Genomic DNA, 56,735 nt, shown 5'->3' on the forward strand with positions numbered 1-56,735 from the left:
GAGTTTTTTGCGAGGATTTGCGATGAACGGTTAAGTTCTATATTTGAACTGCAAGTTCGTATATAGGACGATACAGCCTGCCCGGGGATGAGACAAGAGTCACGGCAGCACGGGCCAGGCAACCTAGGATGGACATCATGACTCCTCCAGCAGCCGCAACCCGGGCGGCAGCGGCACCGCAGGCTTCGCCCTCCCAGACCCTTTCGCGTGGCATCCGCGCCCTTGAGATCCTTGCAGCTGCCCCTGGCCCACTGACCATCGCCGAACTGGCCGATGCCATGGGTGTGCACCGTTCGGTGGCCTACCGGATCCTTCGCACCCTGGAAGATCATTCGCTCCTGGTGCGGGACGACGCCGGACGGGTCCAGCCGGGCCCCGGCCTGGCGGTTCTGGCACGCGGCGTGTCACGCAACCTGCAGAGCGCAGCACTGCCGGAGCTCACCCAGCTGGCAAACTCACTGGACATGACAGCGTTCGTGGCGGTGTGGGACCACCATGACTGCATCACTCTCGTCACGGTCGAGCCCAGGCATTCGGGGGCAACCGTTGCCCAGCACCCGGGCACCCGCCACCCCATCAACGCCGGCGCGCCCGGAATTGCCATCCAGTCCGCCCTCTCGGAGGAGGAGTGGGACCGGCTGGCCACGGGCATTCCCTATCGCCCGGAGGCGGCGGAGGCACGGAGGAAGGGCTACTCGGCCAGCCATGACGAGGTGATCGCCGGAGTCTCCTCGCTGGCAGCACCCGTTAGGGTGCCTGGCGGGCGTCCGGCCGCACTCGCCGTCGTCTATATTCGTTCGGCCCATGATCCGGATGCCATGGGCGCTGCCATCGCGGAAAGTGCGGCCCGGATCGAGAGCCAGCTGGCATAACAGCGCAACCGGCCGGCGACGCCTGCAGGAAGGTGCGGCGTCAGGCCCGACGGCGGAGGACGACGGCGGTTCCCGCGCCGAGCAGGGCCAGCGCGCCGGCAGCGCAGACCGGGACGAGGAACGCGGCCGCAGGCCCGTGGAGCTGGGCCAGCTGTCCTCCAATCGAGGAGCCGATGGCCGTTCCGGCGACAATGCCGCTGGCCAGCGCGGTCATGACCGTGCCAAGCCGGCCGGCTGGAGCCACCGAGCCTCCGACAGCGAAGACGGTGACCATGACGGGGCCCACCGGGAGCCCAAGGACCAACAGGACTGCCGCCATCCATGGCAGGGACGAGGGCACCAGGAGCAGGACCGCCAGGCCCGCCATGAGGACTGCGCAGACCACCCAGCGCAGCGCCAGGCCTGCGCGGCGCGGCCAGTATGCAACCGAGAGTGCCGCGGCCGCGGAGCTGAGGCCCATCACGGCATACAGCAGCCCCGCGATTTCCGCACCTGCGAGCCCGGCAGAGAAGGCGCTCAATGCAGCCTGGGTGGACCCAAAGAACGTGCCCATGCAGGCCATGGCAAGGACGGGCAGGGCCACGGCCCACGGCAGCTTCGCGGCGTTCGCAGCACCACTGCGCTTCCTGCCGGCCGGACGCCGGTTGGCCGGCACGGCCTGGTGGGTGGGATGCACGGCGAAGGCCGGCACCAGCGTGATGGTCATGGCCGCGGCCAGTACCAGTGGAAGCCAGGGCGCCACGAGGCTGGCCAGGATTCCCACCAGGGCCGGTCCGAGGACAAAGGTCACCTCGTCGGCCGTGCTCTCGTAGGACAGGGCCGTGTCCAGGTCACGGCCGGAACCACCGGGCGGTGCCGTTGGACCGCCGGCATTGGCCGTCAACGACATCCACCTGACCCGGGCCAGGGGTCCCACCTGTGGGCAGGTGGCGCCGGCCGCGAAGGCAGCTGCCAGGACAGCGGGCAGGAAATCGCCCGACACTGCGGCGGTGTTCGCAACGAGGACCAGGGCCAGCACGGCCACTGTATTGAGGACCGCGGACAGCAGCAGGACCGGCCGCTGCCCCCTCCTGTCCGCGAGGGACCCCAGCACTGGAGCCCCCAATGCGGAGCCGATGCCCACGGCGCCTGCTGCTGTGCCACCGGCGGCAAAGGAGCCACTGACGGATGTGACAAGGGTGAGTGTGCCCATGGCCAGCATGGCCAGGGGAAGCCGCGCAAAAAGGCCAAGGGGAATGAAGCCCGGGCCGGCCAATTGCGGAAGGCGCGAAAAGCGTCCCGTCACTGCCGTTTCCGTGGAATCCGGGCGCGGGGTTTCCCGGCCTGGAACGGCCGGGGCAGGGGTGGCGCCGGTGGCTGGAGGGGTGGTTTGTGGTGTCACTTCGGGGCTCGTTCAGTAGGTGCGCATCGTCCCTCCTCCCGATGCGCGCAACCCGGTAACGCGGTCCAGTATATCGGCCCCGGTCAGAGGACTGCGTCCAGGCTTTCGGAGATCCGCAGCGTGGAGCCGTTCCGGTTTTTCACCACCTGCAGCTGGGTGCTGATCCGCTGTTTCATCTCGGCTACGTGGCTGACCAGTCCTACTACCCTGCCGCCGTCGCGGAGTCCTTCGAGGGCATCCATGACCTGCTCCAGGGATTGATCGTCCAGGCTGCCGAAACCCTCGTCAACGAACAGGGTTTCGATTTCCACCCCTCCGGATTCCTGCTGGACCACGTCCGCAAGCCCCAGGGCCAGGGAGAGTGATGCCATGAAGGACTCACCCCCTGAGAGGGTGGAAGTATCCCGGCGGAACCCCGTCCACTGGTCCACCACTTCCAGGCCCAGCCCCGACTTTGCACCCCGGGCGGCTTTGGCGTCGGTGTGCTGGAGCAGGTAGCGGCCATCGCTCATGGCCACCAGGCGTTCAGAGGCAGCGAGGGCCACCTGTTCCAGCCGAGCGGCCAGGACATAGCTGGTCAGGCTCATCCGGTACGTGTTCTCGCCCCGGCCGGCGGCGGCGTCAGCCAATCCGGTCAGCATCTGCGCCCGCTCCGCCGGCCCGCGCGAGGAGCAGACCAGCGCGTCATATTCGGCGGCGATGGACTTCAACGATGCCAGGCAGCGGGCGGCCAGGCCTGCAGCCAGGTCGGCTTCCCTCGCCTCGTCCCGGGCTGCCGCCGCCGCGAGGCGCAGCGCTGCCAGCCGTTCCTCGTCCGCCTGGAACGCGCCCGCGGCTTCGTCCAGTGCGAGCACAATATCTTCTGACTCGAACAGGCCGGCCACGCGGGCTGCTTCGTCGTGGGCGGCGCGGATGGCGGCCTCGAGGGCTGCCAGTTCACTGGCGCCGAGGAGCTGGCCGCGGACTTCATCGGCGGTGGAAAAGCCGGCACCGGGCAGGGCCCGTTCCAGGTGCTCCTGGGCTTCCATGGCCTGCAGCCGCGCGGCATCCAGGCGTGCCTGCGCTTCGACGGCCTTATTCAGGACGGCTACGGCCTCTTCCAGTGCCCTCAGCCGGCGGTCCAGGCTGCGGTGGCCGCCCCGCAAGCCGGCAAGCGCCGTGTCCAGTGCTGCAATCTGTTCGGCCAGGTCGGCGAGCGAGACCGCGGTTTGGGACAGCTCCGCCTCCGTTTCGGCCAGCGTGGTCCTGGCCTGGGCGAGGCTGGCATCCAGGGCCTCGAGCCGCCGCCGCCTGTCCTGCAGCTCCTCCGCCGCCTGCTCGGCATCCGCTGCCGCGGCCAGCGCATCTTCTGCGCCCGAGCGCGCATCCTCCACCGGCGTGGTTCCGCCCTGACCGGCGAGGACGGCCACCGCCTGCTCCGCCTCGGCAAAATCAGCGGCAACCAGGGCGTGGGCGGCCTCGGCAGCCTCGTAGGAGCCGTGGGCCCGTTCCTCATCCCGGGCCAGGGCCGGGCCTCCTGTGCCCGCATCTGCCGGGCCGGGATGCTGCCCGCTTCCGCAGACGGGGCAGGGCTCTCCGGCAACCAATCCGGCAGCCAGTTCGGACGCAGCGTTAGCGAGCCGTTCCTCCCGCAGGTCCAGCCAGCGGCGCTTTGCCTCCAGCAGGTTCTCCCGCGAGTCTTCGTGGCGGCTCTTGACCCGGTCCCTGCGCGAGACGGCGGTCCCGTACCGCCGGACCACGTCCAGCAGCTCCGCCGCAGCGGCAGCTTCCTTGCGCCGCAGTGCAGCTTCCACCGAGCGGGTCGCCAGCTCCTCCATGCCGTGGGCCAGCTGTTCACGTTCGGCCGTCAACTGCACGGTGCGCTGGCCCAGCGTCTCCACGGCGAGCTCCAGCTCACCCTGCGTTGCGGCCAGGCCGTGGTGCCGCTTCCGCAGGCCCTGGAGCCTGTCCTCATCCGGCAGCCGGGCCTCGACCACGGCCAGCAGCGAACGCAACCTGCCCAGTTCCTCAGGAGCCTCGGGTACGTTCCCCCGGGCATCGCCATTGGCCCCGGGCGTGGCAGCCGTACCCTCTGCTGCTCCAAAGCCGAGCTGGGCCAGTTCACCGCCATCCCCGGCGGCCATGCGGAGCAACGTCATGGCGGATTCGGCAGCCGCGGCGGCGCTGCGGACCTTGGTGGCCGCAGCATCCACAGCCTGCAGCTGCCCTTGCAGCACTTCGGCCTGGCGGTGCCTGGCGAGCCGGGAGGAACGCTCTTCCTGCTGTGCGGCACCGTCGTCGACGGCCTTTTGCCGTGCGGCGGCAGCTTCGAGTTTCCGGTGCCGGTCATGGCTCGCCGCCTCCCGCTCAGCCTCGGCGCGGCGGTCCTGGTTGAAGGCCTCAGCGGCGGTGGCCTGTTCCGTGAGTTCCGCCAGCCGCACGGCAGCAGACGACTGCAGCCAGTCAAGGCGGCGTGGGATGTCGTCTCCCGGCGGGGCACCGGCGTCCGGAAACTGCAGCGGGGCGGCCTCGGTTTCCGCGCGGGCGGCGAGGAGTCCGAGTTGCCCGGACAGGACCGCCACGTCCTCCCGGGCGGCGGCGGCCTGCCGCGAGAGTTCCTGTTCCAGGGCTTCAAACCGTTGGGTGCCGAAGAGCTTCTGCAGCAGGTCCAGGCGGTCAGCAGCCTTGGAGCGGAGGAAGGCAGCGAAATCACCCTGCGGCAGCATCACCACCCGGGTGAACTGTTCCCGGTCCATTCCCAGCAGGGCCATGATCTCAGCGCCTGCTTCATCGTTGCGGGCGGACTTCTCAACCCAGGCTCCGCCCACCCGCTCGCGGAGCAGCGTTTTGGCCTGCTGGACAGTGAATCCGTTTTTCCCACGGGCGCTGGGCTTTTCCCATGCCGGCGAGCGGGTCACTTCGAAGCGCCGGCCCTGCGCGGAAAACTCACACGTGACGGCGGGCTCCTGCCCGGGCTCCGCGTGGTCGCTGCGCAGCCGCTTGCCGTCCTGCCGGGCGCCGGGAACCGAGCCGTAGAGGGCAAAGCAGATGGCATCCAGCACGCTGGTTTTGCCGGCACCCGTGGGCCCGTTCAGCAGGAACAGGCCGTGGGCGCTGAGGCGGTCAAAGTCAATGTGTTCGGTTCCCGCGAAGGGTCCGAACGCGGAGATCCGCAGATGGTGGATCCTCACCGTGACGCCTCCAGGAGCCTGACGTTTTCCAGTGCGGCGGCGAGAGCAGTCTTTTCTGCCGGGTCGGAGCTCCTCCCCCGCACGTGTTCCAGGAAGCCGCAGCATACGGCAAGGTCATCCGGGGCGCCTGCGAGCCTGCTGCTGTAGCTGGCCTCCGTGGCGGCAGCGGCACCCTGCGGATCGAACGCCAGGACCAGGGTGTCCGGGAACCGGGCGCGCAGCCGTTCCATGGCGCGGGAGGGACGCTGGGCATCCGTCAGGGTGATCTGGCAATAAGCGGTTTCAGCCCAGGCATGACTTGGGTCCACCAGGAGATCCTCCAGCGGTCCGCGCAGTACCGCCAGTGACCGCGGGGCCTCCCAGAGGACCTCCGCCACGGACGTGACGCCCTCCGGACCGATGTCCACCAGCCAGGCACCCTTCTGGTGGGTGGACTCGGAGAAGGAATAGGCCAGGGGCGAGCCCGAATACCTTACGGAGTCTGACAGCTTCTGCCGCCCGTGCAGGTGGCCCAGCGCGGTATAGCTGAAATTGTCGAACAGATCCAAGGGAACAGCACCCACTCCGCCGATGCTGAGGTCCCGCTCGCTGTCCGAACTGATGCCCCCGCTGGCAAAGGTGTGGGCCAGGACCACCGAGTGGACGGTCCCGGAAGCGCCGCGCCGCGCGATGTCCTCCCGGACCAGGCTGGTTGCCGCGCGGGTAACCTCGAAGTGGCTTGCCGTTTCCACGCCCAGCTGGTCAGCGACCATTCTGGGCTCAAGCCACGGGATGCCGTAGAGCGCCAGGGTGGCTTCCTTCCCGGCAGCATCCGCTCCCAGCGGCAGCAGAAGCGGCTGGTCGAGGTCCTCCACCCTTGTGCGCAGGTGCACTCCCCCGCGTTCCAGCAGGCGGGATGCGAACCCCAGGCGGATCGCGGAATCGTGGTTGCCGCTGGTGAGGACCACCTTTGCACCCGCGGCGGTGAGCCGCACCAGGGCATCGTCCAGCAGGTGGACCACGTCCACCCCTGGAAGCGCCCGGTCATAGACGTCCCCGGCAATCAGGACAACGTCCACGCTGTCCCGCTCAACCGCCGCCACCAGCTGGTCAACGAAAGCGCGCTGGGCGTCCAGCATGCCGACGCCGTGGAAGGAACGGCCCAGATGCCAGTCCGAGGTGTGAAGTAACCGCATATTCCTAAGCTATCGGCAGCCACTGACAGTCGAGAAAAACGCCGCGGCAAACAGCGCTCAGGACCGCTTTCCGTCAAAGAACTCCTGCGCCTCGCTCACGCCGCCGGCCCTCTCCGCGCCGGCCTTCTCCTGGCGGGCAGCCGGAGCGGTGACAACCTCGTCCGCAGCGGCAGCATCGTCGTCGTCGTCATCGCCGGCCGTCTCACCACCCGCCAGGGGTGCAGGGGCCTCAGCAACCGCTGCAATCCGGAAGACCAGCCCCGCGATGGCAGCGCCGGCCAGCGGCGCCACCAGGAAGACCCAGAGCTGCTCCACGGCCCAGCCGGAGCTGAAAACGGCGGATGCGACGGCACGGGCCGGGTTGAACGGCAGGTTTCCCACGGACTGGCCTACCTGCAGCAGGGCGGCGAAGGACAGGCCGACGGCGACGGGCGCCACCGTGCGGCTGCCCCCCTCACGGCCCGCGGCGCCAAGGAAGACGGCAACGATGATGGCGGCGCCCAGCAGTTCCAGCAGGACGACGGCGGCGAGGGGAGCCTGGATGATGGAGTGTTCACCGAAGCCCGCGGCCACGGTATCGAAGGCGGTCCGGCTGTCCGGGATGCTGGGCAGGGTGCGCAGGATCCCGAACAGGGCCAGGGCGCCTACCAGGGCCCCGACAATCTGGGCGGCAGCGTACGCGGCGGCCGCGCCGGCCCGGATCCGTCCTGCCAGGAGGTGCCCCAGGGTGATGGCCGGGTTGAAGTGGCCGCCGGAGATATGTCCGAAGGCCAGCATCGCCGCGGTGACGGCCAGGCCTGCCGCCAGGGCGGAGGGGACCGGGCTGGACTGCGGGATGCTGAACAGCGGCACGCCCAGGCCGGCCACCGCCAGGAAGAGGCTGCCAAAGGCCTCGGCCGCCAGGCGGGGCAACAGGCCGGTGCGCGCGGGAGCCGTGCCGCCGGGCTGCAGTGCGTCGCGGGCGGGGACAGGGGTGCTCATGATGGGACCTTTGCTTGTGGGGGTCTGGTGTTCCGGCTGCTCTTCGTAGTGACGGCGCTGCACCTTTCAGCGGGGGCGCCGTCCAGCGGTGATGCCGCCGGGCAACCCGAGCAGTATTCCAGCCCAGGCTGGGCGTTTGCTGGGCAGCAGCTGTCCGGGGTGTTGCTGGAGCCCGGCGTGGAGCGCAAGGCACTGGCCACGAACGGTAAATTTACTCCATGAGCTCTGACCACGGTATTCCTGCGCCCACCCTCAAGTCCCGCATCCACGGCTCCCTGCTGGGCGGCGCGCTGGGAGATGCCCTGGGCTACGCCGTGGACTCCGATTCCATCGCCGGGATCAGGGAGCGCTTTGGAGCACAGGGCCTGGCCGGGTTCGAAGACTTGCCCGGCCCCTGGCATTTTTCCGATGACACCCAACTGACCCTGTACACGGTGGACGGGCTGGTGGAGGCACTGGAGTGGGCCAACTCCGGTGTGGGCGCGGACGTGAACGCGTGCCTTTGGCTGGCCTACCTGCGCTGGCTGGCCACGCAGGGTGAGGATGCCGGGCACTCCGCACCGGCACCCCAGCCGCGCTGGATTGACGGCAACGGGGTGCTCCGGCAGCGCAGGCATCCCGACGAGGACTGCATTAGCGGGCTCGCCACCGGTGAGATGGGTACGTCCATGCGCCCTGTGAACCCGGGGGCCAGCGGTGCCGGCACGGTGATGCGTTCGGCACCGTTTGGGCTGGTGCCGCACATCACGCCCGACGCCGTCTATAAGTTGAGTGCCGACGCCGCCGCACTGACGCACGGACACCCTGCCGCCCGCCAGAGTGCGGGCATCTTCAGCCTCCTGATCCACCGGGTGGTGTCCGGGGAGGGACTGCGGGACGCAGCAGCCGCGGTCACTGCGCACGCGGCCACCCTTGCTGGCGTTGCCCCGGAGTTGCCGGAACGGCTTGAGGCCGCCCTCCAGCTTGCGGAGAAAGCAATCGTTGGTCCCGAGGAACTGCTCCAGGTGCTGGGCGGAGGGTGGTCAGCGGCGGAAGCACTCGCCGTCGCGCTTTATGCCGTGGTGGCCACGTTGCCGGCCGACGGAGCGGAAGCGCAGCCCGCCGTGCATTTCCGCAATGCCCTGGCGGTGGCCGTGAACCACAGCGGCGCCAGCGATACCGCAGGTTCGCTGGCGGGAAACATCCTCGGCGCCCTGTACGGGGAGGACTGCCTCCCGGCCAAGTGGCTCGGGGCCCTGGAAGCGCCGGAGGTCATCCGCGGCATGGCCGACCAGCTGGTAAAGGTTACGACCGGCGAAGGCTGATGTTGTTGCAGGCCTCGCAGACGTCCTCGGGAATTACTCCGCGGCGCTGCAGGAATCCGAAGATCGTGCATCCCAGGCAGAACCCGGCAAAAGCCTCCAGCGATGCGGCAATCACCAGGACGCCCAGGAGCGTCCAGGCCGCCGGTACCGCGCCGGCGGCGAACAGAAGCAGGGCGGCGGTGGATACTGCCGCGCCGATGCCCTGCGCAAAGCGCTTGGGCGGGCCGGGAACCAGCTTCGCCTTCCCCAGCCGCGGGGTGATCACCCTGACGGAAAGCAGCGCCAAGGGTGAAATCCGGGGGCCAAAGAGCAGCCGCAGCCAGAAGCCGACGGCGATGGCCGCCAGCCCCCACCCGGAATTTGCCACGGCGGTGACGACGGCGAGCAGCACCACGAGCGCTGCCGTGACACGGGCGGCGTATTCGTTGACGGGGTTGGGGAAAGCGAACAGGGAGGCCATGACGCAAGGGTAGGAGGCGGCCTCCGGAGCGGCCAAGGTTTGTTGCGCCGGATGACTTCCCGCCCCTCCCGCCGGGCGGGTCAGCCGCTGATGGCAGGTGCGCGGGCGCCGGTCCAGGCTTCCCCGGCACTGTCGAGCGGGCCTTCGGGGACGTCCCCACCGCCCACCATCTGCAGGAATTCACCTTCGGACAGCACTTCAATGGCCTGCCCCCGCTCGTGGAGCTCCAGGACACGGCGGGCTTTGCCGGTGAGCCTGCCCGAGCGAAGATCGGAGGCAACGAACCCGTCCCCCACCACCAGGACCGTGGTCCGTCCGGTCACGCGGCTTTCGGTCCGCGCACCGCACCGGGCAGAGCGCAGCTTGGCCTCCGGTCGGTTGATGGAGAGCTGGCCGGTGAACACCACCGTCTGCGCGTACAACGGGTGCCCGGGCTCGGCGTCAAGGTTGGGTTCCGGGTTCGCCCCTTCCTCGGGCCAGCCGGACTGGAACCGGCGGACCAGGGCGGCCCCGTTGCCGGAAGCGCCCGCCATGGCCGCGAGACTGGGCTTTGACAGGTCCCCGGTGGCTGGATCGAAGGCCTGCTGGCGCGGCATGGCCAGTCCCAGGGACAGGTAGAGTTCGGCGATGCTGTTTGCACCGTTCCGCGCGGCGATATCGATGAGGATGCCGGCGCAGGCACGGGCATCTTCTGCGGCGTCGTGGTGGTTGACCAGCGGCACGCCCGCTTCCTCTGCGGCAAACGGAAGGGAGTTGGACACGAGCGAATAGCAGCGCCGCGACAGCATGACGGTGCAGACGTAGTCGTAGGCGGGGCCGGGCAGGCCGGACACTTCCAGCGCCGAACGGATCACGCCCAGGTCGAAGGCGGCATTGTGCGCTGCCAGCACGTCGTCGCCGATAAACGCGCCGATTTCAGGGAACAGCTCGCCAAAGCGGGGCGTGGCCGCAACATCCGCAGCAGTGATGCCGTGGATCCGGACGTTGTGGTGGTCAAAGAAGTCGTATCCCGGCGGCGGACGCATCAGCCACGAGGCCTCCGCAACGATCTTTCCGCCCCTCACCTTCGTCAGCCCTACCGAGCACGGGGAGCCCCGGAAGCCGTTTGCCGTTTCGAAGTCGATCGCCGTAAAGTCCAAACCCACGGCCCCTACCTTACCGGCGCGGGCCTCCCAAACCCGGGAGGCACAGCCCCGTCAAGTACCCTTGAGGGGTGAACTTTCCTGTGATGAATGACCTCGCTGTGTCCATGCTGGGCGGTGCGGGACCGGTCCAGCCGAAAATGGCTTCCTTCCTGCCCGATTGGCTGAACCCCCAGGTCTTCCTGGCCGATCCCGCGCTGGCCCCCTGGGTGGTCCTGCTGGTGTGCGGGATCGTCTTCGCCGAAACCGGCCTCCTGGTGGGATTCTTCCTGCCTGGCGATTCCATGCTGTTCACCGCGGGCCTGCTGGTTGCCACGGACACCATCAAGTTCAACATCTGGCTCCTGGCCCTGCTGATCGTGGTCTCGGCCATCATCGGCAACCAGACCGGCTACCTCATCGGATCCAAAGCCGGCCCCGCCATCTTCAACAAACCCAACTCACGGCTCTTCAAGCGCGAAAACGTTGAAAATGCCCACGCCTTCTTTGAAAAGCACGGCGGCAAGGCACTGATCCTGGCCCGTTTCGTGCCGATCATCCGGACCTTTGTTCCGGTGATCGTGGGCGTGGCGCAAATGAGCCGCAAGAAGTTCTTCATCTACAACGTCATCGGCGCGGCGCTGTGGGGCGGCGGCGTGACCCTGCTCGGCTACCTGCTGGGCGACAAGGTTCCCTGGGTCCGCGACAACCTGGACATCATCTTCATCGCCATCGTGCTGGTCTCGGTGATTCCCATCGGCATCGAACTCCTGCGCGGGCTGTCCGCCAGGCGCCAGGCGACGGCCTACGGCACCGACGCCGTTGATGAGTTCATCGAGGAACACGAACCGGAAGAGGAGCAGAAGACTCCCCGGAACATCCATCGCGGGCGGCCGGAGTAGCAGCCCGTCAACCACTCCTGATTGCCAAAAAGGTGCGCACCCCGCCCGGGGTGCGCACCTTTTTTGCGTGTTTTCCTAGCCGGCCGCTTCCAGCGCCGCCACGATGGACGGCAGCAGCGCCCGGAAGGCCTTGCCGCGGTGGCTGATGGCGTTCTTCTCCTCGGCGGACAGTTCGGCACAACTGCGGTCCTCGCCCGCCGGCTGAAGCACGGGATCGTAGCCAAAACCCCCGGCACCCCGCGGTTCACGGAGGAGGATCCCCTCCAGCTGCCCGTACTCCACCACCTCGCGCCGGGGCCCCTCCCCGTCCGTGGGCATGGCCAGGGCGGCAGCGCACACAAAAGCGGCACCGCGGTGTTCGTCAGGAACGTCGGACAGCTGGTTCAGCAGGAGTTCCAGGTTGGCGGCGTCGTCGCCGTGCCGTCCCGCCCAGCGGGCGGAGAAGATGCCGGGCGCCCCGCCCATGACGTCCACGGCGAGCCCGGAGTCGTCGGCGATGGCCACCAGGCCGGTGGCACCCGCCACCGCCCGCGCCTTCAGCAGGGAGTTCTCGGCGAACGTCACGCCGGTCTCGGCGACGTCCGGCGCACCCGCCGCCGCCGCGTCCACCACCTGGGTGTCGACGTCGAGCCCTGGCACCTGTCCGCGCAGCAGTTCGCGCAGTTCACGGAGTTTGCCTTTGTTGTGCGTGGCGAGCACCAGCCGGGGCGCCGCACCGCTCACAGGATGTCCGCCAGAGTCTCACGCTGGATGGCTGCCAGCTGCGCGGTGCCCAGCAGCGCCAGGTCCAGGAGCTGGTTCAGCTCGTCCCGGTCGAACGGGGCACCCTCAGCGGTTCCCTGCACCTCCACGAACTTGCCGGAGCCGGTGACCACCACGTTCATGTCGGTCTCCGCCCGGACATCCTCCACGTAGGGCAGGTCCAGCATGGGGACGCCGTCGATGATTCCCACGGACACTGCCGCGATGGTGTCGATGAGCGGCTGGGCGTTCCTGGCGATGAGCTTGGTGTCGCGGGCGAACCGGATGGCGTCGGCCAGGGCAACGTAGGCGCCGGTGATGGCTGCGGTTCGGGTGCCGCCGTCCGCCTGCAGGACGTCGCAGTCCAGCACGATGGTGTTCTCGCCCAAGGCCTTGGTGTCGATGATGGAGCGCAGCGAACGCCCGATCAGGCGCGAAATCTCGTGCGTGCGGCCGCCGATCTTTCCCTTGACGGATTCGCGGTCCGAACGCGTGTTGGTGGCGCGCGGCAGCATTGCGTACTCGGCCGTGACCCAGCCGCGGCCCTCGCCCTTGAGCCAGCGCGGGACACCGGCGGTCAGCGATGCCGTGCACAGGACCCTGGTGTTGCCGAACTCGATCAGCGCCGATCCCTCGGCCTGGTTGGACCATCCGCGGGTGATGCTGATGGGCCGGAGCTGGTCGGGGGCACGGCCGTCGGCGCGCACAATAGGCACTGCAGTTGCTTCAGATGTCATGCCTTTAGCTTATCGAGTACCGGCGTGGCACCCGCGCCGCTAAATCGTGTAGTGCACGCCCGCCACCGCAACCGCCACGTCGCCAGGGAACACGGGGCGGGCTTCGGCCATGACGGTGGTCTGGGACGTCCATACCGGAATGTGGGTCAGCAGGAGCCGCCGCGCGCCGGCTGCCGCCGCAGCCTCTCCCGCCCGCTTGCCCGTCAGGTGCACATCATTGATGCCGTCGTCACGGCCCTCTTCGAAGGCTGCCTCGCACAGGAACAGGTCCGCGTCCTTGGCTGCTTCCTCAAGTCCGGCGCAGGAATCGGTATCCCCGGAATAGGTCAGGACCCGGGACACCGGAGTGCCGTCCTTGCCTGGCTCCGCCACTTCCACCCGGAGGGCGTAGGCCTCCTCGATGGGATGGTTCACGGCGAACGGGGTGACGGTGAACGGCCCCACGGTCACTGGTTCGCGTTCGGTCCAGTTGGTGAAGTCGAACTCTTCGTGCATCCCCGGATCCAGGGGCAGTCCGTAGGCGGTGGCCATCCGGTCTGCCGTGGCGGCCGGGCCCCACACGGGGATGCGGCCGCGGCCCCATCCTCCGGGCTTCCAGCGGATGGCCACGTGCAGGCCGCACAGGTCCATGCAGTGGTCAGGGTGCAAATGGGTGAGGAAGATCGCGTCGATGTCCTCCAGGTCCGTGTAGCGCTGGATGGCCCCCAGCGCTCCGCTGCCGAGGTCCATCACCACCTTCCACGTCCGTTCCCCGTCGGTGGCGGTCAGGAGGTAGCACGACGCCGGGGAGCCGGGACCGGGGAACGATCCCGTGCATCCCACGATGGTCAGCTTCACTGGGCGGGCCCTCCGCCGCGGCGCGCCCCGGCGAACCCGCCGCCTACGAAGTTGGAGATCCTGGGGCGGTTGCGCGCACTTTGCGCGGCAGCGATCATCTCGGGGGTGATCCGGGCCAGGCTGCCGGTTGGGTACTGTGCGGCCACATGGTCCACGTGCCGGACTGACAGGACTTCCGGGCCAAGGAAGCGCCGGGCGAGCGCCTCGAACTGCCCGGCATCGCCGGTGGCCACGAAGTGGTGCTCGGGCGGGGCCTCGGAAGTGCGCTGCAGGTTGTGGGTGGCCAGGGCACGGTAGACGTCCTTGGCGGTCTCCTCCGCGCTCGAGACCAGAGTGACATCCGCGCCCATGACGTAGGAGATGACGCCCGTCAGCAGCGGGTAGTGCGTGCAGCCCAGGACGACGGTGTCCACCCCGGCTGCCTTCAGCGGCGCCAGGTATTCCTCTGCGACGGCGAGCAGGGCCGGGCCTGTGGTGATTCCGGCTTCCACGTAGCTGACGAACTCCGGGCAGGCCACGGAGGTGATGTCCAGGTCCGGCGCCGCGGCGAAGGTGTCTTCGTAGGCGCGGGACCCCACCGTTGCGGAGGTGCCGATCACGCCCACCTTTCCGCTGCGGGTGGCCGCAACGGCGCGCCGGACCGCGGGCTGGATGACCTCGATGACCGGGATGCCGTACTTGGCCGTGTACCGCTCACGGGCGTCCCGCAGGACAGCGGCCGACGCCGAGTTGCAGGCGATGGTGAGCAGCTTGACGCCGGAGTCCACGAGTTCGTCCATCACGCCCAGCGCGTTGGCCCGCACCTCCGCGATGGGGAGCGGGCCGTACGGTCCGTGGGCGGTGTCCCCCACATAGAGGATCGACTCGTTGGGAAGCTGGTCGATGATGGAGCGGGCCACGGTGAGTCCGCCGACACCGGAATCGAAGACGCCAATGGGACGGGTCTCCGGGGCAGCGTCCGGAAGCTCGCTGTCCGCGGCCGCGGGCTTTGTTTCCGCTGGTGGTTCCATGCTCGGGGCTGTTGTCATGATTATTCGAGGATAGGTGCTCGCGGAAGCGTCAGCCATCATCTTGTGTCCGGTAACTCGTGTCTACTGTGTCACAGCGGACGGCCTCCCCCGGGCCGCCGTGGCTCACCGCCGGGATTCCATTGACTGCAGCATGGCCTGGACCAGGGACTCCTGAAGCCAGGTGGTGAAGTTGTACACCAGCGCCAGGTAGCTCTCCACGTCCTCGGCCTGGGACCAGTCCTGCATGCGGTGGACGTGCTCGGCGTCGGCCTCGTCCCGGATGTCCAGCCGCTCGGCCAGGACCAGCCGCACGTCGTTCAACGCCATGGACCAATGCCGGGCCCCTTCGGGGGTGAGGACGATCTCGTCCTTGTCCAGGTCCAGGGCAGCCGCGCGCAGGGCGCCGATCTTGGTTTCCCGCAGCGAACGCTCGGTGAGCTGGCGGAACTCAAGGGATGCGGCGCCGTCGTCTTTCACCACGTTGGGCAGCAGCCGCCTGACTGCACGGTCCGTGGGTTCGGCCACGTCCATGTCCAGGCCGATCAGTGCGGCCAGCGGGTCCTGCCCGGTGCGGTCCTCGGGCTGGAGCATGGATATGACGTCGTCGATCAGGCTGCGGAGCAGGTCCCGTTCGGCCGGCTCCAGGAAACCGGTAATGCCCTTGAGCCCGTATTTGAATGCCTTAGCCACGTTTCCCCTTACCCTGGCCCGGACCGCCGGACTTGCCTGAATTCCCGCCGGGGCCGCCGCTGGCCTTTTCCACCGTGGCCCAGAGCCCAAAACCGTGCATGGCCACGGCGTGACGCTCCACCTGTTCCTTGCTGCCGTGGGCAACGATGGAGCGGCCCTTTTTGTGGACTTCCATCATGAGCTTGTTGGCCTTGCTTTCCGAGTAGCCAAAGTAGCTCTGGAAGACATAGCTGACGTAGCTCATCAGATTGACGGGATCGTTCCAGATCACCAGGTTCCAGGGGATGTCCGGCGCGGTCAGGGAGTCTGTGGACTCTGCTGTGCCGGTCCGGATGCCCTCCTGTGTATCAGGGCCGGGCGCAACGCTTATGGTCATCTGCCCATTCTATGGGGAGCAGGGGCCCACGCCGGCGAGGGCCCCGCGGCGAAGCGAAGCGAGACGTGGGAGCCGGTGGGTGGGCCCACGCCGGCGAGGGCCCCGCGGCGAAGCGAAGCGAGACGTGGGAGCCGGTGGGTGGGCCCACGCCGGCGAGGGCCCCGCGGCGAAGCGAAGCGAGACGTGGGAGCCGGTGGGTGGGCCCACGCCGGCGAGGGCCCCGCGGCGAAGCGAAGCGAGACGCGGGAGCCGGTGGGTGGGCCCACGCCGGCGAGGGCCCCGCGGCGAAGCGAAGCGAGACGCGGGAGCCGGTGGGTGGGCCCACGCCGGCGAGGGCCCCGCGGCGAAGCGAAGCGAGACGCGGGAGCCGGTGGGTGGGCCCACGCCGGCGAGGGCCCCGCGGCGAAGCGAAGCGAGACGCGGGAGCCGGTGGGTGGGCCCACGCCGGCGAGGGCCCCGCGGCGAAGCGAAGCGAGACGCGGGAGCCGGTGGGTGGGCCCACGCCGGCGAGGGCCCCGCGGCGAAGCGAAGCGAGACGCGGGAGCCGGTGGGGACTAGAGTGACTTTCGTGAGCACCTCAGCCGGCTGGGACCATCCCCGCACGTCCTTTTATACCGACCACTACGAGCTGACCATGCTGCAGGCGTCCCTCCATTCAGGGGCGGCACACCGCAGGTCCGTGTTCGAGGCGTTTGCACGGCGCCTGCCTGACGGCCGCCGCTACGGCATTGTGGCCGGCACGGGACGCCTCCTGGAAGGCATTGCGAATTTCCGTTTCGGCGAGGCGGAGCTGGATTTCCTGGAGCGCACCCAGGTGGTCAACCAGGAAACGCTCGAGTTCCTGGCCAACTACAAGTTCTCCGGCGACATCTGGGGCTATGCAGAGGGAGAGGCGTACTTTCCCAACTCCCCCATCCTGATCGTTGAGGCCTCCTTCGCCGAAGCCTGCATGCTGGAAACCTACCTGCTGTCCGTGCTCAACCACGACACCGCCATTGCCTCCGCCGCTTCCCGGATGGTCACTGCAGCTGGCGGCCGCCCCTGCATCGAAATGGGCTCCCGGCGCACCCATGAGGAGGCCGCCACCGCGTCCGCGCGTGCGGCCATCATTGCCGGCTTTGACAGCACGTCCAACCTTGAGGCGGGCATCCGCTACGGCGTGAAGACCGTGGGCACCGCGGCCCACTCGTTCACGCTGCTGCACGATACCGAGCGGGAGGCCTTCGAGGCGCAGATTGCCTCGCTGGGCGACGGCACGTCCCTGCTGGTGGACACGTACGACGTCGAAAAGGCAGTCCGCACGGCCGTTGAGCTGGCAGGACCAAGCCTGGGCGGCGTCCGGCTTGACTCCGGCGACCTGGTGGCCCAGGCACAGTGGGTGCGCCGGCTCCTGGACGATCTCGGCAACGAGCACACCAAGATCGTGGTGACCTCGGACCTGGACGAATATGCCATCGCGGCCCTGCAGTCAGCCCCCGTGGACTCCTACGGCGTGGGCACGTCGCTGGTGACCGGTTCCGGAGCCCCCACGGCCAGCATGGTCTACAAGCTGGTCAGCCGGGCGGACGACGACGGCAACTTCGTGTCCGTAGCCAAAGCAGCCAAGAACAAGGCCAGCGTGGGCGGCCGCAAATACGCGCTGCGGAAGCTGGACGAACGCGGCACCGCCACCGCAGAGGTGGTGGGAGTTGGCCACCGGCCGGAGGACGACGGCAACGACCGTCCTTTGCTGCAGCAGTTCATGAAGAACGGCGAACTGCTGCCTGGCTGGACCGGCCATGAAGGCGTACTCCGTGCACGGCAGCGCCACGCAGACTCCATGGCGGAACTGCCGCCGGTGGTTAACCGACTGCAACGCGGCGAGGCCGCGATTCCCACCATCTACGAGGAGCACTGATGGCCCGCGCTTTGATCATCGTGGACGTCCAGAATGATTTCTGCGAGGGCGGCTCGCTTGCCGTTCCCGGCGGCGCCGCCGTCGCCGCCGACATCAGCGAGTACCTGGATGCCCACAACGGTGACTTCGACCATGTGGTGGCCACCCAGGACTGGCACATCGATCCAGGCAGCCACTTCTCCGATACGCCCGATTACAAGGACAGCTGGCCGCCGCACTGCGTGGCCGGCACCCGCGGTGCAGAACTTCACCCGGACCTGGACACCGAGTACATCGACGCCTACTTCCGGAAAGGCCAGTTCGCTGCCGCCTACTCGGGTTTCGAGGGCCTGCTGGCCCCCGAGGACGCCGTCCCCACCGGGGAACGCCAGGCCGGCGGCCTGCCCGGCGCCCCGGCAGCACTGGAAGCCGATGAGGATGCGATCGGCCTCGACGACTGGCTGCAGAGCCACGACGTGGAGGACGTGGTGGTGGTTGGCATTGCCACCGATTACTGCGTGAAGGCCACAGCGCTCGACGCCGTCCAGGCCGGCTACGGTGTCACCGTGGTGCGGTCGCTGACCGCCGGAATCGCCGAAGACCTGGAAGACGCCGTTGCCGAGATGGAACTCGGCGGCGCGGACATCGCCTGAGGGCTACTTCCGGCCCACGAACCAGTCCTGGAGCTTGCGCAGCCGGGACTTCAGTTGCTCCTCGTTGGCCTGCGCCACGGGAGGCCCGCCGCAGACAGTGCGCAGCTTGGTGTGCACCACCCCGTGCGGGGTTCCGGTCCGGGCAGCCCAGGCGGCCACGTTCTTGGCCAGTTCGTTGCGCAGATCCATCAGCATCCGGTGGTCGGGAACGGCCGGGACCTGGCTTTCGGCGGCCGCCGGCGCCTTCCGGTTCTTCCGGTTCAACTGCTCGTGCTGGCGCTGGCGCAGCAGCGTCCCCACTTGCTCCGCGTCCAGCAGACCGGGGATGCCCAGGAAGTCCAGCTCGTCGTCGGACCCCACCTCACCGCCGGTGCCGAACTCGCCGCCGTCGAACAATACGCGGTCAAACGACGCCTGGGAGTCCAGGGCCTCAAACTTGCCCTTGGTGAGGCTGTCCGAGGCCTTTTCTTCGCGGTTTGCCTCCTCCATCAGCGAGTCTTCCGGGTTGAAGAGGCCGTCAGCGTCCTCCTTCTCGGGCCGGTCCAGCGCGTGGTCCCGCTCCATCTCCATGGAGTTGGCCAGCGCCATCAGCTGCGGCACGGACGGCAGGAAGACCGACGCCGTTTCGCCCCTCTTGCGGGCACGCACGAAGCGCCCCACGGCCTGGGCGAAAAACAGCGGCGTGGAGGTCGACGTGGCGTAGACACCCACGGAAAGGCGGGGCACGTCAACGCCTTCGGACACCATGCGGACTGCCACCATCCAGCGCTTGTCACCGGCCGAGAAATCCTCGATCTTGCTTGAGGCCTTGGCGTCGTCGGACAGGATGACGGTGGGCGACTCCCCGGTGATCCTCTTCAGCTGGCCGGCATAGGCCCGCGCGTCTTCGTGGTCGGTGGCGATGACCAGGCCGCCGGCGTCCGGAACGGTGCGCCGGACTTCGCTGAGCCGCTTGTCCGCACCGGCCAGGACAGCGGGAATCCACTCCCCCGCCGGGTTCAGGGCAGTCCGCCAGGCGTGGCTGGTGATGTCCTTGGTCACCGCAGCCTCGCCAAGGGAGGCGGCCATTTCCTCGCCGGCGCTGGTGCGCCAGCGCATCTGGCCGGAGTAGGCCATGAACATCACCGGCCGGACCACGTGGTCCCGCAGGGCGTTGCCGTAACCGTAGGTGTAGTCCGCCTTGGAGCGCCGGATGCCGTCACGGTCCTCTGCGTACTCCACGAACGGGATGGGCGAGGTGTCCGAGCGGAACGGCGTACCCGTCAGGGACAGCCGGCGCACCGCGGGATCGAACGCCTCGCGCAGGCCGTCGCCCCAGGACAGGGCCTCGCCGCCGTGGTGGATCTCGTCCAGAATCACCAGGGTGCGGGCGGCCTCGGTCTTGGCGCGGTGCAGCAGGGGCTTGCTGGCCACCTGTGCGTAGGTGACGGCGACGCCGATAAAGCCGCGGCCGTGCTGGCCGTCAGAGTTCTTGAAGTTGGGGTCGATGGCGATCCCCACCTTCGCCGCCGCATCGGCCCACTGGCGCTTCAGGTGGTCCGTGGGCGCAACGATGGTCACCCGGTTCACAGCACCGGAATCAATGAGCGTGGAGGCGATCCGCAGCGCGAAGGTGGTTTTACCGGCACCCGGCGTTGCCACCGCAAGGAAGTCGCGGGGACTGCTGTTCAGGTAGAGGTCAAGGGCTTCCTGCTGCCAGGCACGGAGTTTCGGGGCGGTTCCCCAGGCTGCACGTTCCGGATAAGCCGGAGGCAGGGTGGGGCCGCCAAAGAGCGTCTCCGTCACTACTTGTTGTTGCCCGAGTCTCCCGGACCCTTCCCGCCGTCGTTGCCCGGCCGGAGGCCCTCGTAGACTTCCTTGCACTCAGGGCACACCGGGAACTTCTGCGGGTCCCGGCCCGGCGTCCAGACCTTGCCGCACAGCGCGATGACGGGCTCGCCTGTCATGGCTGACTCCATGATCTTTTCCTTGCGCACATAGTGGGCAAAGCGCTCCCGGTCGCCCGGTTCCACCTCTTGGCGCAGTTCCTCGCGCTCGATGGTGGCCGTGGACGTTCCAGCCCCGGAAAGCTCGCGCATCGGGTCGTTTTCGAGAGGGTCCGTCATGCTAGTCATGGCATCCATCTTAGCCTTTCCGACGGCCGGGCGTTCGACGGCGGCACGCCCGCGCCGAGGTCCGGCACCAGCCGCCGTCGTACTTTTCCGGCTCTCACCGAACCCGCCCGGAAGGCTGCTACAGCCCCTGCCACGCGGGCTTGTTCTCATAGGTGCGGCGGTAGAAATCCGCCAGCTTGAGCGCCGAGGCGGCGGCCTCGTCCAGCAGGACGGTGGCGTGCGGATGGAACTGCAGCACAGAGGCGGGACAGATGGCGGCAACCGGTCCCTCCACGAAATCACGGACGGCCTGCGCCTTTTGCGCTCCCGTAGCGAGGAGGATCACGTGCCGTGCCGCCATGATGGTGCCCAGCCCCTGGGTGATGACGTGGTGCGGCACCTCGGCGAGGCTGTTGAAGAACCTGGCGTTGTCCCGCCGCGTCTGTTCGATCAGGCTCTTGATCCGCGTCCGCGACGCGAAGGAGGAGCCCGGTTCATTGAACCCGATGTGGCCGTCGGTGCCTACGCCCAGCAGCTGCAGGTCTACGCCGCCGGCAGCGGCGATGGCCTGCTCGTAGGCCTCGCAGGCAGCAGGGATGTCAGACGCGGTTCCGTCAGGCCCGTGGACATTTTCCGGTGCGATGTTCACACGGTTGGTGAATTCGCGGCGGATCACCTCGCGGTAGGACTCCGGATGGCCGGCCGGCAGGCCCACGTATTCATCCAGCGCAAACCCGGAAGCCTGGCTGAAGTCCAGGCCCCGTTCGTGCCGGGCCGCGAGTTCGTCGTAAACGGGCAGCGGGGAAGACCCGGTGGCCAGGCCAAGCACTGCCCCGGGCTTGCGCCGGACCAGTTGTTCAATGGCGTCGGCCGCGAGTCTTCCGACTTGCCTGCTGCCGCCGAGGATCACGACTTCCATGGGGTTCCCTTCCTGGAACTGTCAGCGGTTGACGGTAACCTGGGCCAAAAGTTCCGGCCCGCGGGCATCGAGCCACCTGCCGCCCAACCGGACGCCGGCCAGGAAAAGGGCCAGGCCCAGGATGGTTCCCACGGCGAGGTTGAGCCAGCCGAACAGGACGTTGCCCGTCACCGCGTGGGCAAACAGCAGTGCGGCCTCGGGCAGGACCAGCAGCATCAGCACCAGCATTCCAACGAACTGCACGGCCAGGGTCTGCCCTACGTTGCCTGGCGGCTTCTTGAACGGGCTGTCCCCCGGCAGCGGGACAGTGACCGTGTACCGGGCCGACACCACCGAGGACAGGCCCAGGCCGGTGAAGAGGATTCCCAGGCTGAACCCCAGCTGGCCGGGCAGCCCTGTCCAGCTGCGGGTGAACGCCGCGTAACCCACCGAGAACACCAGCACCACGGGCAGTGCGAAGGTCATGCACGCCAGGGACCGCCCCAGCCGGTCCGCCACCCCCCGGACGCCGGTAGCCAGGTGCAGCGCAAACGCGGTGTTGTCGTAGGAGACGTCGGCGGAAATGGACCACGCCAGGATGAAGGCCGCCACCGGGGCAAGGAAGGCCAGGCTGCCGTAGCTGCCGGTCTGCGCCCCCTGGAAACCCAGCACCACCGGAAGCAGCGGGATCACCACCAACGAACCTGAGTACCGGGGGTCCCGGAGCCAGTAGGTGAGCGACCTGGCCATCACGGCGGCCGCGGGCGTGGCCGGCAGCAGGCCGAACAGACCCAGTCTGCTGTTCCTGCGTTTCCCGGCTCCGGCGTACGGCGGGGTGACCAGTGCCCGCTCAAGCAGCAGCTTCCAGCACCAGGACAGGGCGCCGAGGACGGCCACCGAAACCAGCAGCTTCACCGCCGCCTGCCCCGGCCGGCCTGACGCGATGTCGCCGCCAAGCGACCAGGGTGCCCCGACCGGCGTCCAGGACAGGGTCCGGGCGAACTCGGGCAGGAATCCGGTGGATGCGGAGACGCCGCGGCCAACCCCCGCCACGATGGGGCCCAGCAGGACCAGGGGCACCATGAACGCGATGGCGCTGATGTCCTTGAAGCGCCGCGAAGCAGCAAGGCTTGCCGTCGCGGTGGTGACCACCTTGGCCAGCACGATGCAGGTCATGATGCCCAGGCAGGCACCGGCCAAGGCTGCGAGCGCAGGAAGAATGCCGCGTGACCAGGTGACCACCGTGGATAATGCCACGAGCGCGGTGGCCAGGCCGGGGATGCCGATCAGCCCGCCAAGGGCGAGGCCGGCGAGCATCTGCTTCATGGGGATCGCAAAGGTGGTGAAGCGGGCCGGATCGAGGGTCATGTCCGTGGCCGATGCCACCACCGGAACCACTCCCCAGCCGAGGATGGCGGCGGAACCGCCCAGGACGACTGCGGTATGCGCGGTCACCAAGCCGGCGTTGCGCAGGAGGACAAGGGCGATGACCAGGGTTGCCACCACACCCAGCGCATAGAGCCCGGCGATGGCCATGCCCACCAGCTGCCAGGGGCTGCGGCGCAGTCCGTTGCGCAGCAGCGTGAGCTTGAGCCTCAGAAGGTGCGCAACCATTCCAGCCCCTCCGTGTGGGTGTGCCCGCCAACCAGCTGCACGAAACGGTCCTCCAGCGAGACCCCGCCGCGCACCTCATCCACGGTCCCCGCCGCCAGCAGCCGGCCCTTGGCCACTACCGCTACGTGGTCGCACATGCGCTGCACCAGGTCCATCACATGGCTGGACACGATGACTGTTCCACCCGAGTCCACGTACCGGTCCAGGATGGAGCGGATATTCGCCGCAGACACGGGGTCTACGGCTTCGAAGGGTTCGTCCAGGACAAGGAGCCGGGGGGCGTGGATCAGGGCCGAGGCCAGGGCAATCTTCTTGGTCATGCCCGCCGAGTAGTCCACCACCAGCGTTCCGGCGTCCTGGCTGAGATCCATGGCGGCCAGCAGCTCCCCCACCCGCGCAGCCACCACGGCTCTGTCCATGCCGCGCAGCAGCCCGGCGTACGTAATCAGCTGCTCTCCCGTGAGCCGGTCGAAGAGCCGGACACCGTCGGGCAGGATCCCCATGAGCCGCTTGGCTTCAAGGGGGTGCTGCCAGACGTCCACGCCGTGCACCACGGCGGTGCCGAAGTCCGGCCGCAGGAGGCCGGTGGCCATGGACAGCGTGGTGGTCTTGCCTGCGCCGTTGGGTCCCACGATCCCGAAAAACGAGCCCGCCGGGACCTCCAGGCTGATACCGTCCACGGCGATTTTCCCGCCGAAACGCTTGGCCAGCCCGCGGATGGAAAGGGCCGCCACGGGGCTGGAATTCGACGCCTGGTCAGGGATCGGAGCAGTCATGATGCCAGCCTAGTCTGCGGGCCGTTGCTCCGGGGGTGCGAGACTAACCTCATGGACATCGCGTTGGGCCTGCTGGTGATCGTAGCGGTGGTGTGCGCCGTCAGCGCGGTGGGGCGGAAGCTCAATCTGCCCGTTCCCCTGCTGCTGGTCGTGGCGGGGGTGGCGGGGTCCTTCCTGCCGTTCATTCCGCCGGTTGAGCTCAATCCCGAGCTGGTGCTGGTGGGCCTGCTGCCTCCGCTGCTCTACGCAGCCGCGTTCCGCACCTCACTGTTCGACTTCAAGACCAACCAACGCTCCATCGGGCTCCTGTCCGTGGGTTATGTCATCTTCGGCACTGTGGGGGTGGGGGCAGTGGTGTGGTGGCTGTTCCCGGAAATCCCGCTGGCAGCCGCCATTGCCCTCGGTGCGGTGGTGGCCCCACCGGACGCCGTGGCTGCCACGGCGATCGCACGAAGAGTGGGCATGCCCCGCCGGATCGTCAACATCCTGGAAGGCGAATCGCTGGTCAATGACGCCACGGCGCTGGTGTGCCTCCGCGCTGCGGTGGCCGCCATCGCCGGTTCCGTCTCCGCACTGGACGTGGCCGGCGGCTTCGTGGTGGCGGCCGGCGGCGGACTGGTGGTGGGCCTCGCCGCAGCGTACGTCCTCACGGAAATCAGGAAGCGCATCAGCAACGTGGCGATCAACACCTCAACCTCGCTGATGGCCCCGTTCGTTGCCTTCCTCCCTGCCGAGGCCATCCACGCGTCAGGCGTGCTCGCCGTCGTTGTCACCGGCCTCGTGATGGGCACCAAGGCCCCGTCCATGCCCAACGGCGCAGCGCGGCAAAGCGCCCGCAGCAACTGGGATACGGTGCAGTTCCTGCTGGAGAACTCCGTGTTCCTGCTGATAGGCCTGCAGGTACGGGCCATCATCGACAGCGTCCAGGACGATTCGCTGGGTGCCGGCCGTGTGTGGCTTGGCTGCGCCGTGATCCTGCTGGCCGTGCTGGTACTGCGCCCCATCTGGGTCTTTCCTTCGACGTACCTGCCCCGGCTGATTCCTTCCGTGCAGCGGAAGGACCCTGCGCCGCCGTGGCAGTTTCCCGCGATCGTCTCCTGGGCAGGCATGCGCGGCGTGGTCACCCTGGCCGCCGTCCTGACGCTGCCCGATGACCTGGAGCACCGCAACGTGCTGGTCCTGGCCGCCATGGTGGTGGTGGCCGGCACCCTGGTGCTGCAGGGCTTTACCCTGCCGGCCCTGGTCCGGGCCCTTGGCGTGCCGGGGCCGGACAGGCGCGAGGACGCGCTGAACCAGGCCTCACTGATGCAGCTGGCCACCACTGCGGGGATGGAGCGGCTGGAACAGCTGCGGCGCGAGAGCGATCCGCCGGAGGTCATGGAGATGCTGCGGCGGCGGACCCAGGAGCGGGGGCTGGCAGCCTGGGAGCGCCTGGGCAGGCCCGCGGCCGAGGCGGCCACGCCCAGCCAGCGGTACGCCCAGCTGCGGATGGCCATGCTGGAAGCCGAACGGGATAAGGTACTGGAGCTCAGGCGCGGCGGTGACTTTGCCCATGAGGTCCTCAGCGAGGTCCTGGAACGGCTGGATGTCGAGGAGTCCATGCTCGATGCATCCCTCAATGAACTGGACTCCGCTGCTGACGGTGGCGGCGGCGAGGGGCTGTCCCAGCCGGGCGGCGTCTGCGACCACCTGACGGCAGCCATGCCATCGCCGCCTCCCGACAACCCCGCGTGCGCAGGCTGCGAACGGGAGGGCACCACACCGGTGCACCTGCGCATGTGCCTTGCGTGCGGACACATCGGCTGCTGCGACTCCTCCGCGGGACGGCACGCCAGCCGCCACTTCAAGGAAACCGGGCACCCGGTCATGCGCAGCATCGAACCGGGTGAGGAGTGGCGCTGGTGCTACGTGGATGACCTGCTGGGCTGACCGCCGGCCCTGGTTTTCACGGCGCCTTGCGGATCCTGATGGGGCCCCTGGCCGTTGCCGGATCCACCACCGAACCACCCTGGGTGATGTGGACCTGCCCGGCATCAACCAGGCGCCGGGCGGCCTCGCGCGCAGGCTCCATGAGGTGGCGCCAGTCATCTCCCCCCACCGCCCTGGCGGCATCAGACGGGCAGATGGTGGACGTCGCCGCCCGCGACGCCAGCAGTTCCAGGATCTTCGCTTCCAGTTGCCGGCCAACGGGTGTGTGCGGCCCGTCCCCCTCCGCTTGCGCCATGCCGGAGCCGGTACTCAGAAGGTACGCCGCGGGAGTGCCCGCTCGTACTGGGGAGGCCAGGCAATGTCATGGCCCAGTTCGAAAGCGGCCCGGAGCCACCAGTGGGGGTCGCGCAGCGCAGCCCGGGCAATGAAGACACCGTCGGCCTGTCCGGTGGCAATGGCATGCTCCGCCTGGGCGGGCGTGGTCACCAGGCCCACCGTGCCGGTGGCTATGCCTGCCTCCTCGCGGATGGCTGCGGAGAACCCCGTTTGGTAGCCCAGGCCTGGTTTGATCTGCTGGTGGGCCACGGCCCCGCCGCTGGAGACATCCACCAGGTCCACGCCATGGGCAGCGGCCTGCCGGGCCAGGCGGACCGATGCTGCCTGGTCCACTCCGCCGGGTGCCCAGTCGGTGGCCGAAATCCGGAGCAGCAGGGGCATGGAATCGGGAATCACGGCGCGGACGGCGTCAACCACGGCCAGCATCAGCCGGTTGCGGCCGGCCTCGTCCCCGCCCCATTCATCGTCACGCTGGTTGATCAGCGGGCTTTGGAACTGGTGCAGGAGGTAGCCGTGCGCCCCGTGGATCTCCATGGTGTCAAAGCCGGCATCCACCGCACGCACGGCGGCGGCGGCGAAATCAGCGATGACATCCTGGATTTGTTCCACGGTCATGGCGGCAGGCGCCGCGTACCCCTCGAAGGAGGTGGTGGACGGACCAAGGGTGTCCCAGCCGCCGTCGGACGCCGGAACACTGCCGTGCTTGCCGGAGAACGGCCAGTACGTGGACGCCTTCCGGCCGGCGTGGGCAAGCTGCACGCCGATCTTGGTATTGGCAGTGCCCTGCCGGTGGACAAAGGAAATGATCCGCTGCCAGGCCGCCGCCTGCTCGTCGTTGTAGAGTCCCGCGTCGCGGGGGCTGATCCGGCCCTCGGCGTTCACTGCCGAGGCCTCCGTAAGGATCATCGCCGCACCGCCCACGGCGAACCCGCCCAGGTGCACCAGGTGCCAGTCGTTCGGAACCCCGGGGGCGTCGTCGGGATCGCAGCTGTACTGGCACATGGGCGAGACCCAGCCCCGGTGCTGCAGCTCCATGGACCGCAGGGCCAGCGGCTGGAACAGTGCCGGCACTAGAACAGCACCCGCGCGAGCGACTGGCGCGCCTTTGCCACGCGCCCGTCACCGGCGCCCACCACCTCGAACAGTTCCAGCAGCCGCACGCGTGCAGTTTCACGCTCCGGGCCAAAGTTCCTGCCAATGAATGCGACCAGCCGGTTAAGCGCATCATCAACATGGCCGCCGGCCACGTCAAGGTCGGCCACCCCAAGCTGGGCTTCCAGGTTGTCCGGCTCATTCGCCGCCAGTGCACGGAGCGCTTCACTGTCCTGGGCCGACACGGACTGCAGCCGGTCCATCAGCTCCACCTGGGCCAGGCCGGCCTTGGCTTCGTGGTCCGACGGCATTTCCTTCAGCGCCTGGCGGTAGGCCTCAGCGGCGGCGGCGTAGTCGCCCGCTTCAATGGCGTCGTAGGCGGCCTGGTGCAGCGGCGGCAGCGGCGCGGGTTCCGGCTCTCCGCCCGCTCCGCCGTCAAGGCTTCCGGTGACACCGTTGGCTGCGGCCACCTTGAGGAGTTCGTCGAACAGGCTGCGCACCTGCTGTTCCTCCGCCGCGCCCTGGAAGAGCGGGACCGGCTGGCCCTTGAGGACGGCGACGGCGGTGGGGACGGCCTGCACCTGGAAGGCCTGGGCAAGCTGTGGGAAGGCTTCAATGTCGGCTGCACCGAGGACCAGGCGGCCGCCATAGCTTGCCACCACGCGGTCCAGGGTCTCCACCATCCTGCTGGACTCCGGCGAGTAGGAGGCCCACAGGGCAAACACCACCGGAACCTGAGCGGACAGTTCCACGAGCTGCTGGAAGTTCGCTTCGGTGACGTCGACCTTGAGTTCAGGACCGCCGGCTGCCGCACCAGGCTGGTCTCCCTCTGCCGGTGGCACAGATTGGACCGGGCCGGACGGAGCGGTGCCGGACGGAGCTGCGGGGCGCTTCAGCGAGGAAAGGTCGACGGCGCCGCGCAGGTTAAGCAGGTTGGCAGCGGCAGGAGGGACTGGGCGGGAAGCTGGCGAACTCATGTTTCCCACTCTAGCCACTCCGGCCGCTGCCGGTGGTAATACAGCCAGGCCCTACTTGAAGCTGGCCCCTACCAGGCCGCGGGTAGCGGCAACGAGCTTCATCGGGTCCGTCGATCCAGCCGGCGGCACGTAGACCGCCATGGACTCGGCGAAGTTCAGGACCATGCCCGTGGTGGTTTCCTTGCCCCCGGCAAGGGCTGCGGCATCGTCGCCAATGCTGAGCTTGTCACCGGCCGCCTTCGGGGTACCTTCGAAGCCGAAGTTGATGCGGCCCAGGACCAGGGCCCCGCCGTCAGAGGTGCGGAAGACCACAGTGCTCTCGGGGACCACCTTGTGGGTGAAGGAGAAGTTGCCGTTCTCGCCGGCCTTGACCACCTCTGCCTGGTAGGACAGGGTATCGGCGATGTACGGCGAGGACTGCCCCTCGGTCAGCTTGTCCTTGAACGGCGAATCCGCTGACGTGAGCCTGTCGGCGAGGCCGGACATTGCTTCCTCACCGCTGTAGAGCAGCCCGGACTTGTCCGACGCCGCCAGGGTTTCGGTGCCCCCGCGGCTGATATTGGGGAACGTGGTGCCCGGCTGCAATGGTGTGGTTTCCATGAGCTTGTAGTTCTCGCGCGGCGACTTCTGGACCAGCGTCAGGATCTGCGGAACCACGTTGCCTTCGCCCTGGGTCACGGCCAGCACCGAACGCGGCCAGTCACGGCCGCTGGTAACCACGGTGGTCAGCAGCTTGGTGGACCGCACGGGCATGCGCGGCTCGTAGGAACCCACCTGGGAGCGGATCTTGTAGTTCTGGGTGCGGATTTCCAGTTCGGGGCCGGCAACGCGGTCCGCGAGCTTGGCCGCGTCCTTGGCTGCGTCCCCGGCATCGGTGGCGCTGGAGACCTGCTCCAGGATCCGGCGGAACTGGGCATCCAGCAGGACAGGTGATCCGGCTGCATCCTTGGCCGGGGACGAGGCGCTGCCCGAAGGCTGCGGGCTGGGGCTGGCCGCCTGGGCGGCGGTGCCGGATCCGGCAAGGACGGCTGCTGCCACACCTGCCGCCACCATCGTGACCTTAGAGGAGGAGGACGACGACGGGGCCTGGCCCTGCGACTTGGCCTTGCGGGCACGGGCGCGGCGGGCGAAGCCGGTGTCGCCGTCACCCTCGCCATTCTTCCGGCGCCCCGAGAGCAGTGCCAGGACGATTCCGCCCAGGATCAGGACGCTGCCCAGGACCATCAGCGGAACAGCCCAGGGGGTGGACGTGTCATTCGGGAACGTCATGGACACGGTGGCCGGTGCCGGCTTGGTGCCGTCGGAGGCGAGCAGGAGGCTCCAGTCGCCGTCGGCGGGCGGGGTCCAGGTGTACTCAAGCTCTCCGCTGGCGTTCTCGTTGGACACCCAAAGGTCCGAACCCGCCGGGTTCGGGGCAGTAGCTTCGCCGTCGGCGTGGTCAATCTGGAGGGACTTCTCGTCCTCGGAGACGCCGGTGATGGTGTTGTGGGCAGTCTGGCCCACCCACGCGCTGACGTCATCCGGCCGGCCCGAGGCCAGCATGAAGTTTCCGTCGCCCTGGATGTTGATCTTGACCGTGCCACCATGCAGGGTGCGCAGCTTCTGGTCAATGACAGTCAGCGGCGCGGCGGCGGCATCGGCCGGCGCGGACGCGGTAAACGTCTCGGATGGAGCCCAGATGGTTCGCTGGCCGATACCGGCCAAAAGTGTCAGGAGGCCGAGCAGCACAAGTGCGGCTGCAGTCTTTAAACGCAAGGGAAACACCTATCATCAGCGGGGGTTTACCTTCAATAGTAACCTTTTTGTTACCACGGGCCCCTTTCGGGCCGGTCCGCCCGCCACTTTGCCTGCCCCCGGGCGGCGCCTTCGGCTCTTGGTGACAAGCCTGCTGATAGTGTTTGCGATGATCATCACACCGGCCCGCGAATGCGGCGCCACGCACGGAACAGGCCCCTAGAACCAGTGACTGACAAGACGGACCCGTCCTCGGCTGCAGCCGGAAATCCAGGGGATCCCAGGGGCCCTGTCCCTGCCGCTGTGCCTCCGCTGGGCATGGCAGCCCGCCGCGGGGGCTCCGCCACTGCAGCCCTTGGCCACGTGGTCCGCCGGCTTCGCCAGCCTCTGCCCGGCGCGCAGCCGCGGCTGCGGTTCGAGATGCCGCCGGAATACACCGGACAGGTCCCGGAGACGGACTACGACGGCGATGAGGAGCCGCAGTTCGGCCACCCCGGGCCCCGGATGTCCCCCCAGCACCCGCTCTACATGGGGTTCATGGGCACCGTGGGCGTGGGTCTTGCGCTGTTGGTCTACTGGATCGGTTCACACACCACGCAACTGCTGCTCTGGATCGTGGCGGCGCTGTTCATCGCCCTGGGCCTTGAACCGGTGGTCGGGTGGCTCGAAAACCGGAAAATCCCCCGGCCCGCCGGAATCCTGGTCTCGGTGGCCGTCCTGATGGGCGCCGTCGTCGGATTCTTCGCCACCCTCATCCCCACGATCGTTGAACAGGTATCCGAAATAGTGCGGCAGGCGCCGGACTGGGTGCGCAACTTCATGGACTCCGATTTCTTCCGCAGCATCGATGACCAGTTCGGCGTGCGCGACCGCATCACCGAGGAACTGAACAAGTTCGTCAACGACCCCGCCGCGATGGGCGGCATTTTCGGCGGTGTGGTGGGCTTTGGATCCACCGTGGCCAACAGCCTCTTTGGTGCCCTGATCGTCCTGGTGCTGAGCCTGTACTTCCTGGCAGCGCTGCCGGCCATGAAGAAGTGGGGCTACCGCCTGGCTCCGCGCTCCCGGCGGAAGCGGGTGGCTGCCCTTTCGGAGGAGATCACGCGCTCGGTGGGAAACTACGTGATCGGCCAGGCGTGCGTGGCCCTGCTCAATGCCACCTTCGCCTTCGTGGTGATGTCCATCGTGGGCATTCCGTTCGCCCTGCTCCTGGCTTTCGTGGTGGTGCTGCTCGCCTTCATCCCCCTGGTGGGCGGGATGATCGCGGGCATCGTGGTAACCCTCGTGTCCCTGACGGAGGGCTGGCAGGTGGCGGCCATCTACGCCGTCTGCTACTTCGCCTACCTGCAGTTCGAGGCGTACTTCATCTCACCGCGCATCATGCAGAAGGCTGTGGCCGTTCCCGGCGCGGTAGCGGTGATTTCCGTCATTGCCGGTGGCAGCCTGCTGGGTGTGCTCGGGGCCCTGATCGCCATACCCACCGCGGCCGCCGTCCTGCTCCTGGTCCGGGAAATCTACATCGTGCGGCAGGACCAGCACTAAGCTCCCGCACCCCCAAGCGGCCCTACGCGCCGGCAGTCGCCGCCGGCCCGTCCCATTCCTGCGGCAGTTCCACTCCAGCGTGGCCGGGACTGACCTGCGCCACGATATCGTTCAGCACCCGGGCGGCGTACTTCTCCCCCACCCACAGGTGTTTGGCCCCGGCCACACCCACCACGCGGGCCTGCGGGACCAGGCTGAAGCGTTGGGCTGCCTCGGCAGGCTGCAGGAAATCATCATGCTCCGGCACCAGGACAGTGAGCGGCTTGCCGGATTCCGCCCACAGCTGCAGGTGCTTGTCCGTGGCCCGGTGCAGCGGGGGCGAGAGCAGCACGGCGCCTTCGATCTGCGCGGCCACCGGCTCCACCGCGCCGTACATCAGCGCCAGTTCGGTCCCGAAGGACCAGCCCACCAGCCAGCGGTTGGGCAGGCCCCGTTCGACGGCGAAGCGGACGGCCGCCTCCACGTCGTAGCGCTCCCCCATGCCTTCCTCGAAGGCACCGCTGCTGGTGCCGCGGGGCGAGGCAGTGCCCCGGGTGTTGAAACGCAGCACTGCGATGCCTGCCAGCGCCGGCAGCCGGTAGGAGGCCTTCCGGAAGACGTGGGAATCCATGAAGCCGCCGTGCGTGGGCAGCGGGTGGAGCGTGATCAGCGTGGCCTTGACCGGACCCGCTTCAGGCAGTGCCAGCTCCCCTACCAGCGTGTGGCCGTCCTCCGTTTGCAGCTCGATGTTCTCGCGCCGGGCAGGCAGGACGGTGGAGGCGCGGATGGGGACAGGGCCCGCGGCCTGGGTGAATTCGTACGACGCCGGATCAAAAGTCATGCCTGCCAGCTTAGCGACAGCTGAGGTTCTTCTGCCCGCGCGGGTCAGCGGTAGCGGTAGCTGCGCGTCATCCAGCAGTTGGTGTGCCAGTGCCGCCGTTCGGCCAGGCCGGCGGCCGCTCCAAAGAGGTGGTCGTCCTTCCACACCACCAGGTGCGCAACACCGGGAAGTACGGCCGTGGAGCATTCCGGGCAGATGTAGGTCTTCTCCGCGTTTTTGGCGGTCATGGTACGGACCATCCACTCGCCGTCGGGGGCGCTTTCCCGGCGGGCGATTCCAGCCCGTGCCCGTTCCAGGTCCAGCTCGGGGATGTCTGCATTCCCTTTCCGCCCGGCGCCCCTGCCGGAAACTGGGCCCTTACCGGAAGCGGGACGGCGGGGACGGTTGGAACGCGGCATGTATCCATTCTGCCCCAGCCGGTCCGCACGGTCCGCCGCCCGGTGGTGCCCTTGCCGCACTGCCCGGCCTCCCGCCGTCGGACATGTCTACCGGGGACCACGCGATAGTCTGTACGGCGTGCGACTCGTCATAGCCCATTGCTCCGTTGATTACGTTGGCCGGCTCAAAGCCCATCTCCCCCTCGCCACCCGGCTCCTGCTGGTGAAGGCGGACGGTTCCGTGCTGGTGCATTCCGACGGCGGTTCCTACAAGCCGCTGAACTGGATGAGCCCCCCGGCCACCCTGCGCGTTTCATCTCCGGACGACGTGGACCTCGAACTGGGCGTGGTGGAGCAGTGGACCGTACAGTCGGCCAAGACCGATGACCGGCTCATCATCAACATCCACGAGAAGGTCAGCGAGTCCTCCCACGACCTCGGCGTTGATCCCGGGCTAATCAAGGACGGCGTGGAAGCGGACCTTCAGCGGCTGCTGGCCGAACAAATTGAAACGCTGGGCCAGGGCTACTCCCTCATCAGGCGCGAGTACTTCACGGCGATCGGCCCCGTGGATATCCTGGCCCGCGACGCCGACGGCGCCACCGTGGCAATCGAACTCAAGCGGCGCGGGGACATCGATGGCGTGGAGCAACTGACCCGGTACCTCGAACTGCTCAACCGCGACCCCCTGCTGGCACCTGTCCGCGGGATCTTTGCCGCCCAGCAAATCAAGCCGCAGGCCAAGGTGCTGGCCAATGACCGCGGGATCGACTGCGTCACCCTGGACTACGACGCCATGCGCGGAGTCGACGACAGCGAGTCCCGGCTCTTCTAGATTTCCCTTTGTTGCTTCGGGCATCTAATTGATCCTTTTCCACACAGCCTTCCGTGTCACCTTGTTTTTACCTAAATTTTTCATTTTTTGCCGTTCGGGCCGTTGACCTGCGGGAACGGGCATGAAATTCTTGTCTCAGTCTTTGTGTAGGTGTTTTTCATGCTCGCAAGACATGTTGCGAGCGCGAAGCTCCTGCAGCGCCGGACCTTTTCAGGCAAGGCAAATCAGGATTCTTCTCGCGGAGTGACCAAGGGCGGCACGCGGTGTGCCGGTCTTAAAAAGTTCCACAATGAGGAGAAATAAATGGCACAGGGAACCGTCAAGTGGTTCAACGCTGAAAAGGGCTTCGGCTTCATCACCCCGGACGACTCCGATGGCGATGTCTTCGTTCACTACTCCGAGATCCAGACCGGCGGCTTCAAGACCCTCGACGAGAACCAGCGCGTTCAGTTCGAAATCGGCCAGGGCGCCAAGGGTCCCCAGGCTACCGGCGTAACTCTGGTCTAGTACCCGCCCGGCCGCTTCACGCGGCTGTCAGCGACAACAAATGGTCCCCGGCACAAACGCCGGGGACCATTTGTTTTGGTAAATATGCACCGTGAATGCGGGTTTATCGTTTACTGCCCTCGATACGGCGGACTATCTGCGCAATTGCCGCCTCAGGTGACCAATTTGCGGACCAGCCGGGCACCTTGTGCCAGGGAAAGCCCGGGCAGGTAGGCGCGGGTCAGCGCCCGGCCAATCGCAGGCAGGTGCAGCGGGTCCTGGTAGTACAGGTAGAGGGCCCGGTACTCCGGCTTGAAGCGGGACTTGAACGCTGCCAGGGAGCGGAAGCCGTACACCGGCTCAAGCGCATGGCCAACCAGATCCAGGATCCGCACGAGGTTCTGCGCGCCCTCATCCGTTGTTGCTGCGTCTTCCTGCCTGCCGTCCTCCTCCGCTGTGTCCCCGGAGACTGTGCCCTCTGGACTTTCTCCCCGGCCGGGATGGCCCTCCGGACGGCTGGCAAGCGGCGAGCCGGACAGGGAGATCATGTCCACGGAATCGCGCAGCTCGAGCACGGCGGAGGCGATCAGGAATTCCATCACTCCCGGAAACCCCTCACTGCCCCGGCGCATGACGTCCAGCGTCCGGCTGACCAGCCGCCCGCCGTCGTACACCGGAAGCCAGCTGGTCACGCCGTGGACCGCCCCGTTTCCGTCCACGGCCAGGCAGCAAAGGACTTCGTCGTCATCGAGCTCGTCCACTCCGCCAAGGGTGAAGCCCATCTCCGGAACGGACTTGCCGGCCGCCCATTCCTCTGACACTTCGTTCAACCGTGACCGGAGTGCTGCCGGCAGCGAATGGTAGGAGCCCCAGACCGCATGGACCCCCAGCTTGGAGGCCCGGTTCAGGGCCGTCCTGACGTTCTGCCATTCCTTGCCCTTGAACTCCAGCTCGTTCAGTGCAAGCCGGGTCTCCTGGGCCACGGCCACCCGGGAGAAGCCACGTTCCCTGAGCGCCGGCCACAGCGTGTCGTCACAGGAATACAGCGCGGGGATCATCGCCTGGCTGCGGCAGTAGTCCAGGAACCCCTCTGTCACGCGCTGCTCTGCCTTGCGCTCACCGAAAGCACCGCCCAGGGTCAGGGCCACCGTCCCGTGCTGCTGGAAGGCGACAGCCCCTGCGCCGTCCGGGCTGAACCAGTACGTGTTGGGCTCCCACAGCGCCATCCAGGACAGTGGGCCACCGCCCTGGTGGAGCAGGTGCCGGGCCCGGTCCCGGTCCTGCCGCCCGAAGTTCAGGCCGTGGTTCCGGCCCACGAGCACCCACCACACTGCCACCAGGGCCACGAGCCAGAACACCGGACCCGAGTAGGCGAACAGCAGGGCTTCGGCGCTGTCCTGCTCCGGGAAGACCCGGCGGAAATGCTGCGGAATGGGCACCGGAACGTACTGCCGGGCCAACTCCGCGAAAAGGCCCAGCAGCCCGCCGTCACGGGCCAGCCCGCCGGACCAGAACCAGGCCACGGTATAGGAACTGGCCAGGGCAAGCCATGTTCCGCAGACCACGGTTCCGAGGGCGCGTCGGGCGCCGGGGCGGGTCTGCACCCGGAACTGCCGGCGGTTGAGCCACAGGACCACCGCCAGCAGCAGCGGGACAACCACAAGAGGAAGCACATGGGCGAACGCCGAGGACAGCGGCGTTGCGTGCGTTCCCTGCAGGCGCGAGGGAACGAGGGCGAACAGGGCAAGGTAGACCGCCGCCAGTGCCGTGACGGCCAGCTGAATGGCCAGGGCAATATTGAGCGCCAGGCGGCGGCCCCGGCGCATTCCATCCGCGCAGATCAGCAACAGGATGACCGGCACCACTGCCAGCGCCAACCCGAACGGTCCGGCAAACCCTGCCCGTCCGGTTTCCAGGCAGGAGGCGTCAACGGTGGCGCCGCAGTTGAAGACGAGTTGGCTGAGCGTGGGCATCGGACTCAGCACCACGTCGCGCAGCAGGGCCAGCGGGCCCGTGGGTGCGCGCGTTATTCCGGTCAGGATGGGGCCTACGGCAAACACGGCAACGGTCAGGGCCAGGAGGTTCCTGGTCTCGCGCCCGGTGGACCGGTGGCGGTGGAGCCGCCCCTGGTCGCCCTGGATCCACCAGCCCGCAAGGAGGCCAAGGAGGGCACCGATGAGGCCGATGATGGTTTCGGCGTGTCCCACGTAGAGGACCAGCAGGATCGAGATGGACAGCACCGCGGTGCGGAGCCGGCGCTGCCACAGCAGCGTGATCCGGGCACTGGCGGCCAGGCCCGCCGTCAGCACCGGGGCGTAGGGGCCGATGAGGCTGTCCTTGGCCATCCGGTCCAGCCAGCCGTCACCCACATACCCGGCCAGCTGCGTCACCAGCAGGAACACGGTGACGGCAGCGAACTGGCCGCCAAAGAACAGTCCGACGGCGGCCCGCCGGCCAAGCTTGCGCTCTGCGAGTCCGAGCAGCAGGACGATCATCAGTGACGCCGTGAGGTAGGCCAGCGGGTTTGTGGCGAAGAAAAGGCTGGTGAACAGCGACCACCACTGCCCGTCCCGCAGGCCGGGACCGCTCACAGAGGCAAGTCCCAGGAGCCGCTCCGGCGGCCCGTCCAGGAAGCTTCCCGTCAGGGCAGCGGCAGCCAGGAAGGCAATAACCACGCCCAGGGTGAAGGGCATGGACTTCAGCGTTCCCAGAGCCTGCTGCACAGCCGGGCGCCCGACGGCGGCCCACATCAGGACGACCGTGCGGTCCGGTTTCCCTGTGCTCACCACTGCAGGCCCCACTGATTGCCGAGGAACTGCAGTGCATCCGCGAAACGCTTGGAAGACGTATCCCAGGAGTGGCCGGTGTGCTCCACCACTTGTGCCTGCACCGTGAAGCCCGCATTCTCTGCCGCCGCGGCCAATGTACGGAGGTTCCCCACGAACTCCGGATCGTTCTGGCCTGCAGTGAGGTACATGCCGCTGGAGTCAAACCGTTGGTGTTTCATGATCTCCAGTGGAGTCTGCTTGGTGAATTCTTCAGGGTTTCCGGGGAAGGCAGCGTCAATGGTCTTTTGCCGCTCCTTGGCAATGGCGGGTTCGGCCTCGCTGGAGAATGCCAGCACGTCAGCGTAGATGTCGGGATGCCGCGTGCCCATCTGCACTGCGCAGGTGCCGCCGAAGGAGAAGCCGCCCACGGCCCAGTGGCTGTGGTTGGTATCCACCGCCAGTGTGGAACTGATCCAGCGCGGTACGTCCTGCGAAAGGTAGGTGTCTGCCTTGGCGATGCGGCTGTCCATGCACATGGTGTTGGCGGACTGGGATCCGTTGGGGTCAGGAATGACCACTACCGGGGACACTCCGCCGTGTGCGGCGGCGAAGGAATCCATATGGCCGCGGATTGCGCCGCCGGTAAGCCAGTCTGCCGGGCCGCCGGGCTGGCCGGCAACCAGGACCAGCACCGGCAACGCAGGCCGGTTGGCAGCAAAGTAAGCCGGTGGAAGGTAGATAAAAGCGTCCCGCGTGGTCATTCCGGACACCGGTCCCGGGATTGCGGACTTTCGCAGGACGCCTCCGGCCGGCAACTCCCCGTCCGGCTTCCAGCCCTGAAGCGGTACGCCGTCGGATTCTCCTGGGTGCCGCATGGCGTCCTGCTCAAGCACTGGTATCCGGGCCAGGGCCGTTCCCAGCAGGTCGCTTACTGTCCTGTTCAGGCCAAAATAGGCGTTGATCTGGATCGCCGACAGCAGTACCACCAGGAGTGCGGCAAGGATCCCTCCCCCGCGTCCGCGCCAGCTGGTCCTGGGCAGCCGGAGCAGGCCCAGGATCAGGGCCGCAACACCGGGCACCAGCCACAGCAGGACCGGATCCGGCAGGTCCTCAGGGAAGACAGTGAAGATATTGATCAGGGCCCAGTGGACCGTAGCCACCAGGGCAAAGGCTGCGGCCGCTGCAGCCAGGATGCGCACCGCCCATGTGCGCGCCCGTTGCATGGGAATCATGGAGGCACGCCAGGGCGGCACCAGGAGGTAGGCTGCGCCGCCCACTCCCAATACCAGGACAGTCCCATACAGTGGACCGTCCGTGAGCCGGATGTCTGAAAGCCAGTCCACGTTGGCTAGCGCCAGGTCCCCACGCCAATGACCGGACCAGCTTCCAGCCAGGATGACAGACCCGTGTACGCGTCGAATTTCATCGCGAAGTGCAGGTCCTGTCCCTCGTACCGGAGTTCGACGATCACCACATCCGGCTGGACCTTTACGGCCTCGGCTTCGGTGGGCTTCCGGCGGCCCACCAGCTCCAGGGAACTGCGCTTGAACGTGTACTTGGGGCGGACGCTCAGGGAGATGAGCCTGAACCATTCGAGGTCGTTGTCCTGATAACGACAAACCCCCATCTGCCAGCTGTTCCCAGCTACGCAAATGGAGGCGTCCACCGTGCCGAGGGCACGCCGCAGGTTAAAGCGGCGCACCCCCGAAAGGCACAGTGCAAAAATCAGCAATCCGAACGCGATTGCCAGTGCGATGAACGAAATACCCGGTGCGTCCATCAAGGTCGTGCTAGCGGATCCCAGCGGTAGCCGAGCCGCCCAGCTGGGCGTTGTCAGCAACGATCACCACGCGGTTGTTGTCAACGGAGAAGAATCCACCGTCCACGTCTACCGCAATACGGTCCCCGGTTACCGGCTGGATTGCCAGTTCACCCTCGGCCAGGATCGCCAGCAGGGGCGAGTGGCCGGGCAGGATTCCGATTTCACCATCGCTGGTGCGGGCCTTGACCATCTTGGCCGCTCCGGACCACACGAAGTGGTCCGCTGCGACAATCTCAACCTCAAGCTCAGCCATATTACTTGGTCTGTTCCTGGATCTTGGCCCACTGGCGCTCAACGTCATCGAGGCCGCCGACGTTGAAGAACGCCTGCTCCGCGATGTGGTCAAGTTCGCCGTCGCAGATTGCCGAGAAGCCTTCAACGGTGTCCTTGATGGAAACCGTGGAGCCCTCGACGCCGGTGAACTGCTTGGCGGTGTAGGTGTTCTGGGACAGGAACTGCTGGATGCGGCGTGCACGCGACACGACGATCTTGTCCTCTTCGGAGAGTTCATCGACACCGAGGATGGCGATGATGTCCTGGAGTTCCTTGTTCTTCTGCAGGATCTGCTTCACACGGACGGCCGTGTTGTAGTGGTCCTGTCCGATGTACTGGGGGTCCAGGATACGTGAGGTGGACGTCAGCGGGTCAACGGCCGGGTACAGACCACGGGAGGCGATTTCACGGGAAAGTTCCGTGGTCGCATCGAGGTGGGCAAACGTCGTGGCCGGAGCCGGGTCGGTGTAGTCATCTGCGGGAACGTAGATGGCCTGCATCGAGGTGATGGAGTGGCCCTTGGTGGAGGTGATGCGCTCCTGAAGGAGGCCCATCTCATCCGCCAGGTTGGGCTGGTAGCCCACGGCCGAAGGCATGCGGCCCAGCAGGGTCGAGACCTCGGAGCCGGCCTGGGTGAAGCGGAAAATGTTGTCGATGAAGAGCAGCACGTCCTGGTTCTGCACATCGCGGAAGTACTCCGCCATGGTCAGTGCGGACAGGGCCACGCGCAGACGCGTTCCCGGCGGCTCGTCCATCTGGCCGAAGACAAGGGCCGTGTCCTTGAGGACGCCTGCCTCTTCCATTTCAACCCAGAGGTCGTTACCTTCACGCGTACGCTCGCCCACACCGGCGAAGACCGAGGTACCGCCGAAGTTGCGTGCAACACGGGTGATCATTTCCTGGATCAGAACAGTCTTGCCCACGCCGGCACCGCCGAACAGGCCGATCTTTCCACCCTTGATGTAGGGGGTGAGGAGGTCGATGACCTTGATGCCGGTTTCCAGCATCTCGGTGGAGCCTTCGAGCGAAGCGAAGCTCGGTGCCTTGCGGTGGATGGGCCAGCGTTCGCTGATCTCCAGCTCCGACTCGGCAACATCCAGGGGCTGGCCCAGGACGTTGAAGATGTGGCCCTTGACGCCGTCGCCAACCGGGACGGAAATCGGGGCACCGGTGTCCACCACGTTGGTGCCGCGGACAAGGCCGTCGGTCGCCTGCAGCGAAATCGCGCGGATGAGGTTGTCGCCGAGGTGCAGCGCAACTTCGAAGGTGATGGTCTTGGTTTCACCGTTGAGAGTAATCTCGGTGGTGAGGGCGTTGTAGATTGACGGGATTGCGTCAGCCGGGAATTCGACGTCGACAACCGGGCCGATTACGCGCGCAATACGGCCGGTTGCACCGGACGTTGCGGCTACGTGTTCGGTAGCAGTGGCAGTCATCTCTCTCACTTCATTCAGTAGATGGCGTGGGGTTAAGTCTATCTGTGGTGGTGCTGGTTACGCGGAACCGAGGCAGTGGAGGCTACGACGCGAGGGCGTCGGCACCGGCAACAATCTCGGAAAGTTCCTGCGTAATTTCCGCCTGGCGGGCCGTGTTGCGCAGACGCGTGTACTTCTTGATCAGGTCCGTCGCATTGTCGCCTGCGGACTTCATCGCCCGCTGGCGGGCGGCGAGCTCGGAAGCTGCTGCCTGCAACATGGCTGCGAAGATACGGGATTCGATATAGCGCGGGAGCAGGGCGTCAAGGACACGCTCCGTTTCCGGCTCGAACTCGTACAGCGGCAGGAGATCCGATTCGGACGCGGCATGCTCCTCCACAACTTCAAGCGGGAGCAGGCGGATGACGGTCGGCTCCTGGGTGACCATGGACTTGAAGCGGGTGTAGACAACGTGGATTTCGTCCACGCCGCCCTCTTCGAAGTCAGTTGCGAATTCTGCCAGCAGCGCTTCGCCGATCTCACGGGCGGTTGCGAACTCGGGCGCGTCCGTGCCTCCGGTCCAGACACGCGTGTACTCGCGGTTCCGGAAGTCGAAGTAGGCCTGGGCTTTGCGGCCCACGAGGTAGGTTTTTACTTCCTTGCCTTCGGCGTGGAGCAGCTCGTTGAGACCTTCCGCCTGCTTGAGGACGCTGGCGGAGTAGGAACCTGCCAAACCGCGGTCCGAGGTGATTACCAGGACTGCGGCGCGGCGGATCTGCTCCGGCTCAGTGGTCAGCGGGTGGTCGATTTCGCTTTGGCTGGCGACAGCAGAAACGGCGCGCGTGATCGCGTTCGCGTAAGGCAGTGAAGCTGCTACGCGCGCACGGGCCTTCCCGATGCGCGAGGTAGCGATCAGTTCCATCGCCTTGAAGATCTTGCGCATCGACGTCGTCGAGCTGATCTTCTGGCGGTAGACCCGGATCTGGGCTCCCATACTTATCCTTTCCTAACATTCCGTAGCCGGGTGTGCCGGGCCATTTGGCCCGGCACACCCGGATAAAGCGGAACTAGCGCTTCTGCTTGACGATCTTTTCCTGGTCGACTTCGCCCTCGGAGATGGCGTCATGCTCCTCGTGGCCGGCTCCTACCAGGTGGTTGTCACCCTCACCGAAGAAACCCTTTTTGAAGTCGACGATCGAGGACTTCAAGGCCGCAGCGGTGTCGTCGTCCAGCACGTTGGTCTGGGCCAGCGTGGTGAGGATCGAAGACTTGTGGCGCAGGTGCTCCAGGAACTCGGCCTCGAAGCGGCTGATGTCCTCTACCGGGACGTCGTCCAGGTAGCCGTTGGTGCCGGCCCAGATGGACACAACCTGGTCCTCCACCGGGAACGGCGAGTACTGGCCCTGCTTGAGCAGTTCCATCAGGCGGGCACCGCGGGTCAGCTGCTGGCGGGATGCTGCGTCCAGGTCGGATGCGAACATCGCGAACGCCTGCATGTCGCGGTACTGGGCGAGGTCCAGCTTCAAGGTACCGGAGACCTTCTTCATGGACTTTACCTGGGCGGCACCGCCAACGCGGGACACCGAGACACCCACGTCAACAGCGGGGCGCTGGTTGGCGTTGAAGAGGTCGGACTGCAGGAAGATCTGGCCGTCGGTGATGGAGATGACGTTGGTCGGGATGTAGGCGGACACGTCGTTCGCCTTGGTCTCGATCAGCGGCAGGCCCGTCATGGAACCGGCACCGAGCTCGTCGGAGAGCTTGGCACAACGCTCCAGCAGGCGGGAGTGCAGGTAGAAGACGTCGCCCGGGTAGGCTTCGCGTCCCGGCGGGCGGCGCAGCAGCAGCGACACGGCGCGGTAGGCTTCGGCCTGCTTGGACAGGTCATCGAACACGATGAGGACGTGCTTGCCGCCGTACATCCAGTGCTGGCCGATGGCCGAGCCTGCGTACGGAGCCAGGTACTTGAAGCCTGCGGGGTCAGAGGCGGGAGAAGCCACGATGGTGGTGTACTCCAGCGCGCCGTTGTCCTCGAGGGTCTGGCGGATGGCGGCGATGGTGGACGCCTTCTGCCCGATGGCCACGTAGATGCAGCGGACCTGCTTGGTCACATCGCCCGAAGCCCAGTTGGCCTTCTGGTTGATGATCGTGTCGATGGCGATGGCGGACTTACCGGTCTGGCGGTCACCAATGATGAGCTGGCGCTGGCCGCGGCCGATCGGGATCATGGCGTCGATCGCCTTGAGGCCGGTCTGCATCGGTTCGTGCACAGACTTGCGCTGGGTCACGCCGGGAGCCTGGAGCTCCAGGGCGCGGGTGGTCTCGGCCTTGATCTCGCCGAGGTCGTCGATGGGCATGCCCAAGGGGTCGACGACGCGGCCCAGGAAGGCGTCGCCCACGGGGACGGACAGAACCTGTCCGGTGCGGTGCACTTCCTGGCCTTCTTCGATCCCGGTGAAGTCACCGAGGACGATGACTCCGATTTCGCGGACGTCGAGGTTCTGGGCGAGGCCCAGGGTGCCGTCCTCAAAACGAAGCAGCTCGTTCGCCATGACCGAGGGAAGGCCCTCAACACGGGCGATGCCGTCACCAGCGGTGGTTACGCGGCCGACCTCTACGCGCTCTGCGTTTCCGGGTTCGTAGGACGCCGCGAACTCGTTCAGCGCATTACGGACGTCGTCGGCGTTGATGGTCAATTCGGCCATCTGCAGTCCCTGCTCTCCTGTTTGTGGTCACCGCAATCGGTGACCTGGGTTTCTATCAGTTTGTTGTGCTTGTCCGGCTAACCGGCCAGCTGGCGTTGCAGTTCGCCCAGCTTGGTGAGAACCGAAGCGTCAAGCACTTCGTCACCGACCTGGACGCGGATGCCGCCAATGAGTGCCGGGTCAACATTGACGTTGACCTTCAGTTCCCGTCCGTACAGGGCATTTAGGCCGGCCTGCAGGCGGGCAAGCTGCGTCTGGGTCAAAGGACGGGTCACGCTGACCGTTGCAATCCAGCGCTGCTGCCGCTTGGCTGCCAGCTCGGCGAACCGCTGCACAAGCCGGGTGGGCTTGATGCCACGGGGCTGGGTCACAGCCTGTGCAATGAGGACTTTGGCTTCCTCACTGGCAGCTGGCACAAGCTTCTCGGCAAGCGCAACCTGGGCTGCACTGCTGGCCTGTGGTTCGGACAGAGCACGTTGTACCTCGTGGCTGGAGGCAACAGCCTGGTTGAAGGAGAACAGATCGTTCTCCAGCTCTTCCAGGCCAGTGATTCCGGAGGCAGAAACGGCCGACTTGTTTTCGGCAACGGAAATGACCACCGTTGCGGCAAGAGTCTCGAGTGCATCGCCGATATCACGGGCGTTTGCCCAGCGTGAGCTGGCCAGTCCGCCTGCGATGTCTGCAGCATCAGCGGAGACTTTCCCGCCAACCAGCTGCTTGACCAGCGCCGACTTTTCGTCACCGTTGCGGGACGGGTCAGTCAGGGCGCGGCGCAAGCCAGCCGAGCTGTCCACCATTCCCAGAATTCCGAAGAGTTCCTTTGCCAGCTGCAGCGACGCCGTCGGAAGCTTTGCTTCCAACTCCGCCAGCGCTGTTGCCAGCGATTCGCTCGATACGCCTGCCATTACTTAGCTGCACCTGCGTTCTGGGACTCCAGATCTGCCAGGAAGCGGTCCACTACCCGCCCTGCGCGTGCGTCGTCGTCGAGGGACTCGCCCACGATGCGACCGGCAAGGGTGGTGGCCAGGGTGCCTACCTCAGAGCGCAGCGACACAACGGCCGCCTGGCGCTCGGATTCGATCTGTGCGTGGGCCTGTGCGGTGATGCGGGCAGACTCTGCTGCCGCCTTCTCCTTGAGATCCGCGAGGATCTGAGCACCTTCGGCGCGGGCTTCCTCACGGATGCGGTTGGCTTCGGTGCGGGCGTCGGTCAGCTGCTGCTTGTACTCTTCGAGTGCAGCAGACGCCTCAGCCTGGGCCTTTTCAGCCTTGGCGATGCCGCCTTCGATGGCCTCGGCACGCTCTGCGAAGGTCTTCTCGAACATCGGGACAACAAACTTGACCACGATGAAGAAGAGGATGGCAAAGCCCACGAAGACAACCAGCATTTCCCAGCCATTGGGAATAAGTGGGTTGACGTCGCCTTCAGCGGCGGCTGAGATGATCAGCTGATGCATATTTCACCCGTCCTTATCTACTCGGTTCTGAATGTTCGCTGAAGTTCTGAAGGTTTACTTGAGAACGAAAGCGAAGACCAGGCCCAGGATGGCGAGTGCTTCGGTCAGCGCCAGGCCAAGGAATGCGATCGGCTGCAGGACGCGCTGGGCTTCCGGCTGGCGTGCAACGCCGTTGATGTAGGCAGCGAACACGAGACCCACACCGATACCACCGCCGATAGCCGAGAGGCCATAGCCGATGAGGTTGAGGGAGCCGTTGATGGAGCCTTCCATTTTTTTTCCTTTCAAGATGCCACTTGTGTGGCAGGTTGTTTGGGTTGCTTCATCCCCGCAAGGGGAAGACTGTGGTGTGCCGTCGGAGCGTCCTGCCCCGGGCGACGTGCCTAGTGGCTGTCGGCGTGCAGGGCGCCTTCGATGTAGATCGCGGTCAGCAGCGTAAAGACGTAGGCCTGCAGGACCATGATCAGGGCCTCGAGCATGTACATGGCGATGGCACCTGCAAGGACCAGGACGGAGGTTCCCTTCAGCAGGAAGTTCTCCTGCATGATGAGGTACTCAATGCCGGAACCGGCGATCATCACGATCAGGTGGCCGGCGAGCATGGTCGCGAACAGACGGAGGCTGTGCGTGACGGGCCGGACAACGAAGTTGGAGATGATTTCGATCGGAATAACGATCGGCAGGATGTACCACGGAACGCCCGATGGGACGGTGGCCAGCTTGAAGTACCGCAGGCCGTTCTTCTTGACGCCGATGGCGATCCAGGTGATGTACACCAGGCCGGCCAGCACGTACGCTCCACCCACGTGCGAGAACGTGGGGAGCTGGAACACCGGGATGGCGCCGTAGATGTTGTTGACCAGGATGAAGAAGAACAGGCTGAACAGCAGGGGGACGTACTTGATGAAGTCCCTGCCGCCGATGATGTCCTTGGCAATGCCGTTGCGGACAAAACCGTAAGCGGCTTCGCCGGCGAACTGGAGCTTGCCGGGTACCAGCTGCTGCTTGCGTGCGGCGAGCACGAAGAAGACTGCGATAAAGACGACAGAGAGGAGGACAAGCAGCATCTGCTTGGAAAATCCTTCTGCGGCACCCCACGGCAGAATTGCCGGCAAATGCATTTCGTTAATACCAGGAGGAGTGAACTCTCCTGAATCTTGGGCCGGGAGCGCAAGCGCGATCAACGCGTTTCCTCTCTGCAGTGTCCATCATTGGGCGTTGGGCGGGGTCCGGCAGCGTGACAGCCTGCTGTTCCCCCTGTGAAATTATTTGGCATTATCTTCTCCGTCCTGGGACGGTGCGCTGGGAGCATGGCGCCCATCAGCATGTTTGCGGGAACTGGTGAGGCCGTGCATGTGGGAAAGGTAGAAACCTCCGACGGCTCCAAGCAGAGCGCCTGCGAGCACAATCCAGCGCGTTCCCCACAGATAATCCAGTCCCCACCCTATCAAACTCCAGACGATGATTCCGCCAATGATGTAGCTGAATACAGCCATTCCAGCGTTGTAGCCGCCATCGTTGGATGCGTCGGAAGCAACCGGCGCGGAGCCGTGGGAGCCGCGTTTGCCGTGGGCGGCGCCTGCCGCTTTTTTCGGATCACGCATCGGTTGCTCCCCTGTCTTCTGGATCGTTGTAGATCTGGAGGCGGGCCCTGCTGAATCCATGGATCTCCGCTGCCTGCCAAAGGACGACGGCCACTACAGCGCCAATGACGAACCAACGGCCGTGAAGCCATTCCGGAGCGCCGATGACGAACAGGACCACCGCGAAGCCAACTACCTTGATGAAGTAGGTGGCCACGAACACCCCAATCGCACCGGAGGGGTTGCGGCGACCCACGAAGTGCCCGACGAGGAGGCTGATGCCAAAGAACAGCATCACCAGCAGGCCGCCAAGGAAGCTGGATACTGCCCCGGTTGCCCCGTTGAGGAGGCTGGCCGGGACTGCACACAGCACAAGTCCGGCCGTGGCGGCAATCGAACTGCGCTTAAGCAGGTTCAGCCAGAGCGAACGGGTGGGACCTGACGTACCAACGGGTCCATTGCCGGAGGCAGGTCCGGACTCGGCGTTGGAGGTCATGCGATCCAATCGTCGGCACCACATGGCAGATCGCCAGGAGGCAGGGGGTGGAGTGGCAGCTTGGGCTGCCACTAAATTCTACACGAGATAGAAATAATTCAGAACCGCGTTACGCCGCAGTTTCCCCACTGCCGCGGGACAGGTACGGCCATGCGGTCACCAGTCCCATGACCAGCGTGGCGAAGATATCCACCGCGAGCACGATGTGCCAGGGGAAGACGGCGAACGCCAGGCCGCCGAACGACAGTACGGCAGTCCACAAGTACAGCAGGATCACCGCGGTGCGGTGCGAATAGCCGATGTCCAGCAGCTTGTGGTGCAGGTGGCCGCGGTCCGCCGACCAGGGCGAACGCCCGCGGGCTGTCCGGCGGACTACGGCCAGTCCCAGGTCAAGCAGCGGGAGGAAAAGGACGGCGAAGGGAAGCAGGATGGGTATGACGGTGGAGATACCGTTGGCGCGGTCGTAGAGGCCCGAGGTGATCTGCCCCGTTGACACGACGCCGGCCGAGGCCATGAGGAGTCCGATCAGCATGGCACCGGAGTCGCCCATGAAGATTTTGGAGGGAAAGAAGTTGTGCGGCAGGAAGCCCAGGCAGCCGCCCACCAGCACGGCCGTAATGAGGGTGGCCAGGTCCGAATAGTCCAGCAGCACCGCGTTCCGGTGCACCCAGTAGGCGGTGAAGAAGAATGCCGTGCCGCCGATGACGGCCACCCCGGCGGCAAGGCCGTCCAGTCCGTCGATGAAATTGAAGGCGTTCATGGTGGTGACGATCAGCCCGGCGGTCAGCACCACCCGGAGCGTTCCGTCCTGGAGATAGATGGGTTCCGGCACCCAGGGAACGATGGTCATCTGGACACCCCAGATGGCCACTGTCAGTCCGGCGGCGCTTTGGCCGATTAGTTTCACCCACCACCGGATGTCCAGCAGGTCGTCGGCTACGCCCACCAGGACGATCACGGCGGCGCCGGCCAGGACACCCCAGGGCGAGAAGTTGTTCCGGTAGATGTCCCTGACGAAGAAGGACTGGCTTGCAACCACCAGCGCCACCATGACGCCCAGGAAGATCGCCACCCCGCCCAGCCGGGACACAGGCGTCGAATGCATGTCGCGGCTTCGGATGGGCAGGTGCAGTTCCAGCCGGTGCCCCACGATCCGGGCTCCCCAGGTGGCTGCGTAGGAGACAATGGCGGCGGTAAGCCCCATCAGCAGGTACATGATCATGGGACGGGCACCGCTTCGAGAGTGATGGTGCCGAAGCCGCTCAGCTGCGTTGGCAGCCGGTGCTGGGTGGGTGGGCTCACGGGCCGGGAATCTGTTCTTCGATAAATGAAACTTCTCCGTCGCCGAGCGCGCAGCAGGCAGTGTTCGGTGCCTTACAGGGCTGTATTACAGTGGACTCTAGTCAAAGATACTAGTGCCACCGGCACCATGGCTCCGCGCCACACGGGCGCACAACAGGTGGGGAACTCCCTGGCGGCCATGCTGAAAGGACCCCCATGACCCCCCGCATTGCGGTTGCTGCCGTGACGTTCGACCGACCCAAGGAACTGTCCGTCCTGCTGGATTCGGTCAATGCGCAGAGCCAGTCCGTGGATACGATTTGCCTGGTGGACAGCGGCACCACTCCGGCTGCGGACGTGGCGGCGGCACACGCCAACGTTGACTATGTCCGTTCCGAAGCGAACCTGGGCGGCGCCGGGGGGTTCGCGCTGGCCGCGCTCAAGGCAGTGGCCAGCGGTGCGCGCTGGATCTGGATGATGGACGACGACGCCGAGCCGGCAGATCCGGAATGCCTCGCCACGCTGCTTCGGGAGGCTGAGGCACGCGACCTCGAGGCGGTGGTCCCTTTGGTCACGGCGCCCGGCCATCCCGACCGGCTGTCCTTTTTCTTCCGCCTTGATGGCAAGGTCACGCACGACCGGGCTGAGGTGGAGAAACTTGGCTTCCTTCCGGACGACGGCCACTTCTTCAACGGCGCGCTGATCCGCTCGGACGTGTTCTTCAGGGTGGGCCTGCCGGATATGCGTCTGTTCATCCGCGGCGATGAGGTTGATTTCACCATCCGGCTCCGCAAGGCCGGGATCCGCTTTGGCACCGTCACCACCACCGCCATCACGCACCCGCATGCCTTCAGTGAAACGCAGCATGTCTACGGTGCCCGCTGGCACGTGATCGTTCCGGACTCCGCCTTCAAGCGCTACTACTATTACCGGAACCGCGGCTACCTCATCCGCCGGTATTTCCGGGTGCGCTCATTCGTTGCCGACGTCGGCGGGTACGTGGGCTATTTCCTGCAGCGCCGCGATCTTCCGGGCTTCCTGGGCTGGGCGCGTGCATTTGGCGCAGGCCTGAGGGGCAGGGGCTTTGCCCCGCTGGAGGACCAGAAGTTCTAGGAAGCTACCTGCTGGGTCCCTGTTTCCTGAGCCTTCGGGCTGCGAGGAGCCACAGCAGGACCCAGGGCTCCCCCAGCACACGGTAGGCCACGCGGCGGGGATGCAGGAGCAGGCGCCAGGCCCACTCAAGGCCCATCCGGCCGAGCCACCGGGGGGCTAGCTTCTGGACCCCGGCCAACTGCTCGATGGCGCCGCCCACGGCGCAGTAGACAGCCGGTGGCATATCACCCAGCCGCCGCTGCAGCACTTCCTCCTGGAGCGGCATGCCCAGGCCAAGCAGGACCAGCTGCGGCTGTTCCCGGTGCAGCCAGGAAACCGCTGCTTCCTCCAGGGCAGGATCCCACCCCTCGCCGGGAAAACCGGATACGCGGGCGCCTGGAACAATGCCCTTCAGCCGGCTGACTGCCCCGGCGTTCGCTTCGGGCCCGGCGCCGACCACGGCAATCCGCTCCAGACCGCGTACCTGGTCCAGTGCCGGCAGCCAGTCCGTGGAGCCCAACCTGTAGTCCATGACGGGGCCTTCGGCGTTGCCGGTCCTGCCCCACAGCCACAGCACGGGTGCTCCGTCCAGGAGCACCACGTCGCTGTCCTCGTAAAGGCGCCTAAAACCGTCGTCGGACAAGGTGAGGGTGACGCTGTGCAGGTTGTGGCCCAGGACGGTACGGGTGGATCCGTCCGCCACGAAGCTGCTCAGTTCCGCAACCAGCTCGGGGACCCGCAACGGAGTGGCGTGGACATCCAGGACCGGAATCTGCTGGCGGTCCAGCGCCATCAAGGCTGCTGGTTCCCGGCCGGCGCGGTGGATTCTGCGCCCGGACCCGTCACGGCGGATGAGCCGGAGGCGTCAGGTGCGGGCCCGGCGTCGTTCTGTGCATCCCCCGCGCCGGACTGTTCCGGGGCTGGCTCCTCTTCTGCCATCGGGATTTCACCCAGGCCCAGGACGCCCGGGACGTGCTCGCGCAACCGGTCCAGGCTCACTGCCCCGTTGCGCACCACGCGCAGGATGGGTCCGGTGGCGTCCACGATGGTCGACGGCACGCCCGCTTCGCCCTCCAGGGGGCGCTGGCCGCCTTCCAGGTAGACCTCCACGGAATCCGCCAGCTGTTCCCGTGCCGCCGCGGCCGTCTGGGCCGGAGCCTGGCCGGTGCGGTTCGCGGAGGACACGGCGAGGGGGCCGGTCAGGGTCAGCAACTCCAGGGCGACTTCGTCCGCGGGCATCCGCAGCGCAACGGTCCCCTTGGTTTCGCCCAGATCCCAGTCCAGCGAGGGCTGTGCGTGCAGGATCAGGGTCAGGCCGCCGGGCCAGAAGGCCTCGGCCAGCTTGCGGGCGTCCGCGCAAACTTCGGTGGCCAGGCCGTCAAGTGCGTTGATGCGCGGGATCAGGACGGGCGGCGGCATGGTGCGGCTGCGTCCCTTTGATACCAGCAGCATGGTGACGGCCTGCGGCGAAAACGCATCCGCGCCGATCCCGTAAACGGTGTCCGTGGGGAGCACGACGCACTTCTTTTCGCTGATGGCACGCTGGGCGTCCTCGAGGCCCCTGGCCCGCTCGTCGTCGATGGTGCAGTCATAAGTTGTGGTCACTGGCCCATTCTTTCATTCCGTGTGGTCTGGTCCGCGAGCACGGCGCTGGTGGCGCGCTCCTTGCCGTTGAGGTCCAGGTGCGTCGTGATCGCCGTCCATGCTCCGGTACGGGCAAGCATGTTGGCAATCCAGCCGGCCTGGACTTCCGCGTGTTCCATGACGAAGTAGCCCCCCGGCCGCAGCAGCCGGGCAGCGGAGGCCGCTGCCGCCGTCGGAAGTTCCATGCCGTCCGCTCCCCCGCCGTACAAGGCCTCCGGGGGGTCGTGCAGCGCTACTTCGGGTTCGTTGGGGACGGCTTCTGCGGGGATGTACGGCGGGTTGGAAATGACGACGTCGACGCTTCCGTTGAGTTCCGGAAAGGCGTGGCGAAGGTCCCCCAGGACCAGGTTGACGCCCAGCGGCGCAAGGTTTCTTGCCGCCCAGGCGTACGCGAACGGGCTGAATTCGACCGCGTGCACTTCGGCGCCGCGTACTTCGTGTGCGATGGAACCCGCAATCGCCCCGGATCCTGTCCCCAGGTCCACGATCCGGGGGTGCGGCATGTTTTTGACATGGTCGATGGCCAGCTGGACCACGGATTCGGTCTCCGGCCGCGGGATGAACACCCCGGGCCCCACGGCCAGTTCAAGGTAGCGGAAGTGCGCTGTCCCGGTGATGTGCTGCAGCGGGATGCGGCGTGCACGTTCGGCCACAAGCTCGGCGTATCCCGGCGGCGCGGGGGTATCGCCGAGCATCAGGGAGCGCAGGCGCCCCAACCCGACATTGAGGAGATGGTCGGCCAGGAGTTCGGCGTCGGCCCGGGGGCTCGGAACGCCGGCCTCGGCCAGGACTGCAGCGGCCTCGCGGACCGCTGCAGCCAGGGACTGGGCAGGCACCGCCTGGGTGGGCTCGGTCATGGCAGCTTTCCGGTCAGTCGCCGATGGCGTCCAGCCGCGCCTGCTCATCCATCTCGATCGCGGACTGGATGACCGGCTCCAGGTCCCCGTTCATCACCTGGTCCAGGTTGTAGGCCTTGTATCCGGTCCGGTGGTCCGCAATCCGGTTTTCCGGGTAGTTGTAGGTGCGGATGCGCTCGGAGCGGTCCATCGTGCGGATCTGCGACTTCCGCTGGGCTGAGTTCTCGGCGTCGATCTGCTCCTGCTGGTGCGCCAGGATGCGTGCCCGCAGGACTCGCATGCCGGCTTCACGGTTCTGCAGCTGGGACTTCTCGTTCTGCATGGCCACCACGATGCCGGTGGGAAGGTGCGTGATGCGGACGGCGGAGTCAGTGGTGTTCACGGACTGCCCGCCCGGACCCGAGGAGCGGTAGACATCGATCTTGAGGTCGTTCTGGTTGATCTCGAGCTCTTCGGGCTCGTCAACTTCGGGCAGCACCAGGACGCCGGCAGCGGACGTGTGGATACGGCCCTGCGACTCGGTCACGGGCACGCGCTGGACGCGGTGCACGCCGCCTTCGAACTTGAGCCGGGCGTAGACGCCTTCGGCGGGGTCATTCGAGTTGCCCTTGACGGCCACCTGGACGTCCTTGTACCCGCCAAGGTCGGACTCGGTGGCGGAGATGATTTCGGTCTTCCAGCCGCGGGACTCCGCGTACCGGGTGTACATGCGCAGCAGGTCACCGGCAAACAGGGCAGCCTCGTCGCCGCCTTCACCGCCTTTGACCTCAAGGATGACATTGCGGGCATCGTCGGGATCGCGGGGAATCAGCAGGCGCCGGAGCTTGGCGGCTGCAGTTTCCAGCGCGGCTTCGAGTTCAGGCACCTCGGCGGCAAATTCGGGATCCTCGGCAGCCATCTCTTTGGCGGCAGCAAGATCGTCGCGGATGCCTTCCCACTTGTGGTACGCCTCAACAATGCCATTGAGCTGAGCCGACCGCCGCCCCAGCTTCCGGGCAAGCCGCTGGTCAGCATAAACAGCAGGATCCCCCAGCTGCGCCTGGATGGAGTCATGCTCATCAAGCAGGCCCTGTACGGACTCAAACATCTATAAACCTCTTTCGACTTGTACAAGTCTAGTAATGCCGCGCGTTAGGTGGGACGAACGCAGGTCGGGCGGTTTTTTGCCGCCCCGGGAGTGGCATTGGGCCTGCCGGAGCGTGGTGGCCAAAGTCCGTCAGGACGTGGCCACCACGCGTAGGGGCGGGGGCGGCAAAAAACCGAACGACAAAGGGGCGGGGCCGGCAAAAATATGCGCCGACCCCGCCCCGAACTCAGCTACTTGTCGTTATCCGACTTCGCGCCAAGCGTCGTCTTCTGGACCTGCATGAGGAACTCGACGTTGCTCTGGGTTTCCCGGATCTTGTTGGTGAGCAGTTCAAGGCTCTGCTGGGTCTCGAGTCCGGAGAGGACGCGGCGCAGCTTCCACATGATCTTGACCTCTTCGGGCGAGAGCAGGTTCTCTTCGCGGCGGGTACCGGAGGCGTTGACGTCCACTGCCGGGAAGATGCGCTTGTCTGCCAGCTGGCGGGACAGGCGGAGCTCCATGTTGCCGGTGCCCTTGAACTCTTCGAAGATGACCTCGTCCATCTTGGAGCCGGTCTCGACGAGAGCGGTGGCCAGGATGGTGAGCGAGCCGCCGTTTTCGATGTTGCGGGCGGCACCGAAGAAGCGCTTGGGCGGGTAGAGGGCTGCGGAGTCCACACCACCGGACAGGATGCGGCCGGAGGCCGGTGCTGCCAGGTTGTAGGCGCGGCCCAGGCGGGTCATGGAGTCCAGCAGGACCACCACGTCCATGCCCATTTCCACGAGGCGCTTGGCGCGTTCGATGGAGAGTTCGGCCACGGTGGTGTGGTCGTCGGCGGGACGGTCGAAGGTGGAGGCAATGACCTCGCCCTTGACGGTGCGCTGCATGTCCGTGACTTCTTCGGGCCGTTCGTCAACCAGCACCATCATGAGGTGGACCTCAGGGTTGTTGGTGGTGATTGCGTTGGCGATGGACTGCAGGATGAGCGTCTTACCGGCCTTGGGCGGGGAGACGATCAGGCCACGCTGGCCCTTGCCGATCGGGGCAACTAGGTCGATGACGCGGGGACCGATTTTCTTGGGGTCGGTCTCCAGGCGCAGGCGCTCGGACGGGTAGAGCGGTACCAGCTTGGCGAACTCAACGCGGTCCTTGAGCTCTTCCGGGGTCTTGCCGTTGACGGACGTGACGCGGACCAGTGCGTTGAACTTCTGGCGGGTGGACTGCTGGCTGCGGTCTTCGCCGTCACGCGGTGCACGGATTGCGCCCACCACGGCGTCGCCCTTGCGCAGGTTGTACTTCTTGACCTGGGCCAGGGAGACGTAGACGTCATTGGGGCCGGGCAGGTAGCCGGAGGTGCGGATGAACGCGTAGTTCTCCAGGACGTCAAGGATGCCGGCGACCGGCAGCAGGACGTCGTCGTCGGTAACCTCGACGTCGTCCACTTCCGGACCCTGGTTGCGTCCGCGGCGGCGGTCGTTGCGGTCGCGGAAGCGGTCGTTGCGGGAGTTGTCCCGGTCCTGGCCGCCTGAACGGTCGTTCCGGTCATTCCGGTCGCGGCGGTTACGGCGGTTGCGGCGGCTTCCGCCGTCGGAGTCGTCGTTGTCACGGTTATCCCGGCCGCCGTCGCGCTGGCCTGCCTCGCGGCTGCCGGTGTTGTCTCGGCCGCCATCGGAGTCGCGGGAGGTGGTGTCGCGGCCGCGGGTGCGGCCGCCTTCACGGCGCTCGGTGCGCTGGCCGGACTCGCCCGCTTCTGCGGGGGCTTCGGTGCGCTGCTCGCCTGAACGCTGTTCGGCGGCCGGCTGCTCTGCCGGGGTTTCCACCGGTGCTTCCTGGACGGGAGCGGCAGCGGCTTCCCCGCGGCGGCGGTTGCGGGTGCGCGGTTGGCGGCGCTCGGGGGCGCCTTCCGTTGCCTCGGGGGCCTCCGCAGGAGCGGCCGACGGCGCCTCGACGGCTGCGGCGGCAGGCGCGACAGCGGTTTCCACGACGGGAGCTTCGGTTGCCGGGGCAACCACGCCGTCGCTGACGGCGCGGCGGCTCCGGCCGCGTCCGCGGGCACGGGTGCCTTCAGCGGCAGGGGCTTCAGCGGAAGGGGCCTCCGGAGCGGCTGCGGCCGGAGCCACGGTGCTTTCCGGAGCCTTGTCCGCGGCCTTCGCGGGAGTCTTGACGGTAAGGGTCCCCGCACGGTGGGCGGAGATGGCCGAAACCAGGTCCCCCTTCCGCATGCGGGAGCCGCCGGAGATACCGAGCTGGCTGGCCAGGGCCTGCAGCTGGGCGAGCTTCAGGCCGGCGAGGCCGCTGCTCTTGGCGGGTGCGGCCGTTGATTCGGCAGCAGAAGTTATGTGTTCCACAGCTGGCGACAGCTCAGTGGTTTCGGTCACGAAGGATCCTTCCCCCTCGACGGCGTCCAGACTGGGAGCTGGACGCGATGATTTGATCTGGGCTGCAGTTCAGATCTGCAGCCGGATTTCAGCCTTGCCGGTTGGATTTCGGCCAGCAGGGCCGGATACTGATTCACCTTGCGCTGGGCCCACGGCCCAACGCCTGACTGACGCTTCAGGGGCAGTTGGATGCTGCAAATTCCTGCGACAGACCAAGCAGGTGGCACCGGAATACATTCACAGTGGTAGATCAAACAGCAACTGAATGCAGGAGCAGATCAGATAGGCGGAATTACCGCCGGTGCACGTCCACCTTAGCACCTTCAACGTCCACTGCGAGCTTCAGCACGCGCCAGCCGATGTCCGGCGTGTTCTCCGCCGTGAAGGCCTGAATGAACGCGAGTGCATCGGCGGCCTGGGCGTCACCGTTGGCCAGCACCAGGACGGTTGGCCCGGCCCCGGAAACCACTGCAGCGTAGCCCGCTTTGCGGAGTGCCCCGATCAGTGCCGCACTGGGCCGCATGGCTTCCGCCCGGTAGCTCTGGTGCAGGTAATCCTCGGTGCCCGGCAACAGGAATTCAGGCTTCTGCGTCAGGGCGTGGATCAGCAGGGCTGCGCGGCCCGAATTCATCGCTGCTGCATGGTGTCCCACTGATGCCGGCAGCAGGGCGCGGGCGGCCTCAGTGGAGAGTTCGAAGTCGGGTACCGCCACGACAGGGATGATGGAACCGGCAACGGTGGCGCTGGTGCTGCTGTACTGCTCACTGTCCTGCCATGACAGCGCCAGTCCGCCGAAAATCGCGGGTGCGACGTTGTCCGGGTGGCCCTCCAGTTCGCTGGTGAGCTGGAGGACCCAGTCCCTTCCGCGCCTGCTGTCGGCAGGGACCATTGCATTGGCGGCCGAAACGGCGGCGACCACGGCGGAGGCGGAGGAGCCCAGCCCCCGCCCGTGCGGGTTGACGTTCTCCGCTGTCACCTTCAGCCCGCCGTGGCGGTAACCCAGCCGCTCGAAGGCGGCCTCCATTGCGCGTACCACCAGGTGGCTGGCATCCCGCGGGAGGGTGTCAGCGCCCTCGCCGCTGAGCTCGAACAGGAGCTGGTCCGTGTCCAGGCTTTCCACGGTCAGGGTGTCATGCAGGGCCAGCGCGAGTCCCAGGCTGTCGTAGCCGGGGCCGAGGTTGGCCGTGGTGGCAGGGACACGGACGGTGACGCGCTGGCCCGGCTCAATCAGTTGCAGTCCGACGGCGGCCTGCGAGGTGGCGTCCAAGGCTATTTTTCTTCCAGTCCCAGCTCAGCGGCAACGGTGACAACATCGTTGGGAACCTTGACCGGCTGGACATCACTGCCGTCCTCGGTGCGCAGGGCCCACTGGGGGTCCTTGAGTCCGTGGCCGGTGACCGTTATGACGATGGTCTTCCCGCTGGGGACCTCGCCTGCGGCGTGCTTCTTGAGCAGGCCCGCCACGCCCGCGGCGGAACCGGGCTCCACGAAGACGCCTTCCTTTGCTGACAGCCAGCGGTGGGCGTTCAGGATTTCCTCATCGGTGACGGCCTCGATGAGTCCACCGGATTCGTCACGGGCGCCCACTGCACCATCCCAGGAAGCGGGGTTTCCGATGCGGATGGCGGTGGCGATGGTGTCCGGCTCGGTGATCGGGTGGCCGGCGACGAAGGGGGCAGCACCGGCGGCCTGGAAGCCCCACATCGCCGGTGTCTTGGTGGACACGGCGGGAAGCGTCCCGGCCGTTTCCGATTCGAAGGGCGCCGAGTACTCCTTGTAGCCCTTCCAGTAGGCAGTGATGTTGCCGGCGTTGCCCACGGGCAGGACATGGATGTCCGGTGCGTCGCCCAGCGAATCGACCACTTCGAAGGCACCGGTCTTCTGGCCCTGGATGCGGGCAGGGTTCACGGAGTTCACCAGGAAGACGGGGTAGGACTCCCCCAGCTTGCGGGCGATGTCCAGGCAGTTGTCAAAGTTGCCATCCACCTGGAGCAGGGTGGCGCCGTGGGCGATGGCCTGGCTGAGCTTACCCATGGAAATCTTGCCTTCAGGCACCAGGACGGCGCACTTGAGGCCGGCAGCCGTTGCATAGGCAGCGGCGGAG

54 protein-coding genes (1 of these 54 only partly in view) are annotated in these 56,735 nt (G+C 66.7%); 10 read left to right on the top strand and 44 right to left on the bottom strand.

Annotation, left to right across the window (positions count from 1 at the left end):
• Positions 1-137 precede the first annotated feature (137 nt).
• The gene (locus ACTAQI_RS08320) at positions 138-872 is read left to right on the top strand and encodes an IclR family transcriptional regulator (protein ID WP_457950556.1); all 735 of its coding nucleotides are present in this window, start codon (positions 138-140) and stop codon (positions 870-872) included.
• Positions 873-912: 40 nt separating this feature from the next.
• Here the strand turns inward: ACTAQI_RS08320 and ACTAQI_RS08325 are convergent, their stop codons facing one another.
• The 4 genes from ACTAQI_RS08325 to ACTAQI_RS08340 all read right to left on the bottom strand — a co-directional run bounded on the left by ACTAQI_RS08325 (position 913) and on the right by ACTAQI_RS08340 (position 7,579).
• Positions 913-2,253 (bottom strand): MFS transporter, encoded by a 1,341-nt coding sequence (locus ACTAQI_RS08325; RefSeq protein ID WP_457950557.1) that lies wholly within the window; start codon positions 2,251-2,253, stop codon positions 913-915.
• An 83-nt stretch (positions 2,254-2,336) separates the two neighbouring features.
• Positions 2,337-5,423, bottom strand: a complete 3,087-nt coding sequence (locus ACTAQI_RS08330; protein WP_457950558.1) for an AAA family ATPase — start codon at positions 5,421-5,423, stop codon at positions 2,337-2,339.
• Entirely contained in the window at positions 5,420-6,598 is a 1,179-nt protein-coding gene (locus ACTAQI_RS08335) for an exonuclease SbcCD subunit D (RefSeq protein ID WP_457950559.1), read from the bottom strand. The genes ACTAQI_RS08330 and ACTAQI_RS08335 overlap by 4 nt, the downstream gene beginning before the upstream one ends.
• Positions 6,599-6,655: 57 nt before the next feature.
• Complete coding sequence (locus ACTAQI_RS08340) at positions 6,656-7,579, bottom strand: MIP/aquaporin family protein (RefSeq protein ID WP_457950560.1); 924 nt, start codon at positions 7,577-7,579, stop codon at positions 6,656-6,658.
• 218 nt (positions 7,580-7,797) lie between these two features.
• On the opposite strand from ACTAQI_RS08340, the gene ACTAQI_RS08345 reads away from it, so the two are divergent.
• The gene (locus ACTAQI_RS08345) at positions 7,798-8,883 is read left to right on the top strand and encodes an ADP-ribosylglycohydrolase family protein (RefSeq protein WP_457950561.1); all 1,086 of its coding nucleotides are present in this window, start codon (positions 7,798-7,800) and stop codon (positions 8,881-8,883) included.
• Here ACTAQI_RS08345 and ACTAQI_RS08350 read toward each other — a convergent pair.
• Positions 8,864-9,343, bottom strand: coding sequence for a DUF4395 domain-containing protein (locus ACTAQI_RS08350; RefSeq protein ID WP_457950562.1), 480 nt, complete (start codon positions 9,341-9,343; stop codon positions 8,864-8,866). The genes ACTAQI_RS08345 and ACTAQI_RS08350 overlap by 20 nt on opposite strands.
• A gap of 80 nt (positions 9,344-9,423) precedes the next feature.
• Positions 9,424-10,488 carry an exonuclease domain-containing protein gene (locus ACTAQI_RS08355; protein ID WP_457950563.1) on the bottom strand — a complete coding sequence of 355 codons (1,065 nt, stop codon included), beginning with the start codon at positions 10,486-10,488 and terminating at the stop codon, positions 9,424-9,426.
• 83 nt (positions 10,489-10,571) lie between these two features.
• Between ACTAQI_RS08355 and ACTAQI_RS08360 the strand changes: the two genes are divergently transcribed.
• Positions 10,572-11,366, top strand: coding sequence for a DedA family protein (locus tag ACTAQI_RS08360; RefSeq protein ID WP_457951018.1), 795 nt, complete (start codon positions 10,572-10,574; stop codon positions 11,364-11,366).
• Between the two features lie 75 nt (positions 11,367-11,441).
• On the opposite strand, the gene rdgB is transcribed toward ACTAQI_RS08360, so the two are convergent.
• From rdgB to clpS, 6 genes are all read right to left on the bottom strand, one after another.
• On the bottom strand, positions 11,442-12,089 hold the full coding sequence (gene rdgB, locus ACTAQI_RS08365; protein WP_457950564.1) for an RdgB/HAM1 family non-canonical purine NTP pyrophosphatase: 648 nt from the start codon (positions 12,087-12,089) through the stop codon (positions 11,442-11,444).
• Positions 12,086-12,844, bottom strand: coding sequence for a ribonuclease PH (gene rph / locus ACTAQI_RS08370; protein WP_457950565.1), 759 nt, complete (start codon positions 12,842-12,844; stop codon positions 12,086-12,088). The genes rdgB and rph overlap by 4 nt, the downstream gene beginning before the upstream one ends.
• A 39-nt stretch (positions 12,845-12,883) precedes the next feature.
• Positions 12,884-13,681, bottom strand: coding sequence for an MBL fold metallo-hydrolase (locus ACTAQI_RS08375; RefSeq protein ID WP_457950566.1), 798 nt, complete (start codon positions 13,679-13,681; stop codon positions 12,884-12,886).
• On the bottom strand, positions 13,678-14,691 hold the full coding sequence (gene murI, locus ACTAQI_RS08380) for a glutamate racemase (protein ID WP_457951019.1): 1,014 nt from the start codon (positions 14,689-14,691) through the stop codon (positions 13,678-13,680). Before murI ends, ACTAQI_RS08375 begins: the two co-directional genes overlap by 4 nt.
• Before the next feature lie 123 nt (positions 14,692-14,814).
• Positions 14,815-15,381 (bottom strand): DUF2017 domain-containing protein, encoded by a 567-nt coding sequence (locus ACTAQI_RS08385; protein ID WP_457950567.1) that lies wholly within the window; start codon positions 15,379-15,381, stop codon positions 14,815-14,817.
• Positions 15,374-15,757, bottom strand: a complete 384-nt coding sequence (clpS, locus tag ACTAQI_RS08390; protein ID WP_457950568.1) for an ATP-dependent Clp protease adapter ClpS — start codon at positions 15,755-15,757, stop codon at positions 15,374-15,376. The genes ACTAQI_RS08385 and clpS overlap by 8 nt, the downstream gene beginning before the upstream one ends.
• Positions 15,758-16,325: 568 nt before the next feature.
• Between clpS and ACTAQI_RS08395 the strand changes: the two genes are divergently transcribed.
• Positions 16,326-17,654: a nicotinate phosphoribosyltransferase gene (locus ACTAQI_RS08395; protein WP_457950569.1), complete on the top strand. Its 1,329-nt coding sequence runs from the start codon at positions 16,326-16,328 to the stop codon at positions 17,652-17,654.
• Positions 17,654-18,286: an isochorismatase family protein gene (locus tag ACTAQI_RS08400; RefSeq protein WP_457950570.1), complete on the top strand. Its 633-nt coding sequence runs from the start codon at positions 17,654-17,656 to the stop codon at positions 18,284-18,286. Before ACTAQI_RS08395 ends, ACTAQI_RS08400 begins: the two co-directional genes overlap by 1 nt.
• Positions 18,287-18,289: 3 nt before the next feature.
• Here ACTAQI_RS08400 and ACTAQI_RS08405 read toward each other — a convergent pair whose 3' ends face one another.
• From ACTAQI_RS08405 to ACTAQI_RS08425, 5 genes are all read right to left on the bottom strand, one after another.
• Entirely contained in the window at positions 18,290-20,071 is a 1,782-nt protein-coding gene (locus ACTAQI_RS08405; RefSeq protein WP_457950571.1) for a DEAD/DEAH box helicase, read from the bottom strand.
• Positions 20,071-20,409 (bottom strand): DUF3039 domain-containing protein, encoded by a 339-nt coding sequence (locus ACTAQI_RS08410; protein WP_110541018.1) that lies wholly within the window; start codon positions 20,407-20,409, stop codon positions 20,071-20,073. The genes ACTAQI_RS08405 and ACTAQI_RS08410 overlap by 1 nt, the downstream gene beginning before the upstream one ends.
• A 109-nt stretch (positions 20,410-20,518) precedes the next feature.
• Entirely contained in the window at positions 20,519-21,298 is a 780-nt protein-coding gene (nagB, locus tag ACTAQI_RS08415) for a glucosamine-6-phosphate deaminase (protein ID WP_457950572.1), read from the bottom strand.
• A gap of 21 nt (positions 21,299-21,319) precedes the next feature.
• A complete protein-coding gene (locus ACTAQI_RS08420; RefSeq protein WP_457950573.1) occupies positions 21,320-22,891 on the bottom strand; it encodes a transporter in 1,572 nt (523 codons plus the stop codon).
• Positions 22,873-23,667 (bottom strand): ABC transporter ATP-binding protein, encoded by a 795-nt coding sequence (locus ACTAQI_RS08425; protein ID WP_457950574.1) that lies wholly within the window; start codon positions 23,665-23,667, stop codon positions 22,873-22,875. Before ACTAQI_RS08425 ends, ACTAQI_RS08420 begins: the two co-directional genes overlap by 19 nt.
• 51 nt (positions 23,668-23,718) lie before the next feature.
• Between ACTAQI_RS08425 and ACTAQI_RS08430 the strand changes: the two genes are divergently transcribed.
• Complete coding sequence (locus ACTAQI_RS08430; protein ID WP_457950575.1) at positions 23,719-25,596, top strand: Na+/H+ antiporter; 1,878 nt, start codon at positions 23,719-23,721, stop codon at positions 25,594-25,596.
• Between the two features lie 16 nt (positions 25,597-25,612).
• Here ACTAQI_RS08430 and ACTAQI_RS08435 read toward each other — a convergent pair whose 3' ends face one another.
• From ACTAQI_RS08435 to ACTAQI_RS08450, 4 genes are read right to left on the bottom strand one after another with little or no spacing between them, the layout of a single operon-like run.
• Positions 25,613-25,891 (bottom strand): DUF3253 domain-containing protein, encoded by a 279-nt coding sequence (locus ACTAQI_RS08435; RefSeq protein WP_457950576.1) that lies wholly within the window; start codon positions 25,889-25,891, stop codon positions 25,613-25,615.
• Between the two features lie 14 nt (positions 25,892-25,905).
• Positions 25,906-27,003: an NADH:flavin oxidoreductase/NADH oxidase gene (locus ACTAQI_RS08440; protein ID WP_457950577.1), complete on the bottom strand. Its 1,098-nt coding sequence runs from the start codon at positions 27,001-27,003 to the stop codon at positions 25,906-25,908.
• Entirely contained in the window at positions 27,003-28,001 is a 999-nt protein-coding gene (locus tag ACTAQI_RS08445) for a co-chaperone YbbN (RefSeq protein WP_457950578.1), read from the bottom strand. Before ACTAQI_RS08445 ends, ACTAQI_RS08440 begins: the two co-directional genes overlap by 1 nt.
• Before the next feature lie 51 nt (positions 28,002-28,052).
• Positions 28,053-29,729 carry a hypothetical protein gene (locus tag ACTAQI_RS08450; RefSeq protein WP_457951020.1) on the bottom strand — a complete coding sequence of 559 codons (1,677 nt, stop codon included), beginning with the start codon at positions 29,727-29,729 and terminating at the stop codon, positions 28,053-28,055.
• Positions 29,730-29,963: 234 nt separating this feature from the next.
• Between ACTAQI_RS08450 and ACTAQI_RS08455 the strand changes: the two genes are divergently transcribed.
• Positions 29,964-31,277: an AI-2E family transporter gene (locus ACTAQI_RS08455; protein ID WP_457950579.1), complete on the top strand. Its 1,314-nt coding sequence runs from the start codon at positions 29,964-29,966 to the stop codon at positions 31,275-31,277.
• 22 nt (positions 31,278-31,299) lie between these two features.
• Here ACTAQI_RS08455 and ACTAQI_RS08460 read toward each other — a convergent pair whose 3' ends face one another.
• Both ACTAQI_RS08460 and ACTAQI_RS08465 read right to left on the bottom strand, forming a co-directional pair.
• On the bottom strand, positions 31,300-32,097 hold the full coding sequence (locus ACTAQI_RS08460; RefSeq protein WP_457950580.1) for an alpha/beta hydrolase: 798 nt from the start codon (positions 32,095-32,097) through the stop codon (positions 31,300-31,302).
• A 44-nt stretch (positions 32,098-32,141) separates the two neighbouring features.
• Positions 32,142-32,495 carry an ATP/GTP-binding protein gene (locus ACTAQI_RS08465; RefSeq protein ID WP_457950581.1) on the bottom strand — a complete coding sequence of 118 codons (354 nt, stop codon included), beginning with the start codon at positions 32,493-32,495 and terminating at the stop codon, positions 32,142-32,144.
• Between the two features lie 118 nt (positions 32,496-32,613).
• Here ACTAQI_RS08465 and nucS point away from each other — a divergent pair, with 118 nt between their 5' ends.
• Together nucS and ACTAQI_RS08475 are read left to right on the top strand one after the other, a co-directional pair.
• Positions 32,614-33,309, top strand: a complete 696-nt coding sequence (gene nucS, locus ACTAQI_RS08470; RefSeq protein ID WP_457950582.1) for an endonuclease NucS — start codon at positions 32,614-32,616, stop codon at positions 33,307-33,309.
• A gap of 303 nt (positions 33,310-33,612) precedes the next feature.
• Positions 33,613-33,816, top strand: a complete 204-nt coding sequence (locus tag ACTAQI_RS08475; protein WP_011692441.1) for a cold-shock protein — start codon at positions 33,613-33,615, stop codon at positions 33,814-33,816.
• Between the two features lie 152 nt (positions 33,817-33,968).
• On the opposite strand, the gene ACTAQI_RS08480 is transcribed toward ACTAQI_RS08475, so the two are convergent.
• The 14 genes from ACTAQI_RS08480 to ACTAQI_RS08545 all read right to left on the bottom strand — a co-directional run bounded on the left by ACTAQI_RS08480 (position 33,969) and on the right by ACTAQI_RS08545 (position 47,535).
• Positions 33,969-36,545 (bottom strand): phosphatidylglycerol lysyltransferase domain-containing protein, encoded by a 2,577-nt coding sequence (locus ACTAQI_RS08480; protein ID WP_457951021.1) that lies wholly within the window; start codon positions 36,543-36,545, stop codon positions 33,969-33,971.
• Positions 36,546-36,577: 32 nt separating this feature from the next.
• On the bottom strand, positions 36,578-37,906 hold the full coding sequence (locus ACTAQI_RS08485) for an alpha/beta hydrolase (RefSeq protein WP_457950583.1): 1,329 nt from the start codon (positions 37,904-37,906) through the stop codon (positions 36,578-36,580).
• Between the two features lie 5 nt (positions 37,907-37,911).
• Positions 37,912-38,343: a DUF2550 domain-containing protein gene (locus ACTAQI_RS08490; RefSeq protein WP_457950584.1), complete on the bottom strand. Its 432-nt coding sequence runs from the start codon at positions 38,341-38,343 to the stop codon at positions 37,912-37,914.
• Between the two features lie 10 nt (positions 38,344-38,353).
• Positions 38,354-38,638, bottom strand: a complete 285-nt coding sequence (locus ACTAQI_RS08495) for a F0F1 ATP synthase subunit epsilon (protein WP_050686789.1) — start codon at positions 38,636-38,638, stop codon at positions 38,354-38,356.
• A 1-nt stretch (position 38,639) separates the two neighbouring features.
• The gene (atpD, locus tag ACTAQI_RS08500; RefSeq protein ID WP_457950585.1) at positions 38,640-40,094 is read right to left on the bottom strand and encodes a F0F1 ATP synthase subunit beta; all 1,455 of its coding nucleotides are present in this window, start codon (positions 40,092-40,094) and stop codon (positions 38,640-38,642) included.
• Positions 40,095-40,176: 82 nt separating this feature from the next.
• Positions 40,177-41,067 carry a F0F1 ATP synthase subunit gamma gene (locus tag ACTAQI_RS08505; protein WP_457950586.1) on the bottom strand — a complete coding sequence of 297 codons (891 nt, stop codon included), beginning with the start codon at positions 41,065-41,067 and terminating at the stop codon, positions 40,177-40,179.
• A gap of 73 nt (positions 41,068-41,140) precedes the next feature.
• Positions 41,141-42,778 carry a F0F1 ATP synthase subunit alpha gene (gene atpA, locus ACTAQI_RS08510; protein WP_457950587.1) on the bottom strand — a complete coding sequence of 546 codons (1,638 nt, stop codon included), beginning with the start codon at positions 42,776-42,778 and terminating at the stop codon, positions 41,141-41,143.
• 77 nt (positions 42,779-42,855) lie between these two features.
• A complete protein-coding gene (locus ACTAQI_RS08515) occupies positions 42,856-43,683 on the bottom strand; it encodes a F0F1 ATP synthase subunit delta (RefSeq protein WP_457950588.1) in 828 nt (275 codons plus the stop codon).
• Positions 43,683-44,234: a F0F1 ATP synthase subunit B gene (locus ACTAQI_RS08520; protein WP_457950589.1), complete on the bottom strand. Its 552-nt coding sequence runs from the start codon at positions 44,232-44,234 to the stop codon at positions 43,683-43,685. The genes ACTAQI_RS08515 and ACTAQI_RS08520 overlap by 1 nt, the downstream gene beginning before the upstream one ends.
• 54 nt (positions 44,235-44,288) lie before the next feature.
• Positions 44,289-44,507 (bottom strand): ATP synthase F0 subunit C, encoded by a 219-nt coding sequence (gene atpE, locus ACTAQI_RS08525; protein ID WP_003804776.1) that lies wholly within the window; start codon positions 44,505-44,507, stop codon positions 44,289-44,291.
• A 110-nt stretch (positions 44,508-44,617) separates the two neighbouring features.
• Complete coding sequence (gene atpB, locus ACTAQI_RS08530; protein WP_457950590.1) at positions 44,618-45,418, bottom strand: F0F1 ATP synthase subunit A; 801 nt, start codon at positions 45,416-45,418, stop codon at positions 44,618-44,620.
• Positions 45,419-45,499: 81 nt separating this feature from the next.
• Entirely contained in the window at positions 45,500-45,838 is a 339-nt protein-coding gene (locus tag ACTAQI_RS08535) for an AtpZ/AtpI family protein (RefSeq protein WP_457950591.1), read from the bottom strand.
• A complete protein-coding gene (locus tag ACTAQI_RS08540; protein WP_457950592.1) occupies positions 45,831-46,313 on the bottom strand; it encodes a hypothetical protein in 483 nt (160 codons plus the stop codon). Before ACTAQI_RS08540 ends, ACTAQI_RS08535 begins: the two co-directional genes overlap by 8 nt.
• A 109-nt stretch (positions 46,314-46,422) precedes the next feature.
• The gene (locus tag ACTAQI_RS08545; RefSeq protein ID WP_457950593.1) at positions 46,423-47,535 is read right to left on the bottom strand and encodes an MraY family glycosyltransferase; all 1,113 of its coding nucleotides are present in this window, start codon (positions 47,533-47,535) and stop codon (positions 46,423-46,425) included.
• Positions 47,536-47,810: 275 nt separating this feature from the next.
• On the opposite strand from ACTAQI_RS08545, the gene ACTAQI_RS08550 reads away from it, so the two are divergent.
• Positions 47,811-48,707, top strand: a complete 897-nt coding sequence (locus ACTAQI_RS08550) for a glycosyltransferase (protein ID WP_457950594.1) — start codon at positions 47,811-47,813, stop codon at positions 48,705-48,707.
• Positions 48,708-48,711: 4 nt separating this feature from the next.
• Here the strand turns inward: ACTAQI_RS08550 and ACTAQI_RS08555 are convergent, their stop codons facing one another.
• From ACTAQI_RS08555 to thrC, 7 genes are all read right to left on the bottom strand, one after another.
• Positions 48,712-49,479, bottom strand: a complete 768-nt coding sequence (locus tag ACTAQI_RS08555; protein ID WP_457950595.1) for a WecB/TagA/CpsF family glycosyltransferase — start codon at positions 49,477-49,479, stop codon at positions 48,712-48,714.
• Complete coding sequence (locus ACTAQI_RS08560; RefSeq protein WP_457950596.1) at positions 49,479-50,291, bottom strand: L-threonylcarbamoyladenylate synthase; 813 nt, start codon at positions 50,289-50,291, stop codon at positions 49,479-49,481. The genes ACTAQI_RS08555 and ACTAQI_RS08560 overlap by 1 nt, the downstream gene beginning before the upstream one ends.
• Positions 50,288-51,187 (bottom strand): peptide chain release factor N(5)-glutamine methyltransferase, encoded by a 900-nt coding sequence (prmC, locus tag ACTAQI_RS08565; RefSeq protein ID WP_457950597.1) that lies wholly within the window; start codon positions 51,185-51,187, stop codon positions 50,288-50,290. The genes ACTAQI_RS08560 and prmC overlap by 4 nt, the downstream gene beginning before the upstream one ends.
• Before the next feature lie 13 nt (positions 51,188-51,200).
• Positions 51,201-52,274 carry a peptide chain release factor 1 gene (gene prfA / locus ACTAQI_RS08570; RefSeq protein WP_307357591.1) on the bottom strand — a complete coding sequence of 358 codons (1,074 nt, stop codon included), beginning with the start codon at positions 52,272-52,274 and terminating at the stop codon, positions 51,201-51,203.
• A gap of 230 nt (positions 52,275-52,504) precedes the next feature.
• On the bottom strand, positions 52,505-54,631 hold the full coding sequence (gene rho / locus ACTAQI_RS08575) for a transcription termination factor Rho (protein WP_457950598.1): 2,127 nt from the start codon (positions 54,629-54,631) through the stop codon (positions 52,505-52,507).
• Between the two features lie 292 nt (positions 54,632-54,923).
• Positions 54,924-55,898 (bottom strand): homoserine kinase, encoded by a 975-nt coding sequence (gene thrB, locus ACTAQI_RS08580; RefSeq protein ID WP_457950599.1) that lies wholly within the window; start codon positions 55,896-55,898, stop codon positions 54,924-54,926.
• A gap of 2 nt (positions 55,899-55,900) precedes the next feature.
• Positions 55,901-56,735, bottom strand: the 3' portion of a protein-coding gene (gene thrC / locus ACTAQI_RS08585) for a threonine synthase (protein WP_457950601.1). The gene runs 272 nt beyond the window's last position; only the last 835 of its 1,107 coding nucleotides appear in the window; its start codon lies off the right edge, out of view — the gene reads right to left on this strand; the stop codon is at positions 55,901-55,903.

The sequence above is a fragment of the Pseudarthrobacter sp. alpha12b genome, assembly GCF_054130495.1.

Coding starts and splice junctions, on each gene's coding strand:
- ACTAQI_RS08555 (WP_457950595.1), bottom strand. CDS start 49,479: ATGGCGCTGGACCGCCAGCAGATTCCGGTCCTGGATGTCCACGCCACT.
- ACTAQI_RS08515 (WP_457950588.1), bottom strand. CDS start 43,683: ATGGCAGGCGTATCGAGCGAATCGCTGGCAACAGCGCTGGCGGAGTTG.
- atpE (WP_003804776.1), bottom strand. CDS start 44,507: ATGGAAGGCTCCATCAACGGCTCCCTCAACCTCATCGGCTATGGCCTC.
- atpD (WP_457950585.1), bottom strand. CDS start 40,094: ATGACTGCCACTGCTACCGAACACGTAGCCGCAACGTCCGGTGCAACC.
- ACTAQI_RS08535 (WP_457950591.1), bottom strand. CDS start 45,838: ATGCGTGATCCGAAAAAAGCGGCAGGCGCCGCCCACGGCAAACGCGGC.
- ACTAQI_RS08435 (WP_457950576.1), bottom strand. CDS start 25,891: ATGGCGCAAGCGGAGGGGGACGGGCCGCACACACCCGTTGGCCGGCAA.
- murI (WP_457951019.1), bottom strand. CDS start 14,691: ATGGAACCACCAGCGGAAACAAAGCCCGCGGCCGCGGACAGCGAGCTT.
- ACTAQI_RS08490 (WP_457950584.1), bottom strand. CDS start 38,343: ATGGACGCACCGGGTATTTCGTTCATCGCACTGGCAATCGCGTTCGGA.
- ACTAQI_RS08460 (WP_457950580.1), bottom strand. CDS start 32,097: ATGACTTTTGATCCGGCGTCGTACGAATTCACCCAGGCCGCGGGCCCT.
- atpA (WP_457950587.1), bottom strand. CDS start 42,778: ATGGCCGAATTGACCATCAACGCCGACGACGTCCGTAATGCGCTGAAC.
- ACTAQI_RS08400 (WP_457950570.1), top strand. CDS start 17,654: ATGGCCCGCGCTTTGATCATCGTGGACGTCCAGAATGATTTCTGCGAG.
- ACTAQI_RS08520 (WP_457950589.1), bottom strand. CDS start 44,234: ATGCATCAGCTGATCATCTCAGCCGCCGCTGAAGGCGACGTCAACCCA.
- ACTAQI_RS08410 (WP_110541018.1), bottom strand. CDS start 20,409: ATGGATGCCATGACTAGCATGACGGACCCTCTCGAAAACGACCCGATG.
- ACTAQI_RS08335 (WP_457950559.1), bottom strand. CDS start 6,598: ATGCGGTTACTTCACACCTCGGACTGGCATCTGGGCCGTTCCTTCCAC.
- ACTAQI_RS08340 (WP_457950560.1), bottom strand. CDS start 7,579: ATGAGCACCCCTGTCCCCGCCCGCGACGCACTGCAGCCCGGCGGCACG.
- ACTAQI_RS08350 (WP_457950562.1), bottom strand. CDS start 9,343: ATGGCCTCCCTGTTCGCTTTCCCCAACCCCGTCAACGAATACGCCGCC.
- clpS (WP_457950568.1), bottom strand. CDS start 15,757: ATGACCATAAGCGTTGCGCCCGGCCCTGATACACAGGAGGGCATCCGG.
- ACTAQI_RS08430 (WP_457950575.1), top strand. CDS start 23,719: ATGGACATCGCGTTGGGCCTGCTGGTGATCGTAGCGGTGGTGTGCGCC.
- ACTAQI_RS08360 (WP_457951018.1), top strand. CDS start 10,572: ATGAATGACCTCGCTGTGTCCATGCTGGGCGGTGCGGGACCGGTCCAG.
- ACTAQI_RS08545 (WP_457950593.1), bottom strand. CDS start 47,535: ATGATCATGTACCTGCTGATGGGGCTTACCGCCGCCATTGTCTCCTAC.
- ACTAQI_RS08480 (WP_457951021.1), bottom strand. CDS start 36,545: ATGTGGGCCGCCGTCGGGCGCCCGGCTGTGCAGCAGGCTCTGGGAACG.
- ACTAQI_RS08320 (WP_457950556.1), top strand. CDS start 138: ATGACTCCTCCAGCAGCCGCAACCCGGGCGGCAGCGGCACCGCAGGCT.
- ACTAQI_RS08425 (WP_457950574.1), bottom strand. CDS start 23,667: ATGACTGCTCCGATCCCTGACCAGGCGTCGAATTCCAGCCCCGTGGCG.
- nagB (WP_457950572.1), bottom strand. CDS start 21,298: ATGGAAGTCGTGATCCTCGGCGGCAGCAGGCAAGTCGGAAGACTCGCG.
- ACTAQI_RS08495 (WP_050686789.1), bottom strand. CDS start 38,638: ATGGCTGAGCTTGAGGTTGAGATTGTCGCAGCGGACCACTTCGTGTGG.
- ACTAQI_RS08550 (WP_457950594.1), top strand. CDS start 47,811: ATGACCCCCCGCATTGCGGTTGCTGCCGTGACGTTCGACCGACCCAAG.
- ACTAQI_RS08540 (WP_457950592.1), bottom strand. CDS start 46,313: ATGACCTCCAACGCCGAGTCCGGACCTGCCTCCGGCAATGGACCCGTT.
- ACTAQI_RS08475 (WP_011692441.1), top strand. CDS start 33,613: ATGGCACAGGGAACCGTCAAGTGGTTCAACGCTGAAAAGGGCTTCGGC.
- prmC (WP_457950597.1), bottom strand. CDS start 51,187: ATGACCGAGCCCACCCAGGCGGTGCCTGCCCAGTCCCTGGCTGCAGCG.
- rph (WP_457950565.1), bottom strand. CDS start 12,844: ATGACATCTGAAGCAACTGCAGTGCCTATTGTGCGCGCCGACGGCCGT.
- ACTAQI_RS08505 (WP_457950586.1), bottom strand. CDS start 41,067: ATGGGAGCCCAGATCCGGGTCTACCGCCAGAAGATCAGCTCGACGACG.
- ACTAQI_RS08465 (WP_457950581.1), bottom strand. CDS start 32,495: ATGCCGCGTTCCAACCGTCCCCGCCGTCCCGCTTCCGGTAAGGGCCCA.
- prfA (WP_307357591.1), bottom strand. CDS start 52,274: ATGTTTGAGTCCGTACAGGGCCTGCTTGATGAGCATGACTCCATCCAG.
- ACTAQI_RS08420 (WP_457950573.1), bottom strand. CDS start 22,891: ATGGTTGCGCACCTTCTGAGGCTCAAGCTCACGCTGCTGCGCAACGGA.
- ACTAQI_RS08345 (WP_457950561.1), top strand. CDS start 7,798: ATGAGCTCTGACCACGGTATTCCTGCGCCCACCCTCAAGTCCCGCATC.
- ACTAQI_RS08445 (WP_457950578.1), bottom strand. CDS start 28,001: ATGAGTTCGCCAGCTTCCCGCCCAGTCCCTCCTGCCGCTGCCAACCTG.